At 54.2% G+C, this 56,948-nt stretch carries 56 protein-coding genes, 1 tRNA gene and 2 pseudogenes (1 of these 59 running past the window's edge); 32 read left to right on the top strand and 27 right to left on the bottom strand.

All coding sequences use genetic code 11. The annotated features are described in order from the left end of the window. From ACQKE4_RS03500 to urtE, 9 genes are all read left to right on the top strand, one after another. Positions 1-46, top strand: partial view of a response regulator gene (locus tag ACQKE4_RS03500; RefSeq protein ID WP_427386919.1) — the final stretch only. The gene continues 686 nt to the left of window position 1, outside the view; the window shows 46 of its 732 coding nt (coding positions 687-732); its start codon lies beyond the left edge, outside the window; it ends in the stop codon at positions 44-46. 189 nt (positions 47-235) lie between these two features. Next, complete coding sequence (locus ACQKE4_RS03495) at positions 236-1,231, top strand: Bug family tripartite tricarboxylate transporter substrate binding protein (RefSeq protein ID WP_427386918.1); 996 nt, start codon at positions 236-238, stop codon at positions 1,229-1,231. Positions 1,232-1,333: 102 nt separating this feature from the next. Beyond that, positions 1,334-1,816: a tripartite tricarboxylate transporter TctB family protein gene (locus ACQKE4_RS03490; protein WP_427386917.1), complete on the top strand. Its 483-nt coding sequence runs from the start codon at positions 1,334-1,336 to the stop codon at positions 1,814-1,816. A gap of 39 nt (positions 1,817-1,855) precedes the next feature. After that, entirely contained in the window at positions 1,856-3,358 is a 1,503-nt protein-coding gene (locus ACQKE4_RS03485; protein WP_427386916.1) for a tripartite tricarboxylate transporter permease, read from the top strand. Between the two features lie 391 nt (positions 3,359-3,749). Beyond that, complete coding sequence (urtA, locus tag ACQKE4_RS03480; protein WP_290838868.1) at positions 3,750-5,102, top strand: urea ABC transporter substrate-binding protein; 1,353 nt, start codon at positions 3,750-3,752, stop codon at positions 5,100-5,102. A 121-nt stretch (positions 5,103-5,223) separates the two neighbouring features. Further along, positions 5,224-6,840, top strand: a complete 1,617-nt coding sequence (gene urtB, locus ACQKE4_RS03475; RefSeq protein ID WP_427386915.1) for an urea ABC transporter permease subunit UrtB — start codon at positions 5,224-5,226, stop codon at positions 6,838-6,840. A gap of 3 nt (positions 6,841-6,843) precedes the next feature. Beyond that, positions 6,844-8,007: an urea ABC transporter permease subunit UrtC gene (gene urtC / locus ACQKE4_RS03470; protein ID WP_427386914.1), complete on the top strand. Its 1,164-nt coding sequence runs from the start codon at positions 6,844-6,846 to the stop codon at positions 8,005-8,007. Beyond that, complete coding sequence (urtD, locus tag ACQKE4_RS03465; RefSeq protein WP_427386913.1) at positions 8,004-8,840, top strand: urea ABC transporter ATP-binding protein UrtD; 837 nt, start codon at positions 8,004-8,006, stop codon at positions 8,838-8,840. Before urtC ends, urtD begins: the two co-directional genes overlap by 4 nt. Then, a complete protein-coding gene (urtE, locus tag ACQKE4_RS03460) occupies positions 8,840-9,550 on the top strand; it encodes an urea ABC transporter ATP-binding subunit UrtE (RefSeq protein WP_427386912.1) in 711 nt (236 codons plus the stop codon). Before urtD ends, urtE begins: the two co-directional genes overlap by 1 nt. Positions 9,551-9,566: 16 nt before the next feature. On the opposite strand, the gene ACQKE4_RS03455 is transcribed toward urtE, so the two are convergent. Continuing rightward, on the bottom strand, positions 9,567-10,031 hold the full coding sequence (locus tag ACQKE4_RS03455; protein WP_427386911.1) for an RES family NAD+ phosphorylase: 465 nt from the start codon (positions 10,029-10,031) through the stop codon (positions 9,567-9,569). Continuing rightward, positions 10,028-10,477: a type II RES/Xre toxin-antitoxin system antitoxin gene (gene parS / locus ACQKE4_RS03450; protein WP_427386910.1), complete on the bottom strand. Its 450-nt coding sequence runs from the start codon at positions 10,475-10,477 to the stop codon at positions 10,028-10,030. Before parS ends, ACQKE4_RS03455 begins: the two co-directional genes overlap by 4 nt. 202 nt (positions 10,478-10,679) lie before the next feature. On the opposite strand from parS, the gene ACQKE4_RS03445 reads away from it, so the two are divergent. From ACQKE4_RS03445 to ACQKE4_RS03435, 3 genes are all read left to right on the top strand, one after another. Then, entirely contained in the window at positions 10,680-11,069 is a 390-nt protein-coding gene (locus ACQKE4_RS03445) for a hypothetical protein (protein WP_427386909.1), read from the top strand. 119 nt (positions 11,070-11,188) lie between these two features. After that, positions 11,189-11,749, top strand: a complete 561-nt coding sequence (locus tag ACQKE4_RS03440) for a copper chaperone PCu(A)C (RefSeq protein ID WP_427386908.1) — start codon at positions 11,189-11,191, stop codon at positions 11,747-11,749. 18 nt (positions 11,750-11,767) lie between these two features. Next, positions 11,768-12,376 (top strand): SCO family protein, encoded by a 609-nt coding sequence (locus ACQKE4_RS03435; protein WP_427386907.1) that lies wholly within the window; start codon positions 11,768-11,770, stop codon positions 12,374-12,376. 45 nt (positions 12,377-12,421) lie between these two features. On the opposite strand, the gene ACQKE4_RS03430 is transcribed toward ACQKE4_RS03435, so the two are convergent. The 3 genes from ACQKE4_RS03430 to ACQKE4_RS03420 form a co-directional block, all read right to left on the bottom strand. After that, the gene (locus ACQKE4_RS03430) at positions 12,422-13,246 is read right to left on the bottom strand and encodes a PepSY-associated TM helix domain-containing protein (protein WP_427386906.1); all 825 of its coding nucleotides are present in this window, start codon (positions 13,244-13,246) and stop codon (positions 12,422-12,424) included. Beyond that, positions 13,243-13,791, bottom strand: coding sequence for a PepSY-associated TM helix domain-containing protein (locus ACQKE4_RS03425; RefSeq protein WP_427386905.1), 549 nt, complete (start codon positions 13,789-13,791; stop codon positions 13,243-13,245). The genes ACQKE4_RS03430 and ACQKE4_RS03425 overlap by 4 nt, the downstream gene beginning before the upstream one ends. Before the next feature lie 109 nt (positions 13,792-13,900). After that, positions 13,901-14,143, bottom strand: coding sequence for a DUF1272 domain-containing protein (locus ACQKE4_RS03420; protein WP_427386904.1), 243 nt, complete (start codon positions 14,141-14,143; stop codon positions 13,901-13,903). 309 nt (positions 14,144-14,452) lie between these two features. On the opposite strand from ACQKE4_RS03420, the gene ACQKE4_RS03415 reads away from it, so the two are divergent. The 7 genes from ACQKE4_RS03415 (at position 14,453) to ureG (ending at position 20,119) form a co-directional block, all read left to right on the top strand. Beyond that, positions 14,453-15,349, top strand: coding sequence for an urease accessory protein UreD (locus tag ACQKE4_RS03415; protein ID WP_427386903.1), 897 nt, complete (start codon positions 14,453-14,455; stop codon positions 15,347-15,349). A 37-nt stretch (positions 15,350-15,386) separates the two neighbouring features. After that, positions 15,387-15,689 (top strand): urease subunit gamma, encoded by a 303-nt coding sequence (gene ureA / locus ACQKE4_RS03410; RefSeq protein ID WP_211595616.1) that lies wholly within the window; start codon positions 15,387-15,389, stop codon positions 15,687-15,689. A gap of 27 nt (positions 15,690-15,716) precedes the next feature. Continuing rightward, complete coding sequence (locus ACQKE4_RS03405; protein WP_290838799.1) at positions 15,717-16,040, top strand: urease subunit beta; 324 nt, start codon at positions 15,717-15,719, stop codon at positions 16,038-16,040. Positions 16,041-16,192: 152 nt separating this feature from the next. After that, complete coding sequence (gene ureC, locus ACQKE4_RS03400) at positions 16,193-17,908, top strand: urease subunit alpha (RefSeq protein WP_427386902.1); 1,716 nt, start codon at positions 16,193-16,195, stop codon at positions 17,906-17,908. 225 nt (positions 17,909-18,133) lie between these two features. Then, complete coding sequence (ureE, locus tag ACQKE4_RS03395) at positions 18,134-18,664, top strand: urease accessory protein UreE (RefSeq protein WP_427386901.1); 531 nt, start codon at positions 18,134-18,136, stop codon at positions 18,662-18,664. Further along, complete coding sequence (locus ACQKE4_RS03390; RefSeq protein ID WP_427387014.1) at positions 18,654-19,391, top strand: urease accessory protein UreF; 738 nt, start codon at positions 18,654-18,656, stop codon at positions 19,389-19,391. Before ureE ends, ACQKE4_RS03390 begins: the two co-directional genes overlap by 11 nt. 71 nt (positions 19,392-19,462) lie before the next feature. Then, positions 19,463-20,119, top strand: a complete 657-nt coding sequence (ureG, locus tag ACQKE4_RS03385; RefSeq protein ID WP_427386900.1) for an urease accessory protein UreG — start codon at positions 19,463-19,465, stop codon at positions 20,117-20,119. Between the two features lie 83 nt (positions 20,120-20,202). Here ureG and ACQKE4_RS03380 read toward each other — a convergent pair whose 3' ends face one another. From ACQKE4_RS03380 to ACQKE4_RS03360, 5 genes are all read right to left on the bottom strand, one after another. Continuing rightward, positions 20,203-20,967 (bottom strand): SDR family oxidoreductase, encoded by a 765-nt coding sequence (locus ACQKE4_RS03380; protein WP_427386899.1) that lies wholly within the window; start codon positions 20,965-20,967, stop codon positions 20,203-20,205. Positions 20,968-21,052: 85 nt separating this feature from the next. Further along, positions 21,053-21,979, bottom strand: a complete 927-nt coding sequence (locus tag ACQKE4_RS03375) for a YihY/virulence factor BrkB family protein (RefSeq protein WP_427386898.1) — start codon at positions 21,977-21,979, stop codon at positions 21,053-21,055. Between the two features lie 442 nt (positions 21,980-22,421). After that, a complete protein-coding gene (locus tag ACQKE4_RS03370; RefSeq protein ID WP_427386897.1) occupies positions 22,422-23,684 on the bottom strand; it encodes a TRAP transporter large permease in 1,263 nt (420 codons plus the stop codon). Beyond that, positions 23,681-24,205, bottom strand: a complete 525-nt coding sequence (locus tag ACQKE4_RS03365) for a TRAP transporter small permease (RefSeq protein WP_427386896.1) — start codon at positions 24,203-24,205, stop codon at positions 23,681-23,683. Before ACQKE4_RS03365 ends, ACQKE4_RS03370 begins: the two co-directional genes overlap by 4 nt. Next, on the bottom strand, positions 24,206-25,243 hold the full coding sequence (locus ACQKE4_RS03360) for a TRAP transporter substrate-binding protein (RefSeq protein WP_427386895.1): 1,038 nt from the start codon (positions 25,241-25,243) through the stop codon (positions 24,206-24,208). It lies immediately after the preceding gene. Between the two features lie 268 nt (positions 25,244-25,511). On the opposite strand from ACQKE4_RS03360, the gene ACQKE4_RS03355 reads away from it, so the two are divergent. Beyond that, positions 25,512-26,903 carry an FAD-binding oxidoreductase gene (locus tag ACQKE4_RS03355; protein WP_427386894.1) on the top strand — a complete coding sequence of 464 codons (1,392 nt, stop codon included), beginning with the start codon at positions 25,512-25,514 and terminating at the stop codon, positions 26,901-26,903. A 14-nt stretch (positions 26,904-26,917) separates the two neighbouring features. On the opposite strand, the gene ACQKE4_RS03350 is transcribed toward ACQKE4_RS03355, so the two are convergent. Continuing rightward, the gene (locus ACQKE4_RS03350; RefSeq protein ID WP_427386893.1) at positions 26,918-27,883 is read right to left on the bottom strand and encodes a LysR family transcriptional regulator; all 966 of its coding nucleotides are present in this window, start codon (positions 27,881-27,883) and stop codon (positions 26,918-26,920) included. A 26-nt stretch (positions 27,884-27,909) separates the two neighbouring features. Further along, positions 27,910-28,905: a TRAP transporter substrate-binding protein gene (locus ACQKE4_RS03345; protein WP_427386892.1), complete on the bottom strand. Its 996-nt coding sequence runs from the start codon at positions 28,903-28,905 to the stop codon at positions 27,910-27,912. Positions 28,906-29,049: 144 nt separating this feature from the next. Here ACQKE4_RS03345 and ACQKE4_RS03340 point away from each other — a divergent pair. Next, positions 29,050-29,126: transfer RNA gene (locus ACQKE4_RS03340), tRNA-Arg, on the top strand. A gap of 57 nt (positions 29,127-29,183) precedes the next feature. Here ACQKE4_RS03340 and ACQKE4_RS03335 read toward each other — a convergent pair. From ACQKE4_RS03335 to ACQKE4_RS03300, 8 genes and pseudogenes are all read right to left on the bottom strand, one after another. After that, positions 29,184-30,540 (bottom strand): annotated as a pseudogene (locus ACQKE4_RS03335) (IS3 family transposase). A gap of 462 nt (positions 30,541-31,002) precedes the next feature. Then, positions 31,003-31,254, bottom strand: coding sequence for a BCCT family transporter (locus tag ACQKE4_RS03330; RefSeq protein ID WP_427386891.1), 252 nt, complete (start codon positions 31,252-31,254; stop codon positions 31,003-31,005). A 421-nt stretch (positions 31,255-31,675) separates the two neighbouring features. Continuing rightward, positions 31,676-32,464 (bottom strand): SDR family oxidoreductase, encoded by a 789-nt coding sequence (locus tag ACQKE4_RS03325; protein ID WP_427386890.1) that lies wholly within the window; start codon positions 32,462-32,464, stop codon positions 31,676-31,678. 32 nt (positions 32,465-32,496) lie between these two features. After that, positions 32,497-33,195: an SDR family NAD(P)-dependent oxidoreductase gene (locus ACQKE4_RS03320; RefSeq protein ID WP_286902410.1), complete on the bottom strand. Its 699-nt coding sequence runs from the start codon at positions 33,193-33,195 to the stop codon at positions 32,497-32,499. 52 nt (positions 33,196-33,247) lie between these two features. Continuing rightward, entirely contained in the window at positions 33,248-34,753 is a 1,506-nt protein-coding gene (locus ACQKE4_RS03315; RefSeq protein ID WP_427386889.1) for a tripartite tricarboxylate transporter permease, read from the bottom strand. Beyond that, positions 34,753-35,223 (bottom strand): tripartite tricarboxylate transporter TctB family protein, encoded by a 471-nt coding sequence (locus ACQKE4_RS03310; RefSeq protein WP_427386888.1) that lies wholly within the window; start codon positions 35,221-35,223, stop codon positions 34,753-34,755. Before ACQKE4_RS03310 ends, ACQKE4_RS03315 begins: the two co-directional genes overlap by 1 nt. A gap of 4 nt (positions 35,224-35,227) precedes the next feature. Then, positions 35,228-36,202, bottom strand: coding sequence for a Bug family tripartite tricarboxylate transporter substrate binding protein (locus tag ACQKE4_RS03305; protein ID WP_427386887.1), 975 nt, complete (start codon positions 36,200-36,202; stop codon positions 35,228-35,230). An 84-nt stretch (positions 36,203-36,286) separates the two neighbouring features. Further along, positions 36,287-36,811: a 2,4'-dihydroxyacetophenone dioxygenase family protein gene (locus ACQKE4_RS03300; RefSeq protein WP_176304258.1), complete on the bottom strand. Its 525-nt coding sequence runs from the start codon at positions 36,809-36,811 to the stop codon at positions 36,287-36,289. Positions 36,812-36,947: 136 nt separating this feature from the next. Between ACQKE4_RS03300 and ACQKE4_RS03295 the strand changes: the two genes are divergently transcribed. Beyond that, the gene (locus tag ACQKE4_RS03295) at positions 36,948-37,730 is read left to right on the top strand and encodes an IclR family transcriptional regulator (RefSeq protein WP_427386886.1); all 783 of its coding nucleotides are present in this window, start codon (positions 36,948-36,950) and stop codon (positions 37,728-37,730) included. A 43-nt stretch (positions 37,731-37,773) separates the two neighbouring features. Here the strand turns inward: ACQKE4_RS03295 and ACQKE4_RS03290 are convergent, their stop codons facing one another. Further along, a complete protein-coding gene (locus tag ACQKE4_RS03290; protein WP_427386885.1) occupies positions 37,774-39,189 on the bottom strand; it encodes an amidase in 1,416 nt (471 codons plus the stop codon). 190 nt (positions 39,190-39,379) lie between these two features. Between ACQKE4_RS03290 and ACQKE4_RS03285 the strand changes: the two genes are divergently transcribed. From ACQKE4_RS03285 to ACQKE4_RS03260, 6 genes are all read left to right on the top strand, one after another. Next, the gene (locus ACQKE4_RS03285) at positions 39,380-40,564 is read left to right on the top strand and encodes an ABC transporter substrate-binding protein (RefSeq protein ID WP_427386884.1); all 1,185 of its coding nucleotides are present in this window, start codon (positions 39,380-39,382) and stop codon (positions 40,562-40,564) included. Between the two features lie 33 nt (positions 40,565-40,597). Continuing rightward, entirely contained in the window at positions 40,598-41,485 is an 888-nt protein-coding gene (locus tag ACQKE4_RS03280) for a branched-chain amino acid ABC transporter permease (protein ID WP_427386883.1), read from the top strand. Continuing rightward, positions 41,482-42,435: a branched-chain amino acid ABC transporter permease gene (locus ACQKE4_RS03275; protein ID WP_427386882.1), complete on the top strand. Its 954-nt coding sequence runs from the start codon at positions 41,482-41,484 to the stop codon at positions 42,433-42,435. Before ACQKE4_RS03280 ends, ACQKE4_RS03275 begins: the two co-directional genes overlap by 4 nt. After that, positions 42,413-43,129 (top strand): ABC transporter ATP-binding protein, encoded by a 717-nt coding sequence (locus ACQKE4_RS03270; protein ID WP_427386881.1) that lies wholly within the window; start codon positions 42,413-42,415, stop codon positions 43,127-43,129. Before ACQKE4_RS03275 ends, ACQKE4_RS03270 begins: the two co-directional genes overlap by 23 nt. After that, the gene (locus tag ACQKE4_RS03265) at positions 43,129-43,854 is read left to right on the top strand and encodes an ABC transporter ATP-binding protein (RefSeq protein WP_427386880.1); all 726 of its coding nucleotides are present in this window, start codon (positions 43,129-43,131) and stop codon (positions 43,852-43,854) included. Before ACQKE4_RS03270 ends, ACQKE4_RS03265 begins: the two co-directional genes overlap by 1 nt. A gap of 218 nt (positions 43,855-44,072) precedes the next feature. Then, a complete protein-coding gene (locus tag ACQKE4_RS03260) occupies positions 44,073-45,506 on the top strand; it encodes an NAD-dependent succinate-semialdehyde dehydrogenase (RefSeq protein WP_427386879.1) in 1,434 nt (477 codons plus the stop codon). 121 nt (positions 45,507-45,627) lie between these two features. Here the strand turns inward: ACQKE4_RS03260 and ACQKE4_RS03255 are convergent, their stop codons facing one another. The 6 genes from ACQKE4_RS03255 to ACQKE4_RS03230 all read right to left on the bottom strand — a co-directional run bounded on the left by ACQKE4_RS03255 (position 45,628) and on the right by ACQKE4_RS03230 (position 53,496). Then, positions 45,628-47,055 carry an FAD-binding oxidoreductase gene (locus ACQKE4_RS03255; RefSeq protein WP_427386878.1) on the bottom strand — a complete coding sequence of 476 codons (1,428 nt, stop codon included), beginning with the start codon at positions 47,053-47,055 and terminating at the stop codon, positions 45,628-45,630. A gap of 207 nt (positions 47,056-47,262) precedes the next feature. Then, positions 47,263-48,192, bottom strand: coding sequence for a 2-hydroxyacid dehydrogenase (locus ACQKE4_RS03250; protein WP_427386877.1), 930 nt, complete (start codon positions 48,190-48,192; stop codon positions 47,263-47,265). Between the two features lie 27 nt (positions 48,193-48,219). Then, complete coding sequence (locus tag ACQKE4_RS03245) at positions 48,220-49,098, bottom strand: ABC transporter permease (protein WP_427386876.1); 879 nt, start codon at positions 49,096-49,098, stop codon at positions 48,220-48,222. Between the two features lie 28 nt (positions 49,099-49,126). Then, complete coding sequence (locus tag ACQKE4_RS03240) at positions 49,127-50,077, bottom strand: ABC transporter permease (RefSeq protein WP_427386875.1); 951 nt, start codon at positions 50,075-50,077, stop codon at positions 49,127-49,129. A 75-nt stretch (positions 50,078-50,152) separates the two neighbouring features. After that, positions 50,153-51,805, bottom strand: coding sequence for a peptide ABC transporter substrate-binding protein (locus ACQKE4_RS03235; protein ID WP_427386874.1), 1,653 nt, complete (start codon positions 51,803-51,805; stop codon positions 50,153-50,155). 32 nt (positions 51,806-51,837) lie between these two features. Continuing rightward, entirely contained in the window at positions 51,838-53,496 is a 1,659-nt protein-coding gene (locus ACQKE4_RS03230; protein WP_427386873.1) for an ABC transporter ATP-binding protein, read from the bottom strand. 224 nt (positions 53,497-53,720) lie between these two features. Between ACQKE4_RS03230 and ACQKE4_RS03225 the strand changes: the two genes are divergently transcribed. From ACQKE4_RS03225 to ACQKE4_RS03210, 4 genes and pseudogenes are all read left to right on the top strand, one after another. Further along, positions 53,721-54,338 carry a cupin domain-containing protein gene (locus ACQKE4_RS03225; RefSeq protein ID WP_427386872.1) on the top strand — a complete coding sequence of 206 codons (618 nt, stop codon included), beginning with the start codon at positions 53,721-53,723 and terminating at the stop codon, positions 54,336-54,338. A 48-nt stretch (positions 54,339-54,386) separates the two neighbouring features. After that, complete coding sequence (locus ACQKE4_RS03220; protein ID WP_427386871.1) at positions 54,387-55,697, top strand: NAD(P)/FAD-dependent oxidoreductase; 1,311 nt, start codon at positions 54,387-54,389, stop codon at positions 55,695-55,697. 88 nt (positions 55,698-55,785) lie between these two features. Beyond that, positions 55,786-56,199 (top strand): annotated as a pseudogene (locus ACQKE4_RS03215) (IS30 family transposase); the annotation flags it as partial. A gap of 521 nt (positions 56,200-56,720) precedes the next feature. Further along, positions 56,721-56,948 (top strand): helix-turn-helix domain-containing protein (locus tag ACQKE4_RS03210; protein ID WP_427386870.1); only part of this gene is annotated, 228 nt, incomplete at its 3' end.

Raw genomic sequence — 56,948 nt, 5'->3', positions numbered from 1 at the left:
CTACCGGCTGTTGGGTGGGGCGCATGCATGGCTTGAAACCTTATAAGTAGCTAGGTATACCCACCAGTGTGAACAAAATGAACAAAATGCTCATAAAGAACTTTTTGTCTTTTATGCTCAGAAACTTGTCTGTTAGGGGGGCGTTCTTCTAACGTTCGCGGCGTAGAGGCACACAATATAGTCACAAAATAAGACAACACCCACACAACAACATTGATAAGTGGAGAACGCCATCATGACGTCGCTTACCCTCAAGCGTTTATCTGTATTTGCTTTACCCCTAGCCACCTTTGCTGCTCTCTCGACCGCTGCGCAGGCGCAAGAGTGGACCCCAACGCGCTCTATCGAATTCGTTGCCCCGGCTAATCCGGGCGGTGGTTGGGATACGCTGGTACGTACGGTGTCTCGTGTGATTCAGCAGGAAGGTCTGGCCGACGAAAACTTCGCCGCAATTAACGTACCAGGCGGCGGCGGTGCGGTTGCATGGGCTCAAATTGCCCGCGATAGCGGCAACCCGCATAAACTGTTTGCGACAAGCCCGCCGCTTATTCTGGTGCCACTAGCAGGTGCTTCGCGTTACGACCATACCGACTTTACACCGGTTGCACGCTTGATCACCGACTACTCGATTATTCTGGTGCCAGCAGATTCCGAGTACGAGACCATCAATGACCTGATGGCGGCGCTGGAAGCAAACCCTAACTTGAGCGTTGGTGGCGGTAGTGCGCCTGGCTCTATGGATCACATCTCGGTTGCGGGCCTAGCCTCAGCGGCTGGTTTAGACGCGTCTAGCGTTAACTACATTCCTTTCTCTGGTGGCGGCGACGCGATGACCAACCTGATGGGTGGCCATATTGAAGCGGTGGTCACTGGCGCAGGTGAAGCGGTTGGTCAACTAGGTGAAGGCAGCCAGATTCGTGCGCTTGGCGTATCAGCACCGGAACGTATTGGTGGTGGCTTATCCGATGTGCCGACTTACCAAGAGCAAGATATCGATTACACCTTTGATATCTGGCGTGGTGTTATGGGCACTCCTGATATGCCCGCAGAGGCGGTGGCCTACTACGAAGATCTGTTCGCTGAAATGCTCGAAACCGACGCATGGCGTGATGCGAGTGAGCAGCTAGGTTGGATCAATGCTTACCAGAACAGCGAAGAGTTCGGTGCGTTTCTGGATGGACAGCAAGAGCAGTTCAGCGATGTGCTGAGCGAGCTTGGCCTGCTTCGCTAATAACCTCCCTTGTGTTCTCGTGCTACCCCGGCTGCATAACGCAGCTGGGGGCCTCTTGTCTGTCAATGCTGGAGGCGAGTTTGCTCCTCCGGAGAGATTCCTATGACTCGATTAAATACCAATCAGTGGTTGGCGCTGATATTGGGGCTATTAGCTGCCGCGTACCTCGCGATGGCATGGCAAATTCCTACCTTCCCGTTGCCACGGCCGGTCGACTCTGACCTGTTTCCGAAGGTATTGGGCTTTTCATTACTGATACTTGCCGTGTTTCTGTTTTTTGAAAAGCCCACGCCGATTGCCGGTGCGGATGAGATTGATCATGAGGCGACCCAAGGCCCGCTGCTATTCACGCCCTGGGCACGTGTGATCGTGACCTCCATCTCGATTGCCGCTTATGCGCTGCTATTGGTGCCACTCGGTTTTGTGCTTGCGTCTACGCTGCTCTGCGTTGGTTTGACGGCCTATTACGGCTATCGCCGCCACCCGGTCAACCTCGCCACCTCCTTGGGTGTCGTGCTGGCGCTTTACCTCACCATGACCCGCGTGATGGATGTCTACTTGCCTTCGGGCGTGTTGCCTTTCTAACCAAGCCGTTTAAGCAGGCCATTTGAAAGAGTAAATCCCATGGATGCCTTGAATAATTTAATGTACGGCTTTGGCATCGCGCTTGAGCCAATCAACATCGCCTACGTCTTTGCTGGTGTTTTCGCTGGCACCATTATCGGCATGTTGCCGGGTCTAGGCCCGATCAGTGCCCTTGCCCTGATGATTCCTATCACCTTTGCCATGGAGCCCTCTTCGGGCTTGATTTTGATGGCAGGGGTTTACTATGGCGCCATTTTTGGTGGTTCCACCTCCTCTATTCTGCTTAACGCCCCTGGCGTGGCGGGTACCGTAGCCACCTCCTTTGACGGCTACCCGATGGCCAAGCAGGGGCTAGCGGGTAAAGCGCTGGCGATTGCCGCGTACTCCTCGTTTATTGGCGGCACGGTTTCTATTGTGTTCTTAATGCTGGTGGCGCCGCTGCTCTCTAAAGTAGCCGTCAGCTTTGGCCCCGCAGAATATTTTGCGCTGATGGTCTTGGGTCTAACAGCAGTGGTATCACTATCCGATAAATCCTTGGTGAAAGGACTGATTGCTGCCGTTGTCGGGGTGATTATTTCTATCGTGGGGATCGATATGCAGACCGGTACCGAGCGCTTCACCTTTGGCTCTGCCCATCTGCTCGATGGGATCGACTTCCTGGTCGTCGCCTTGGGTATCTTCGCGTTAGCGGAAGTGTTTTACATGTTGCTACGTGGTGGTGGCGGTAAAGAAGTGCCGCGTAACGTGATCGGCTCGCTCAAACTGTCGCGTAGTGAAGTTAAACAGATAGCGGGCCCTATCAGCCGCAGCTCTGTGCTTGGCTTCTTTACTGGCGTACTGCCTGGCGCAGGCGCAACCATCGGTTCGTTTCTGGGCTACAGCATGGAGAAACGGATTGCCAAAGATGGCGATACCTTCGGTAAAGGCAACATTAAAGGTGTTGCCGCACCAGAAGCAGCTAATAACGCCGCCTGTACTGGCTCTTTCGTACCCTTATTAACGCTGGGTGTGCCGGGGTCGGGTACCACTGCCGTTCTGCTGGGCGCACTATTGGTGATGGGTGTGACGCCAGGGCCCATGATGTTAGAGCAGCGTCCAGACGTGTTCTGGGGCGTTATTGCCAGTATGTATATCGGTAATATTTTCCTGCTGGTACTTAACCTGCCGCTAATTCCGCTGATTGCGAAGATTCTTGATCTTCCCCGGCCGCTGCTGCTGTCGTTGATTTTGATCTTCTGCATGATCGGTGTTTACGGCATGAGCTTTAGTGTGTTTGACCTGCTGTTGCTGCTCGGTTTTGGTTTGATTGGCCTGGGTATGCGTCTGTTTGGTTTCCCGGCAGCACCGCTGATCCTGGCCTTGATCCTGGGTAATATCATGGAAGAGTCCATGCGCCGTGCGCTGCAAATCTCTGGTGGAGACTGGTCTATCTTTATCGATAAGCCCATCTCATTAGCCTTGTTATTGGTTGCGCTCCTCTCGCTGACGCTACCGCTGTTTAAAAAGCGCCGTAAGAAGGCTGACGCGACCACTGCTAAATAAAGCGACGTTTCGCGCCACGTTGCATCTCTGACTGAACGCCTTGGGGGTCTTTCCTCAGGGCGTTTTTGTATGTTCTGTGTAGCGGGTTGGTAATCCTTGTGTATCTATAACCCTCAGACACCTAATTGGTGCAATGTATTTTATTGGTGCATTGACAGGGTGCGTCTGATAGATGGTAGTGCGCTATTTTGGTGCGTTTGATAATAATTGATTCTTTACTGAAGTTTTTAACATGCTGTTTGTACTTGTATAAATTGGCTTTGTGTCAGTTTGGCGCGCCCCTTGCAATTACTAAGGGCTAGTGCACGTATTAAAGGGTGTAACAACACAACATCCCGTTATGCGAAGCCCATCAACAAGCCCCAACGATAAGGGGTGCAAGGAGGTTCAAGTGACCACATTGCAACGCAAGACACACTCTCGTTTAAGCAGCCGTTTTGCTACCGCTTTAATTGCCGCCGCTGTCATGGGAGCCAGCGCTCAGGCGATCGCCCAAGACGATGACCCGATTAAAGTCGGTATCCTGCATTCGCTTTCAGGCACCATGGCAATTAGTGAGACGGTGCTAAAAGACACCGTCGAGATGTTGATTGAGCAGCAGAATGAAGCGGGCGGCTTGCTGGGTCGCCAGCTTGAAGCTGTTGTTGTTGACCCCGCGTCTAACTGGCCGCTATTTGCAGAGCGCGCTCGTGAGCTGCTAGCTCAGCACGAAGTTGATGTTGTGTTTGGTAACTGGACATCCGTTTCCCGTAAGGCGGTACTTCCGGTCTTTGAAGAGCTTAACGGCTTACTGTTCTACCCAGTTCAGTACGAAGGCGAAGAGTCATCTGAAAACGTTTTCTATACCGGTGCGGCGCCCAACCAGCAGGCGATTCCTGCGGTTGAGTATTTGATCAATGAAGTGGGTATCGAACGCTTCGCCTTAGTGGGTACCGACTACGTCTATCCGCGCACGACCAATCGTATCCTAGAAGCCTTCCTCAAAGATGAGCACGGCATCGCGGAAGAAGACATCATGGTCAACTACACGCCGTTCGGTCACTCGGATTGGCAGAACATTGTGTCTGAAATCCGTCGCTTTGGTGAGGAAGGTAAACCGACCGCCGTGATTTCAACGGTTAATGGCGACGCCAACGTGCCGTTCTACACCGAGCTTTCTAACCAAGGTGTCGATGCTGCGGATATCCCGGTTATTGCTTTCTCCGTAGGCGAGCAGGAACTGACCGGTATTGATACCGGCCCGCTGGTCGGCCACTTGGCCGCCTGGAACTACTTTATGAGCGTCGACACAGACGAAAACTACGACTTCATCGACGCCTGGATCGACTACACCGGCGACGAAGATGCCGTGACCAATGACCCAATGGAAGCGCACTACATTGGTTTCAATATGTGGGCGGAAGCGGTTCGCAAAGCGGGTACCACGGATGTAGACGCGGTGAAAGACGCCATTATTGGTGTCACCGTGCCTAACCTAACCGGCGGCTACGCGGCGATGATGCCGAACCACCACATCACCAAGCCGGTGCTAATTGGTGAAGTGCAAGATAATGGTCAGTTCGATATCGTCTGGCAGACGCCTTCTACCGTGGCGGGCGATGCATGGTCTGACTACCTGCCGGGTTCACGTGACCTGATTGCCGATTGGCGCAAGCCGATGGAGTGCGGCAACTTTAACGTCGTTAACGGCTCGTGTGGTGGCAGCACCGCAGCAGAAGAAGCCGAAGCGGCACTGGCTGAGTAATTACGTCTATTAGGTAACTACTTGCGCTAAGTCCATGCTTTAACCCTCGCCATCGGGCATGACGCTCGGTGGCGAGGGAGCACGCTACCTCCCCCATTTAGATAACTAAAGGAACAACCCCATGAGGCGTTTCCTTTCCTTGGGGCTGCTGTGTCTCCTGTTGTTGAGTACTACGCTAACAGCCCAGGCACAAACGAGCTCCGCTACTGAACCTACCGATGACGCCGCTGCGCTTGAGCTGTTAGAAGCGCTGGACGTTGACTCTTACCCCGCCAAGGGCGAGGCCATTATCGCTATTTTGCAAAGCGACGATGAGCGCGCCCGCGAATGGTTGCAGGAGTTGTTAGATGGCCGCTTACAGCGCGCTGACGATGGCCGCTTCGTGGTGGTGCTCGATAACAGCGGTCGCGACTGGCCGGTCGCCGATGCCTTAACCGGCGAACCGCTGGGTGAGATGTCGCGCCGTGATTTAGATCGTATCGGTATCAATAACGCGCTGCGCAATCAGCTGCGTAGCGCGATTGCCGTGGTGGATCTGTACTCGCCAGACGTTGAGCGTCGCCGTACCTCGGCGACTCGGCTATTAGGTGAAGTGGACGAAGAGCTGGCCGAGCCGCTTAGTGAGCTTATTGCGGAGGAAGAGGATGCTCAGGTCCAGCGTCGGCTTGCCCAGGCGCTAGCCATTTATCAAGTCGAAAACGGCGAACTTGAAGGCGTTGAGGCGCTGCAGGGTAGCCTGCACCCTCGTGCACGAGTGGCGCTTAGCCGGGCAGCCAACGGCGATGACCCGATTATTGCTGATGCCGCCACCGCCGCGCTGATTAGCGTTGAGCAGAACCTAAAAATAAACCGCGGCTTGGAAACCCTCTATTTCGGCTTGAGCCTAGGGTCGGTATTGGTACTCGCGGCGATTGGCTTGGCGATCACGTTTGGGGTAATGGGTGTTATCAATATGGCCCACGGCGAATTGATCATGCTAGGGGCTTACACCACCTGGGCGATGCAACAACTGCTGCCGGGACAGCCCGGTTTGGCATTGATTCTCTCGATACCTGCAGGCTTTATGGTGGCCGCGCTGGCGGGCATTGCCATTGAGCGCAGCGTGATTCAGTTTCTGAAAGGCCGCCCGCTGGAAACCCTGCTGGCCACCTTTGGTATCAGCCTGATTCTGCAGCAACTGGTGCGCACCGGCATTTCGCCGCTTAACCGCACCGTTATTACCCCTGAGTGGATGAGCGGCTCGCTAGTGATTAACGACGCACTGTCGCTAACCCTTAACCGTATGTATGTGCTTGGCTTCGCGCTGGTGGTGTTTGCCAGTCTGATGCTGATTATGCGCCGCACCCGGCTAGGGCTTGAGGTGCGTGCCGTAACCCAGAACCGCGCCATGGCGCGCTCCATGGGCATTCGTGCCACTCGCGTCGATATCATGACCTTTGCGCTGGGTTCTGGTGTGGCAGGACTTGCCGGTGTCGCGCTTTCTCAGCTCACCAACGTCGGCCCCAACCTGGGCCAGAACTACATCATCGACTCTTTCATGGTGGTGGTGTTCGGCGGCGTAGGCAACCTGTGGGGTACGTTGGTCGCTGGTCTGTCATTAGGTGTAATCAACCAAGTGCTGGAACCTTGGGCGGGTGCAGTACTGGCCAAGATTATCGTGCTGGTATTTATCATCCTATTCATTCAAAAACGCCCGCGTGGACTCTTCCCGCAGAAGGGCCGGGCTGCGGAGGGCTAAGCGATGTCATTAACGACCGAATCATCGACCAATTTTTGGCTAACACGCCCATTCAGCGAACGCTCTACGCAAATATTTCTTGGCGTACTGCTGGCTGCGCTGGCGCTAGTCACGATCCTGCACGTAGCAGTACCGCCGGACAATCCACTGCACGTGGGTGCCTACACCGTTAACCTGTTCGGTAAGTACCTAAGCTACGCGCTGCTAGCCGTGGCGGTGGACTTAGTCTGGGGCTATCTGGGTATTTTGAGTTTGGGGCACGGGGCTTTTTTCGCCATTGGTGGTTACGCCATGGGCATGTACTTAATGCGCCAAATTGGTGAGCGCGGTACCTACGGCCACCCCGTACTGCCGGACTTTATGGTGTTTTTAAACTGGGACAGCCTGCCCTGGTACTGGCTCGGCTTTGATATGGCCTGGTTCGCCTTCGCCATGGTGCTGATCGCACCGGGGCTGCTGGCGCTGATCTTTGGTTTTCTCGCCTTTCGTTCGCGGGTAACCGGGGTCTATCTCTCGATTATTACCCAGGCGCTGACGTTTGCATTGATGCTGGCGTTTTTCCGTAACGAGATGGGCTTTGGTGGTAATAACGGCTTAACCGACTTCCGCGAGCTGCTTGGCTACAATCTGCGCAGCAACGACACCCGGCTAGGACTGTTCCTCGCGACAGGGGTAGCACTGGGGCTGGGCTACATTCTTTGCCGTGCGATTGTCACCAGCAAGCTGGGCCGGGTCAGCATTGCCACCCGTGACGCCGAAGCGCGCACACGCTTTCTTGGCTATCGCGTCGAACGCTTTCAGCTGTTTGTATTTGTAGTGTCGGCCATGCTGGCGGGCCTGGCGGGGGCGCTCTATGTTCCCCAGGTAGGCATTATTAACCCCAGCGAATTCTCGCCGATTTTCTCTATCGAGATTGTGCTTTGGGTAGCCCTGGGAGGCCGCGCTACGCTATACGGCGCGGTGATTGGGGCGATTTTGGTTAACTACGCCAAAACGGTATTTACCGGCGTAATGCCGGACGCTTGGCTATTTGCTCTGGGCGCGATGTTTGTACTGGTGACGGTATTTCTACCCAAAGGAGTGGCGGGGCTGTTTCTGCATATCAAGCGGCGTAAGCGCGAAGAACATACAGCCAAACCCACCACGCCCAAGGAGGCCTCAGCATGAGCTTGCTGCAATCGCTGACCCAGCGTGACCGGGTGTTTGACTTTATGGTGCCGCAGGATTCGCCGGTCGATGTTCGCCATGGCCCCATTCTGTACCTTGAGGATGTCACCGTAAGTTTTGATGGCTTTAAGGCCATTAACAACCTTAACTTGACCATCGACGACGGTGAACTGCGCTGCATTATCGGCCCTAACGGGGCCGGTAAAACCACCATGATGGATATCATCACCGGTAAAACCCGCCCCAACAGCGGCAGCGTCTGGTTTGGTAGCCGCCATAACCTGCTCAATATGAATGAGCCGGAAATCGCCAGCCTGGGGATTGGCCGTAAGTTTCAAAAGCCCACGGTGTTTGAAGCGCTGACGGTATTTGAAAACCTGGAGCTGGCCATGGCGGCGGACAAGCGGATTTTCCCCACGCTCACCGCCCGTATGACCGGTGAAATCAAAGACCGTATTGATGAAGTACTGGAAACCACCGGCTTAGTGGCACTGCGCCACCAGCCAGCAGGGATACTTTCCCACGGCCAAAAGCAGTGGTTAGAGATCGGCATGCTGTTAATGCAGCGCCCACGCTTGCTGCTGGTAGATGAGCCGGTAGCGGGCATGACCGAGCAGGAGATGGAGCGCACCGCCGAGCTGCTGACAGGGCTTGCCGGTAAGCAGTCCGTGGTGGTGGTAGAGCACGATATGGGCTTCGTACGCTCGATCGCTCGTCAAGTGACTGTGCTACACCAGGGCAGCGTATTGGCAGAGGGCACCATGGATCAGGTCTCCAGCGACCCGAAAGTGGTCGAGGTCTACCTTGGTGCGGATGACGAGGAGGCTGCCTAATGCTAGCCATTGAAAAACTTAACCAGTTTTATGGCGAAAGCCACACCTTGTGGGATCTCGATCTTGACGTGCCCGCAGGCCAGTGTACCTGTGTAATGGGCCGTAATGGCGTAGGTAAAACCACGCTATTAAAAGCCGTAATGGGCGAAGTTAACGTCGCCAGCGGGCAACTGCGCTATACCGGTGGCGACCAAAGCGCGGTAGAGCTGACTAAAAAATCCGTCGAGGCACGCTCGCGGTTGGGTATTGGCTATGTGCCCCAAGGGCGGCAGATATTTCCACTGCTGACGGTAGAAGAGAACCTACGCACCGGCCTAGCTGCGCGTAGCGACGGGCTGAAAAAAATCCCCAAGCGGGTCTATGAGCTGTTCCCGGTACTTAAAGAGATGAAGCACCGCCGCGGCGGCGACCTCTCCGGCGGGCAACAGCAGCAGCTGGCGATTGGTCGTGCGCTAGTGATCGAGCCGAAGCTACTGATTCTCGACGAGCCGGGGGAGGGCATTCAGCCCAATATCGTGGCGCAAATTGGCCAGGTGATTCGCCAACTGATCAAAGAGGATGGCCTCACGGTGCTACTGGTAGAGCAAAAACTGCCCTTCGCCCGTAAATACGCCGACCGCTTTGTGATTATGGATCGTGGCCGCCCGGTGGCCAAAGGCGAGATCAGCGAGCTCTCCAATGAGCTGATCAAGCAGCATCTGACGGTTTGAGTTATCCACACCTGGTTTACAGCCGTGGATCGGGTTGGAACGGCAGTTCCTCAGCGTTGGCAATCGCTTGCTCGAATAAGGGGTGGGCCGGGTTGAGCATGTAATTAAGCTCTCTCGGCACCACCACGCTGGGCAGGGCCAGCGCCAAGCTCTGACCGGAGGCTAGCCAGCCATCGCCCAGGTCGGCGGTTTCCGCAGGTGCTGGCGCTTCCTGCCAATTGTTTGGTAAGTCTTCGGCACCCACACTCAAGATGCTCTGCGTGGGCAGCGTCAGGCGCAGCAGCGCATAGGCGTTGAGTAGCCGATAACTTTCCAGATGCACCATGATTTCCAGCAGCGCCAACGACTCTGAGCTTGCCACATACACACAGGCATTCCCGGGGCTATTCCAGCGACCGCCATAAAGCCGTGCTCCCTCGCCATCAAACGCCGTCTCCTGAAACTTGCGCTTAATCAGCCGAAAGGCAGTGATCTCGGTCATGCAGAGACTCCGTGCTCTAGCCGACCGATCAGATTCAACACCGTTTGATATTCCGCAGACGTAGCGCTCATCTCGACGGGCCTGCGCCCACCCAGCCCGATATTGGGTTTGAGCAGCCAGGCGCGGGCGCCCTCATAGTCACCCTCGAACAGATCCAGCGCCGCTTTAAAGAGCTCAGCAAAGCGATACAACCGGTCGCTCTCCGCCATCTTAAAGCGGCCCGATTTGGCGCGACGGCTCAGCGTGGCTGAGGGAATATCCACATAGCCCGCCAAGGCTTTCTGCTCGATACCTGACACTTTGGCAAGCTGGGGGTAGACACGATACTCCACGCCTTCATGCAATAATTCATGTAGCTTGCGGCCACGTGCAGGCAGGCCGATCTGTTGCCAGAATCCGGATGCCAGCGCTTTCGACGGCTGATATTGCGTGAAGTGAATATCCATGGTGGTTTCTCATTTGATATTTCATCAGTATATCAAATGGTATAGAGGGCGTTTGTAAAACCGTCAAGTGCGCGAAGGGTAGCGAGCTATCTGGCCAATGATCTACTGTGAGACTGCCTTTAGTATTTAAGTGATAGTTCAGTTATATTGTTATCCAGCCATCACATTAAGAATAAAACGAAGGCAAGGGTAGTTATTAAACATGACCAACATGCAGCGCTTTTTAAGTGACCGATACAAGGGTGGCATTGTGGCTATCCTTGTCTCGTATGTCCTTATGCTGCATGTCCTCCTTGGGTCTTACGCACAGGCGGCGGTACTTGGCGACGGTAGTACGTCACCGCTATTTGTACTGTGTGATCCGCATGGTGTTGTTGCCAACCAGCAGGGCGAATCAGACGCTAAGAGTTCCAGTGAACTCAGCAATCTGCTATGCAAATCTGCCTGTGCGCTTGGTACGGCACTTTCGAGTGCCCCTCTTGGGGTGATGGCCGCGGCAGGTGACCCCGTTCGACCGCGTTACGCCGAACCTTTACAACAAGCCACCGGCTTGTTTGTACTCTCTTATGCGCGTGCCCCTCCTCTCCTGTAAATACGTGATTAAAACGCTTTAACGATTTAATGATTTAGCCACGACGATTTAGCCATCATTCTACTCATTACGTTTAATGGGTTGAGCTAAGTGTCTACACGTTATTTATGGAGTTCCCTATGTTTATGATTCGCACTGTATTGTTATCCTCGCTGCTATTAGTCAGTACCTCTCTTTTTGCTCATCACGGCGGCTCCCACGATGAGCCGACTTCTGCAGAGAGTTCTCATCTTGATGTTACTCAACCCTGGGCGCGTGCAACACCGCCGGGCGCCGCTGCCGGGGGCGGTTTTTTAACTATTACCAACCACGGCTCTGTTGATGATCGTTTAGTGGGTGCCTCCGCAGCGATTACCGACCAGGTCGAGATCCACACCATGGAGATGGTTGGTGATGTAATGCGTATGCAGCATCTCCCCGGTGGGATTGAGATTCCCGCCGGTGAAACGGTCACTCTGGCTCCCGGTGGTCTGCACTTGATGTTTATGGCGCTACCCTCCCCGATTGAAGAGGACCAGCCGATTCCCTTAACGCTTGAGTTCCAACATGCGGAGAGTATTGAGACGGAACTCCAGGTGGTGCCGGTCGGTGCCTCGCCTGAAGGCCAAGACGCTCATGCCGATCATCACGCTGAGAACCACGGTGATCACCATGAAGAGCATGGGCAAATGGCGCACTAACAGCACTGTGTACTAGACATGCAGCGTCGCGATTTTGCCCTGCTTTCCATCGGTACGTTAGTGCTCGTACTTACGTTAGCGCTGTTCCTGGTCGTGTTTGGCAAACAAGCCACGAGCCCGGAAAGCGCTGGCCCAGGAAGTACCGACATAGGTGGCCAGTTTCAATTAGTTGACTCAGATGGTTCGCTGGTTAGCCAGGATGACTTTTTAGGCAAGCCCACCATCATGTTTTTTGGTTTCACGTATTGCCCGGATATCTGCCCTTCGACACTTTTCAATCTGTCGCGGCTGATTAAGCAACTGGGCAATCAGGCAGACCAGTTCAACTACCTCTTTGTTTCCCTGGATTGGCAGCGGGATGGCCCTGATCAGCTCTCTCGCTACCTATCTGTCTTCGATAGCCGCATTCACGGCTTATCAGGAAATGAAGCGCAAATTGATGCCATAGCCGAAACCTATCGCGTGCACTACGAGCGAGTAGAGACTGACAATGGTGACTACACCATCAGCCATACCGCTTCTACCTACCTATTGGATCCCGAGGGTAATGTCGTTGGCACCTTAGCCTACGACTTCGACCTGGATGAGGCTCAGGCATCACTGGAGCAGCTACTGGCTTCCTCATAAGTGCTATATCAACGCTCTGGCCCTAGGCCAGCGTGATGGCTTTAGCTACGCTGTTTGCCTAGCTAATCGCTTTTCCTGAAGGCGTTGCACGATCAGCCAATCAATCAGCAGCATGACAATCAACGAAGCGCCGACCAGCGGGAAAATCACCCCACCGATCACCAGAATGGCGATTAAACCGCGGAAAACATGCTTATCCGCCGGTAGTGGCGGTACGCCCATCGCGCCTTTAGGGCGTCGTTTCCACCACATCACCGCAGCCGACACGGCCAGTAAGATAATGGCAAAGCAGACTGCCAGCAGGAGCAGCTGATTGAGCAGGCCAAACTCTTGGCCCATATGAACATTGATACCAAATTCTAGCCATCTGCCGAACGTGCCATAGTCGGCGTAGCTCATGTCGATCAATGGTTCGCCGCTATATTGATCAAGGTGAACCACACGCTGCTGGCTCAAGTTGTCAGGATAGATGGAGCCGGTATATACCCCGGCGGCAGAACTGGGCAGGTTAACCGTGAAGCCCTGCTGTAATCCTAGCTGTTCAAATGCCGCCACTGCATTGTTAAGGCCTATGCGGGGCATTGGGCTGGCGGGAGGCGTGGATTCCGGTATGCGAGCCTGCTCCAACGACCAACTGGTTAAGCCCTGGTCGCTTAAATACGCATTGGAAACCGGCACCTCAACGCGAACGCCCGATGGGTAGCCGAAGTTATTGCCATTGGCCCACTGGTTAACCTGGCCGCCCCACACGCCAGACCACGGCATGCCGGTAATCGCCAGGAAGACAAGAAAGCCGCCCACAAAAATGCCCAATACCGCATGCAAGTCGCGCCAAAACACCCGGCTTTTGGGTTTGCCGCGCACACTCACCACGCCGCCTGACCCTTTACCCCGGGCCACCATAAGTAAATGCCGGTGCCTACCAGCAGGATCGACCAGCCCCCGGCAATCTCAATCACTTTTCGCGCGGTAGGCCCAAAGTATTTAAAGCTGTGTAGATAGCGCACCGTCCACATGATGGTGCCACGGTCATCCAGCGCCCCCAGTACGTTGGATGTGTAAGGGTCTACATACACCGCAAGACGCTCACCTGCCAGGGTGTTAACGGTGATTTCGGCAGAGCTTTCAGGTGTTACTGGGTCGGTGTACTTAACGGCGGTGCCGGGGTGGGCCTCAAGTGCAGCGCTGACCAGCGTCGAAGGCGGTTGCACGGCTTCCTGAACCGCGACGCGTTTCAAATCCGCATGGATGATGGCGTCCAATTCATCTTTGAAAAGGTAAAGCCCACCAGTCATCGCCAGGGTAATCATAAAAGGCAGTACCAGCAGGCCAGCATAGAAATGCCAGCGCCACACGGCACGGTATATATCGAAGGACTTTTTACGTCCCTCTTCCGGGTAAGCAGCAGTAGACATAGGGTGGAGCTCCAGGCCGCAAACCGGCCATGGCCGAAGACGTTAGCGGTCACCTTGGTTTAGGGCGCTTTTCATTCGTCGTGCTCTTTTAGGGTTAATAACGCCTGAATTAAACCGCTGTACAGCCACCGGCCTTTAAGATGCTCTCTTTTGAAGCGGGGTACTTTTCCAGCATGTTGTTAGGCCGAACGGGGCGCGGTGAAAAATTACCACCACAGTTAGGGCATGTATCCCCTAAAACTCCACTGGCACACTCGCGACAAAACGTACACTCAAAGGTACAAATGACAGCCGCCGCCTCAGGGGGCAAATCCTTATCGCAACACTCACAGTTCGGGCGAAGTTGAAGCATGATTAGGCTCCCGCGTGAACGCTTATATAAGCGCTATAGGAGGCGGTTGTCTAGCCACAGTAATTGAATTAATGGCATTAATAACGTTAACGAAGCGATGTATAGCGGCGGGGAGGGAAGATTTATCTTGGTGCATCGCGCTATTAGATTGATCCTTTTTGGTGCAATTGGCGGTTGTTGGCCAATCTCAGGCACTTTAAGTCTTTATTGTGGTGACAAGAGAGTCAGCATCTAATAGCTTTTCACCATTTTGGCGCATTAATTGCATTTGTTAATCAAACGCTTATTAAAAGGCAGCGGCAGTTCTTTATGTTCCTAGGCGATCTCGCAATACCGTCCATTAGCTCTGGCCACCGTTTCGATGCAGACCGCCACTGGGCGGCCTCATTGGCACTGACGTTTGCCCAACGCGATGGTGCCACACGCATGGTGCAGGCGCGCCATCATGGGCCGCTGCGAGTGCAGCGCCCTTTTTATCCAGAAGGCAGGCGCGGCCCCTATGACAGCCCTTGCCATGTTTACGTACTACACCCGCCAGGGGGACTGGTGAGTGGCGATGCACTCACGATTAGCGCCCATGTGGAGAACGGGGCTCATGCACTGTTGACCACGCCTGCCGCTAATAAGCTCTATAAGGCCGACAGCCAAGGTGTTGCCTGGTCCCAGCATACGCGACTATCGGTAGAGAATGATGCAACCCTGGAGTGGCTACCCCAGGAAACCATCGCCTTTGATGGCTCGAAGGGTGAGCAGCGCACCCATATTGAGCTGCATGGTTCCGCCCGCTGTTTAGGCTGGGAGGTGATGGCACTAGGCCGCCCAGCTAGCGAATTACCCTATGTCTCGGGCCGGATTGAGCAGCACTTTCGTATGACGTTAGACGGAAAGCCGCTATGGCTTGAGCGCCAACCGCTCGACCCTTTGCATGCGCGCTTTAAGGGGCGCTGGGGGCAGGGCGGTGCCACGGTGCAAGCCACATTATGGGCGGTGGGTATTAGCGATGCACCGGCTGCTATTGAGGCCCTGCGTGAGGTGTTGCCGGATAATCCACGCTGGGCGGTTACCATGCGCCAAGGTGTGCTGCTGCTGCGCTACCTAGGCAACTCGCGCAACGAAGCCTGGGCGCTTTGTGAACACGCGTGGCGAGTCCTGCGCCCCCGTTGGATTGAGCGTGAAGCGCATACACCGCGAATTTGGCTAACCTAATCAGTATCACTGCAATGTACTGCTGGAGACACATGTCATGGAATTAACCCCGAGAGACAAAGACAAGCTGCTGCTGTTCTCTGCCGCCCAACTGGCCGAGCGTCGCAAAGCACGTGGTTTAAAGCTCAACTACCCCGAAGCGGTAGCCCTGATCAGCTTCGAGATCATGGAAGGCGCCCGGGATGGCCGCAGCGTGGCTGATTTAATGAGCTATGGCCGCGAAATCCTTAGCCGTGATGATGTGATGGAAGGTGTGGCTGAAATGGTCGACGAAGTACAGGTCGAAGCCACTTTCCCCGACGGCACCAAACTGGTCACTGTCCATACGCCTATTGTGTGAGGGGCGATTGAACAACGGAGCAAGCAGATGATTCCTGGTGAATATCAGTTAAAAGACGGCGATATCGAACTGTGTGTGGGCCGCGAGCGAATTACGGTGGAAGTGGCTAATACCGGCGACCGCCCTATCCAGTTGGGCTCCCACTACCACTTTGCCGAAGCCAACCCCGCGCTGGTGTTTGATCGCACCAAAACCCGAGGTTACCGCTTGGATGTGGCCGCAGGCACGGCGATTCGCTTTGAGCCCGGCCAAACCCGCGAAGTTACGCTGATTCCCTTTGTGGGCAAGCGGGAAATCTATGGCTTTCGTGGTGATGTCATGGGGCCGCTGGATCGCCCTCTAAATAGCTAATGGCGTAAGGCGATTAGGCTAGGGAGGCCATTGCTCATGGGACTGTCTGCGGCATGGATGCCGCAGTCAAGCGTACAGGGACGTATTCACAGCGTGTCCCATGAGTGATGACCTCCCCACTGCCAAGCTTCATCTTTTAGGAGAGGCAACACATGAAACCGGTAAACAAGATCAGTCGGCAAGCCTACGCCGATATGTATGGGCCCACGGTAGGCGACCGCGTGCGCCTGGGCGATACTGAGCTGTGGATTGAAGTTGAAAAAGACGCCACTCATTACGGCGATGAAGTGAAATTTGGCGGCGGCAAAGTGATCCGTGACGGCATGGGCCAAAGCCAGCGCAATGATGACACCGTGATGGATACCGTCATCACCAACGCGCTGATTTTAGACTGGTGGGGCATCGTCAAAGCTGATGTGGGTATTCAAAACGGCCGCATCGCCGCGATTGGTAAAGCGGGCAACCCGGATGTACAGCCCGATGTTGAGATCGTGATTGGGCCCGGCACCGAAATTATCTCCGGTGAAGGCAAAATCCTCACCGCTGGCGGCATCGACGCCCATATCCACTTTATTTGCCCTCAGCAGGTGGAAGAGGCGCTAATGAGTGGCGTGACCACCATGCTGGGTGGTGGCACTGGCCCGGCTACCGGCTCTAACGCCACCACCTGTACGCCGGGTGCATGGCATATCGGCAAAATGCTTCAGGCGGTGGACGACCTGCCGATGAACATTGGCCTGCTGGGCAAAGGCAACGCTAGCCTGCCGGAAGGGTTAGAGGCGCAGTTGGAAGCGGGTGCCATGGGCCTTAAGCTTCACGAAGACTGGGGCACCACCCCCGCATCGATTGATAACTGCCTAAGCGTGGCGGAAAAGTACGATGTGCAGATCGCGATCCACACCGACACCCTAAACGAATCGGGCTTTGTCGAAGACACCCTGGCCGCGTTTAAAGAGCGCGGTATTCACACCTACCACACGGAAGGTGCAGGCGGTGGCCACGCCCCGGATATCCTCACCGCCTGCTCGAAAGAGTACGTGTTGCCGTCATCGACCAATCCAACGCGGCCCTACACTATCAACACCATCGACGAACACCTCGATATGCTGATGGTGTGCCACCACCTCGATCCCAATATTCCCGAAGACGTGGCCTTCGCCGACTCGCGCATTCGCCGCGAAACCATTGCGGCTGAAGATATCCTCCACGATCTTGGTGTGATCTCGATGATCGCATCTGACTCTCAAGCCATGGGGCGAGTAGGTGAAGTGGTCTGCCGTACCTGGCAAACCGCGCACAAAATGAAAGTGCAGCGCGGCCTGTTGTCGGAAGACGAAACGCTGGGCGCGGATAACTTTCGTGCCAAGCGCTATATCGCCAAGTACACCATTAACCCGGCGATTACTCACGGCATCAGCCACGAAGTAGGCTCTATCGAGGTGGGTAAGCTGGCCGATTTGGTGCTGTGGAAACCTGCCTTCTTCGGCGTGAAACCAGCGATGATTATTAAGGGCGGCATGATTGCGGCGGCTCCCATGGGTGATCCTAACGCATCGATTCCCACGCCCCAGCCGGTTCACTACCGCCACATGTTTGGTGCTTTTGGCCGCGCCGCCAGCCAGACTCGGCTGAATTTTGTCAGCCAAGCTGCGTTGGATGCTGGTATTAAAGAGCGTTTAGGCCTGCAGAGTACGCTGGCGGCGTGTAAAAACGTGCGCGGCGTGCGCAAGAAAGATATGAAGCTCAACGACGCTTGCCCGGAGCTGACCGTAGACCCACAAACCTACGAAGTGCGTTGCGATGGTGAAATTTTAACCTGCGAACCCGCAACCGAGCTGCCGCTGGCCCAGCGTTATCATTTATTTTGAATAGCGCACTGTGACCGCCAGTAAGTGCAGTGCCGGGGGTAGATCTACGTGAGGGCGCTGTAAATACATCCCTGTACGCTACTTTTGCCATCTGCCCTCCAGGGATGGAGGAAATGCCGGAAATGTATGGAACATTTTCCGGCCATGGCAAAAGACCCTCACTACGACCTACCCCGGCTCGGCTGCTGGGTGCTTAACTTGCAGGTTTTTAATAGGACGATATCAATGCTTAAACTCATAGAACGATTAGGGCCTATAGAGGAAAGCGCCGCCAGCGATACGCTGACGCTGCCCTTTGAGCTACGTATTCGTGGGCGCTTAAAAGCTCAAAGCGATAGTGGTCGCGAGCTGGGCCTATTTCTGGATCGCGGCCCGGTACTGCGCAGCGGCGAAGGCCTAAAAGCCGAAAGCGGTGAAGTTGTGCGCGTATGCGCCGCAGTAGAACCGGTGGTTACCGCGCGAGTGAGTGCTGGCTTACCGCTGGCGCGGCTGGCCTATCACCTGGGCAATCGCCACGTTCAGCTGGCGCTGGGCGAAGATGAGAAGGGCGCTTGGGTACGCTTCCCGCCGGATCATGTGCTGGAAGAACTGGCTGTGCTACTGGGCGCCGAGTTGGAGCACCACGACGACACCTTCGACCCGGAGCCGGGCGCCTATAACCAAGTAGGCGGTGGTGGGCACTCCCATGACCATTCCCACGGGCACGGCCATTCTCACGACCACGACCATTCGCATGAGCACCACCATGCCCACTGAACCTGCCGCGCCAGAAAGCCAACGCGATGATTTAGCGCTGCTAGGGCTCATGCAACTGGTAAGCCCCGCGCTACCTATCGGTGCTTTTGCCTTCTCACAAGGGTTGGAGAGTGCCTTTGAACTTGATTGGGTGCGGGATGAAGCCAGCCTTATTGAGTGGCTGAATGGCGTATTGGAAGATGGCCTAACCCGCTGCGAGCTGCCGGTGCTGGCGCGATTACATCAAGCGTTTAGCCAAGCCGGTGGTTCAGCCGATAGTGACGCCGCTAGTGCAAAGATAGCTGAGTGGGACGAGTGGCTGGCTGCCACCCGTGAAACCGCTGAATTAGCCGCTGAAGATAGCCGCCTGGGCGCCTCGCTTAAGCGCTTGTTAACCAGCCTGGACTTGATGTCAAGTGAGTACTTACTACCCGCCTTATTGCCAGATCATGCGGGCTATGTGACGCTATTTGCATTCACGGCTCACTCACGTGGCGTATCCGTTCGCCAAACGCTGCTGGGCTTTGCTTGGGCGTGGTTGGAAAACCAACTGGCGGTGGCCTGCAAAGCCTTACCGCTGGGCCACACCTCTGCTCAGCGCGTCATAGAGCAAATGCGTCCTGCATTAGTGTCCGCTGTTGATCAAGCGCTGACGCTGGAAGATGAAGAGCTAGGCCCCGTGCTGCCCGGTTTAGCCCTGGCCAGTGCGTTGCACGAAACCCAATATTCGCGCCTGTTCAGAAGTTAATGGCTTAGAAATTAATGATTTAGAAGTTAATCGCTTAGACGTTAATCAGTTTATTTATTGAGGAGAGAACGATGACGCACTGTTTACGCATTGGCGTGGGCGGCCCGGTGGGTTCCGGTAAAACCGCACTGCTCAAGCAGCTCTGTTTAGCGCTGCGGGACTACTACGATATCGCCGTGGTCACGAATGATATCTACACCCGCGAAGACGCCGACTTTCTGCTCAAACACGATGCACTGCCCGCAGACCGTATTCTCGGCGTAGAGACCGGCGGCTGCCCGCATACCGCCATTCGTGAAGATGCCTCCATGAACCTGGCGGCCATCGATGAGCTGCAAGCACGGCATCCTAAGCTTGAGCTGGTGATGGTGGAGTCGGGTGGCGATAACCTCTCAGCCACCTTTAGCCCCGAGCTTTCCGACCTGACGCTCTACGTCATCGATGTTTCCGCAGGCGATAAAATTCCCCGCAAAGGCGGGCCTGGCATCACTAAATCCGACCTGCTGATTATCAATAAGATGGATATCGCCGAGCAGGTGCATGCATCGCTCGACATCATGGCGCGGGACTCAAAGAAAATGCGCGGTGAGCGCCCCTTTGTCTTTACCAATCTTTATGACGGTGTAGGGCTTGAAGAGATCATCCGCTTTATTCTCGACAAAGGGATGCTGGACGAGCGACGCCCGCAGGCTGATACAGCGGCTTCCGCGAGTACAGGGGCAATTTAGTAAGCTTTCGATGCACAAAGGCCGCCAAATGTTTGGCGGCCTTTGATAGCTGCAGCTGACTGACGAACCTTAGCTCAGCGGCTTTAAATAACGGCCAGCATGCCGCCGTCGACGTAAATGATCTGGCCATTGACATAGTTCGACGCCGGGGATGCAAGATAGACCACGGTGCCAACAAGATCTTCAGGCACCCCCCAGCGTTTGGAAGGCGTGCGGTTAATTAGCCAGTCATTAAATTTCGGATCGTCGACCAACGGCTGAGTCATTTCCGTGATCATGTAGCCAGGGCCAATAGCGTTGGTCTGAATATCATGCTCAGCCCACTCCGCTGCCATGGATTGCGTCAATAAACGCACGCCGCCTTTGGACGCCGTATAAGCACCCACCGTCGGTCGGGCTACGGAGCTCATCAGCGAACCGATATTAATAATTTTGCCGCCTTTACCGCGCGCAATCATTTGCCTGGCAACGTTGCGTCCCAGCAGAAAAGTACTGGTCAGGTTCGTGCTAATAACCTTATCCCACTGATCGAGTTCGACCTCAATTAACGGACGACGAAGTTGCACGCCTGCATTATTGACCAGGATATCGATATTGATTCCATCGGCATTCAACGCTTCAAGTGCCTGCTCAATGGCGGTCTCGTCGCTAACATCAAACGACGTTGTGAGCACACTATAGCCTTCCTCGCAGAGCGCGTTCCGCGCGGCTTCAAGCTTGTCATGATTACGCCCATGAATAATGATTTGGGCGCCTGACTGAGCCAGCCCGCGCGCCATCGCGAGCCCAAGCCCGCCGGATGAGCCGGTAATTAGCGCCGTGCGGCCGGTTAGATCGAATAACGTCATCGTTCTCACCTCTTATAGCTTTGTTTTTTCTAACGTGATTTTGCGATTAGTGATTGAAAGACTAGCTCAGCCCCGCCCTGATTACTCACTTTACCCGTGTAATTGGCTGACGGCTTGGGTCGGCATACCATGGTAGGTCAAGGCGCGAATTTCGCTCTAGTTCGGCAATCACCTGGGCGCCCAGTAGTAAAATGATGGCGCCTACTTCCAGGGTAATCAGCAAGATTACCAGCGCCGCCAGAGAACCGTAGACCGCGTTGACGAACGAGAGATTGGCGAAATAATAAACCAGCAACAGCCGCACGCCCTCCCACAACAGCGCTGCCACGAAGCCTCCTACCACCGCCCTACGAATGGCGATACGCACCACCGGAAGCACTTTATAGATAGCGCTAAACAGCAGGAAAACCCCGATAAAACTAGCCAGGTTAAGCACGGGTCCTGAGAAACCCGCCAGCGGCAGTTCCCGCGCGAAAATGGCGATAACGAGCGTATTAAGCGAACTGGCTAGGGTGACGACCAGCGTGAGTACCATCAGCCCTGCCCCCAGCACCACCATAAAGGCGTAAGGCAACATGACGGAAACCCAGGCGCTGCGCTTGATATAAGGGTGCTCCGGCGCATGAAAAATGATCGCCAGAGCGTCTTCCAGCATACGAAAAGCAAACGAGCTGAAGAGTAATAGAATAGGAAAACTCAAAATGCCGATGACGTCCCGGGAACTCAGCAAGCCGCGCACGGCTTCCAGCAAAACTTCGGCATGGGCGGGCGCCAGATGGCGTGCCTGTACGGTCAGCACATTGAGAAGATGCTGTTCATCCACCACTTGGGTTAATAGCACAACGAGCAGGGCAAAAAGCGGCACGATGGAAAGCAGAATATTATAGCCCACCCCACCGGCAATCAGGATGCCGCGATTTTTCAGAAAGTGGTGTAATACGCGCCAGGCAAAGTGAGCCAGCCGCGGAAGCAGGAGCAAGACAGCGCTAAAAAATGAGTGGTTTCGAACCATGGCTTGCCATTCTCCTTGAACACTAGGGCCATGATACGCTGATGGCACTAACAAATAACAAGGAGCTCGGTAATTGCTTAATTAGGATTTAGGTGAGATCAGTACGTAGAGATGGGCTGCAAGATGACCCTAAAATAAAAAGGTCGCCCTGACCAGGCGGTAAAATGGGTCAGGGCAACCAAAGATAGGTGGCTAAGCGGCTTGCTTAAAACGGGCCATCCCTGGCCACCACTCCACTACCATGAACGCATTCGCCTGCACTCACCTTAACCTAGGTTATGGAGTAGTGCTTTTTAGCTAAATAGTTGCATATAAAGCAAAAAAATCATCAATAGTGGCTAAAACGACACCGCATAAGTTATTTTTTAGACGATGCGATGATAGTGCTGTTGCAACAAGCCACCGCTAAGCCATCACCTAATACTGCATGTCATGGCGAAAGTTAATGCCCAGACCAGCCCAATAAAATCGGCACATAGACCACCAGTAACAATACGCCAATTAAACCCAGCATATACGGCACAATCGCTCGGGTAATGCGCTCAAGTGGTAGCTGGGTGATGGATGACGCTACGTAAAGGTTAATCGCCACCGGCGGCGTTATCATGCCAATCGAAAGCCCCACCACAATAATCAAACCAAAGTGAATTGGGTCAATCCCCAATTGCAATACCAGCGGCAGCAGCACGGGCGTGAGAATAATCAGCGCACTTGCGGTTTCTATAAACACCCCAGTGAGCAGAATAATCCCCACGATCAGCAGCATAATCACATAAGGGTTAGTGGAGAGTGACAGCACCGCCTGGGCAATCGCTCCCGGCACCTGCCAGCTAGACAGCGTCCAACTCAGCACCGCCGACATCGCAATCACCAGCATAATCACCGCGGTAGTCATCGCCGAACGGATCAGCAGCTTGTAAATCTGCGGCAGGTTCAGGTCACGATAGACAAACAGCGACACCAGCATGGCGTAATTCACTGCCACGACTGCCGCTTCCGAAGGCGTAAAAATTCCTGAGAAGATACCGCCAAGGATAATCACCGGTGTCATTAACCCCCAGCTGGCATCTTTAAAGGTGTTCCAGATGGTGGTTAGCGAGAGTGGTGTGCCTTTAGGGTACTGGCGCTTATAGGCCTGCACAATCGCGATGGCCATTAACCCCAATCCCATTGCTAGCCCCGGCAAAAAGCCGTTTAAAAACAGCTTAGAGACCGATTGCTGGGCAATCACCGCATAGATAATCATCGGCACCGAGGGCGGGATCACCACCCCGATGGTACCGCTGGCGGCGATTAAGCTAGCCGCCGAGGCCGGGTCATAGCCTTTGCGTTTAAGCTCTGGCACCAGGCTTGAGCCTACCGCCGCCGTGGTGGCTGCACCAGAACCAGAAATGGCCGCAAAGAACATACCCGCCATCACCGAGACCACCGAAAGCCCGCCGCGCATAAAGCCAACCAGCGAATCGGCAAAGCTGACCAGCTTTTCGCTCACCTTGCCCTGGGCCATTAAATCCCCAGCGAGGATAAACATCGGGATAGCAACCAGGGCAAAGGAGTTAATCCCCTGGAACATCTGCTGGGTGACCACCATCAGCGGCACGCCGGACTGATGCAAGGCATAGAGCGTACTGGCACCAATCGCAAAAGCAATCGGCACGCCGAGCAGCATAAACAGGAAGAACAGCCCAAACAGCAGCAGCGTCATAGCGGCTCCTCCTGAGCGTGGGTCGTCTCGTCGCCCAGCAGTAGCTCAATGATATCGACCAGCGCGTACCACGCCATGATCGCCGCACAGATGGGCATCACCGCGTAAACATAGGTCATCGAAAGCCGCAGCGAAGCGGATTTCTGAAAACTCTGCACCTGCATATAGCGGTAGCCAATCACAATCAGCGTGATCAAAAACGCCAGCATAATACCCAATGCTAATAGGCGTGCAAAATGGCGCAGGCGGCCGGGCAGGGCATCCACGGCAAAGGTCACGGCAATGTGTCGGCCGCGCTGAAAGGCGAGAGTGCCTGCCAAAAAGGTGATCCACACCAGCAGAAAGCGAGCGACCTCTTCGGTCCAGCCCACTGCGCTGAACAGCACCCGGGAGACAATCTGCAGGGTAATCACCCCAATCAGCGCCGCCATGCCCGCAAAGACCACGGGCTGGATGATCGCATCCAGCCCGCGCTCAATTCGCCGCAGTAGCGTTAACAGCGGTTGAGTCGATGTGGTCACTTACTGAAGCGCCTCCTGAATGCGCGGCAGGTAATCACCGAACTGCTCGCCGTATTTCTCATACACCGGTGCCACGGCCGCCTGGAAGGCTTCCATATCCGGGGTTTCGTTAATTTCCATGCCTGCCTCGCTCAGTTCAGCTAGTTGCTCAGCTTCCATAATAGCATTCTGCTCCCTGGCGTGGGCGGAGGCTTCCTTCGCCGCGTCAAGAACGATACTTTGGAGTTCCTCCTGAAGACCGTTCCAGGCAGGTAGGCTCATGATGAAAATCGCCGGCGCATAAATATGCCGAGTCATGGTGAGGTAATCCTGGGTTTCCGCCAGATTAAAGGCATGGATGGCATTAACCGGATTTTCTTGACCATCAATCGTGCCTTGCTGCAGTGCGGTTAACGCTTCTGTCCAAGCCATGGGAACAGCATTGGCGCCTAGCTCGCGGAAGGTATCAACGTAGACCTCATTCTCGATAACGCGAAGTCTCAAACCATCGAGATCCTCGGGTGCATTAATCGCATTTCGGCTATTGGTGATATTACGAAATCCGCGTTCCGCGTATGCCAGCCCTTTAAGGTTCACATCTTCCAACTTAGCCAGGATTTCTTGGCCGATCTCGCCATCCAGTACCGAGTAAGCAGCTTCGGAGGTGGGAAACAGAAAAGGTAGTTCAAAGACGGAGAACTCATCGACGAAATTGGCAACAGGGCCGTTAGTGATGACGCCCATATCCACGGTGCCGATCTGCATACCTTCTAGCAAAGTACGCTCATCACCGAGAGAGGCGTTGGGATAGATCTCAATGGTAACCGCGCCATCAGTTTGTTCGCTGACGAGCTGCTGAAAGCGCTCGGCGGCGATATGGTAAGTGTCTTGGGTATTCACGACAGTCGCTAAGCGCAGGTTGGTAGGGGTTATTTCCTCAGCCTGGGCCATTAACGGTAAACCCAGCAGGCCAGCGCATAGCAAGGTTAGGTTTAACTGTTTGAATTTATTTGTATAACAGGATGCAGAGTGAGCGGTAAAACGGGCGCGATTATTCACATTATCTCCTAGTGATGGCTGTTCTTATTATCTTGGTGGGCTTCATCTATACCACATCGAACTTATAGGGCAAATTACTTATTTTTATTCCACTATTCGCGATAATAATCCAAAAAATCTTTATAGATCTTGGGCTTGAGTGATTTAAAGGTTAGCGATAGCCTGCAAGCATTGACGATTGATTAACTGCCTTGGAAAGTGATTGTGAGGCTTAGCCGATGGCGAGTCTTACTAACCATGGCAACGCCAGCTAAAACAGGAATAACCAATGGATAAGTTGCTTAACGACCTAGTGGCGGTAGTCGGCCCAGAAAACGTGTTGCGCGGTGACGATGTCTCCCAGCGTAGCGTCGACTGGTTTACCGGAGCGCCTTGTCGTGCCAAGGCCATTGTCAGGCCCCGCAACACTGAACAGCTCAGCAAAGTGATGGCCCTGTGCTACCAGACCGACCAGTTGGTAGTGACCCATGGCGGCATGACCGGCATTGTGCACGGTGGTGAAGCCAGCCCTGAGGAACTGGTCGTGTCTCTGGAGCTGATGAACCAGATCGAAGAGGTAGACCTGGTTGGCTCTACCATTCAGGTTCAGGCCGGGGTAACGCTCCAGCGGGTGCAGGAAGCCGCAGCGGAGATCGATATGCAGTTTCCCCTCGACCTTGGCGCCCGGGGCTCGTGCACTATTGGCGGCAATATCGCCACCAACGCGGGCGGAATACGGGTCATCCGCTACGGCATGATGCGACAGCAAGTGCTGGGGCTGGAAGCCGTACTCAGCGACGGCACCGTGGTCAGCTCGCTGAACAAAATGCTCAAGAACAACGCAGGCTACGACCTCAAACAGCTATTTATCGGTAGCGAAGGTACCCTGGGTATCGTCACCCGCGCCGTGCTCCGGCTGCAGCCGCATATGCCCAGCGAGCAAACCGCGCTGGTGGCGGTGCCATCCTTCGATGCCCTGACCCAGCTGTTGCGCAAGGTCTCCCAACAGCTCGCCAATAGCCTGAGCGCCTTCGAGGCGTTGTGGAATAGCCACTACAAGCTGGTGACGACCGAGAGCGGCAAGCACTCGCCCCCATTGGCCGATGACTCGCCTTTTTACGCGATTATCGAAACCCTGGGCCTGGATGACAGCCAGGATGCGGAGCACTTCGCCGAGATGCTTGAAAATGCCATGGAGGACGGCTTGATCACCGATGCCGTGCTAGCCAGCTCCGGCGCCCAGCGCCAGGGCATCTGGGCGATCCGTGAAGATATTGAAGTGCTGGTGAAAGAACTGAAGCCGATGTTCTCCTATGACGTCAGTCTGCCGATCCCGCAAATGGACGCCTACGTTGCTACCCTGGAGCAGAACCTCAAGGCGCAGTTCCCCGAAACAGGTAAAATGATCGTGTTCGGCCATCTGGGCGATGGCAACCTGCACATTATGATCACGGTGCGCGACGACAGCCCGCAAAGCCGCCGCCAAGTCGAGCAACTGGTTTACTCTCCGCTACAAGAGTACGCCGGCTCGATCTCTGCCGAGCACGGCATCGGGCTCGAAAAGTGCGACTATCTCAGCATTTCCCGCTCCAGCGAAGAGATCGCTTTAATGAAGCGTATGAAGGTCGCTCTGGATCCCAAGCTGCTGTTAAACCGCGGCAAAGTCGTGACGGTGGAGTGAGTTTGGCGGTTTGGCTATAGACCGCCCAGGGCGGAGGGGGCTGGTGTTATCAGTGCCCTGATGAGTTGCCGCAACCAGTGGATGCCCGCATCGTGATCCTTCCTTTCATCCCAGCACAGGCAGACTTTGAACGCTGGGACGTCCAGGGGCAGGGCGTAGAACTTCAGGCTATTGTTGCGGCAAATAACCCTGGCTGCGCTCTCTGTCACCACGCAGAGCAGCGTTGTGGATGCCAATATTTCCTGCAATGGGTTGATGTAGGGCGTCTTGGCGACGATTTTACGCTCCAACCCCAGCTCCCGCAGCTTTTCATTGATGAGCAGCGGGCTGTCCTCGCGATGGGATAGAGCGACCTGCGGGGAGTTTAAAAACGCCTCAAGGGTGATGGCGCTACCCTCACCATGAAAGCTGGCATCGCCCACACAGCCAATCACATCGTCAAACAGGTACTCATGGTGAGCGGTGAGCGGCAGGGTTTCGAGCTGCACTACCGCCAAGTCGATATCGTGCTCTTGCAGAACCTGCTGGGCGCCTTCTGCGCTTGCGATGCGCGTGGAGAGCATGTTGAAACACACCTCGGGGGCGTGTTCCAAGCAGTGCTGGATAAGCTTGGGTTGCAGCTGTTGGCTGACATAGTCCACTAGGCTGACACGAAACTCCCGCTTCGATGTGGCGGGAGAAAACTCGCTGTTGCTGTGAACCGCCTGATCAAGATAGAACAGCCCTTTGGCCACAGCGGCATCCATCTGCCGGGCAAGCGGGGTGGGCTGCATGCCGTCCAGCGTCTTGATGAACAGAGGGTCATCCATTAACAGGCGCAGCTTTTTCAGCGAATGGCTGACCGCCGGTTGCGTCAGGCAGAGCGCCTCTGCGGTCAGCGTCAAACTCCTTTTCCAATAAAGCGTGTGAAAGACCAATAGTAAATTGAGATTTATCTTATTGAGTCTATTCGCCAGCTTCGTATGGGGGGTGTCAGCCATCAGGCGATTCTCTTGTTGCGGGTGAGTTACTGAAGCGCCTCCTGAATGCGCGGCAGGTAATCACCGAACTGCTCGCCGTATTTCTCATAAACTGGTGCCACGGCCGCCTGGAAGGCTTCCATATCCGGGGTTTCGTTAATTTCCATGCCTGCATCGCGTAGGGCTTGTAACTGCTCAGCTTCCATCTCCGCATTCACTTGGCGCTCATGCTCGGCGGCTTCCTGGGCTGCCGCTAGCAGTACTTCCTGGGCGTTTTCAGGCAGTTGGTTCCAGGCGGGCATACCCATGACAAAAATTGCCGGGGCATAAGTGTGGCGCGAAAGAGTCATGTAGCTTTGGGTTTCATCCAGGTTGAACGAGTGAATCACGTTTACTGGATTTTCCTGGCCGTCGATGGTGCCCTGTTGCATGGCGGTGAGCGCTTCTGTCCACGCCATGGGAATGGCGTTGGCGCCCAACTCGCGGAAGGTATCGGTGTAAACCGGATTTTCCATGACGCGAATGCGCAGGCCGTCCAGATCTTCCGGCGAGTTTACAGCGCGCTCGCTGTTGGTCAGGTTACGGAAACCGCGTTCGGCGTAGGCCATACCTTTCAGGTTTACCTCAGAAAGCTTGTCGAGCAGTTCCTGGCCGATCTCGCCATCAAGAACTTGGTAAGCGGCTTCCGGGGAGGGGAACAGGAATGGCAGTTCAAATACCGCCATCTCTTCCACAAAGTTGGCTACCGGCCCGTTGGTGATTACGCCCATATCCACCGTGCCGATCTGCATGCCTTCCAGCAGCGTGCGCTCGTCACCCAGTGAGGCGTTGGGGTAGATCTCGATATCCACCTTGCCGTCGGTGCGCTCTTCCACCAGTTCTTCAAACTTGGTGGCGGCAATGTGGAAGCCATCCTGCTCATTGACCACGTGGGCCAGGCGCAGGGTAACGGGATCCATATCAGCAAAATCAGCGGCGTTCGCGGCGCTAACCAGCGCCAGTGAGATGCCCAGTGCCAGCGTGCTACGTGCAAATGTTTTCATATTATTGTGTTCCCAATGGACTAAGGTGCAGAAGTGCTCCCAAAGCATGCACTACAGCAGGGAAAACGGTCAATCGAACAAGCCCGCAAAACCGCTTCCCGGCTGGACACAGCCGCTCCGCACAGTTACGATACGCACCCACAAGCGCCCGTAGCTCAGTTGGATAGAGTATCGGCCTCCGAAGCCGAGGGTCGCAGGTTCAAATCCTGCCGGGCGCGCCAAATTGTAAAAAAAGCCCACGACTTTGAACTGACCCCATAAACTTGGACAGTGAACAACTAAGCGGCCAAGGCCTGATTCCGGTACTGCACCGGACTCAGGCCTTTTAGTTTGGTCTTAATACGCTCGTGGTTATAGTAATGGATATAGTGTCGGATGCCCGCCTGTAACTGCTCAATAGTGGCGAACCGATTCAGGTAGAAATATTCAGACTTCAGCGTTCCAAAGAAGCTCTCCATCGCGGCATTATCCAGGCAATTTCCCTTGCGTGACATGCTCTGGATCACACCATGCTCGGCGAGCTTGCGCCGGTAGGCAGGCATCTGATATTGCCAACCTTGTCGGAATGCAGCAACGGAGCGTCTTGGTCGGTCAGCTTGGCTAAGGCTTTGTTCAGCATCTCCCCTACCAGCGAGAACTGTGGTCGTTTCTGCATTGTGTAAGACACAATTTCCCCGTTATAGAGGTCCATCACGGGCGACAGGTACAGCTTCTCGCCTCGGACATTGAACTCCGTGACGTCGGTGACCCACCGTTGGTTGGGGCGTTCAGCCTGAAACTGACGGGCAAGAAGGTTGGGAACACTGGCCTGCTGGCCACGATAGGAGCGGTATTTCTTCGGACGTACCAACGACTTCAGCCCAAGGTGCTTCATGAGGCGTTGGACTGTCTTGTGGTTGACCTGCTCTCCCGCCTGGCGCAACGCTGCTGTGATGCGGCGATAGCCGTAGCGCCCTTTGTGACGCTCGTAGAGGGTGTGAATTCGACGCTTCAGACCCGCATGCCGATCATCCAACTGCTGAACCCTTGCCTGATAATAGAAGGTGCTACGCGACAGTTCGGCGACTTTTAGCAGCACCGGCAAAGGGTGGCCTTGCTTCAGTTCAAGGACTACCCGCGCTTTTTCTGCGCGGCCTGCTCTTTGGCCTGACGCAAGGCCCTCAATTTTTTTAGGTAGGCCACCTCAGCACGCAAGTATTCGTTCTCTTGGAGCAGCTGCTCCAGCGAGCTCTTTTCAGTCACTGGAAGTGGGGGCTTGGGGGGCTCTGCTGTGGGCATCTTCGTCGGGCGACCTCGGGCTTTAGGCTCCAACGCCTGGAAGCCTCCTTCATGATACTGGCTTTGCCAACCCCGTACGACCCCCACTCCACCTCGGATATCGAACAGGGCAATCGCTTGTCGGGCTGAGAGATCCTCTTGTCTCATCCGTTGCAACACCAATAATTTGAACTCGGCGCTGTAGCGGCTGGACTTCTTCTGCAGGCCGCTCAGGCCATGCTGTTCATAGCTTTTCACCCAACGCCTGACGGTGGCATGGTCAAGACCATACTGCTTGGCCAGCCATCTATAACCCTCTTGTCCTTCTTTGTAGCGCTGTACGACTAATAGCTTGAACGCTTCCTTATACTTCGCCATGAAAAACACCCCAATCGCTGGATGAGTGTCCAACTTTTGGGGTGCAGTTCAACTTAGTCGCGGGCTTTTTTTATTGGCTTGAGATATTAGTTCTTACACCCATTTTTGGCGCAGGTAATTCGTTCAGAGGTGGATACCCAGTGGGAAGAGTGTTCACGGGTATCAAACCCGCATCCAGTTTTGCCACCTTTTGATCCTTTATGCACTTCATTTGTTGGAGTATGTTTGACCGCCATTTTGCCTCCTTCACTTCATAGTTAATTATTATGCTCTTTATTTAGAAGCTACTGTTATCTCATTAGCCCCTATACAAAGCTTAGCTTGAATTAAGTTTAGTACCGAAGATTTCTTTGCTAGGTGTCCTGTTAAGAGAACGATGTCGTAAGCTTGAGTTTTTAACGCCCACCCCGCAAGAAGAGAAGCTGCTATGGATAAGGTTGTGCACTCCCCAATCTTCCGGCTTCAACTCTTTCTGCCTGGGTCTGCGCTAACGGTACACAGCATAACGACGACTAAGGAGGCGGAGTCTGACGAGGTGGCGAAGAAGATGGCGACGATCAACACCGCCAAGCCCTGAATCAAGGTTGCGGCGGGGCAGTTATCGAAGAACGCAAACATGGCGAGCGGGATACTTTCCGCGACCGCGGCAGACAATACACCTGCCTGATCCCCCATGGCTTCCCGTGCGGCGGGCCCTATGCCATCAATCTCCATCGCCGACCAGCCGAAGATCGCAAATCAGATTAGCGTAAGAATAGAAGGGGCGAACATCACGCCGAGTTTCACTAGCGCAGGTTCTTACTGATCAAGTGTCGTCAGAAATGCAGCTGTACATATGCGATCCTGCCGCCTTAATAGAGTGCTGAGGGCCCAGGCCCAGGCAGATATACACAGAAGTGCCCGGCCCTTCGGTGCTTGCTGATACAAACATACCCAGTGTCTAATGTAGAACAAACGGTAGAAATTAACTTTGCCAGTTCAAACGTGGGCAGCCACTGGCAGCCGAGCGAAGGCTTGCTGGAAGCCACCGCTAAAGCCTTATTATGGAAGCCGCAGCGGTAGCTATGGACTGTGGAGAGTGCGTCTATAAGGCGCAGAGGGAGCGATGTCTAACGATTAATGGCGTCTCACACAGTTAGAACGTTCCTGTATAGGCACCTCCGTCGAGCAGAATGTTCTGACCGGTCAAGTAACCCGCATGTTCGCTGCACATAAAGGCACAGAAGGCACCAAACTCTCCGGCGGTGCCAAATCGCCGGGCTGGTACGCCCTGGGCTCGCTGCTCGCGTACCTGTTCGATAGTTTGCTGAGTCTTCTCCGCAACATTTTCGAAGTTGCCACGCAGGCGGTCGGTATCAAATGAGCCGGGTAATAGGTTATTAATAGTGACGTTGTGCGAGGCGAGTTGCGGCTGGCGAGCGAGCCCTGCGACGAAGCCGGTTAGCCCGCTGCGCGCACCGTTGGAGAGCCCGAGAATGTCTATGGGGGCTTTGACCGCGCCCGAGGTGATATTGACCACGCGACCAAAGCCGTTGGCGGCCATACGGTCGACCGTGGCCTTGATCAGCTCTATAGGCGTGATCATGTTGGCATCCACGGCCTGTATCCACGCTTCCCGATCCCAGTCGCGAAAATCACCTGGTGGCGGCCCGCCGTTATTGTTGATAAGGATATCGACATGGGGGCAGGCGGCCAGCAACGCCTCCCGTACTTCCTCGCGTCCGATATCGCCGGCCACCGGCTGCACCTGAATAGCCGGGTTCAGTGCTCTCAACGCGTCGGCTGTCTTTTCGAGCACCTCGGTATTGCGTGAGTTGATGGCCAGGTTGACACCCTCTTTGGCCAGCGCTTCGGCGCAGCCTCGCCCCAAACCTTTGCTCGCCGCGCATACCACGGCCCAGCGTCCCGCGATTCCCAGATCCATACCATGTCCTCCTATTTCTTCGATATTCGGGCTCACCGTGACGAATAGCCACCGTCTACCGGTAAAAGTATGCCCGTTATAAAGTTAGCGCCCGGAGAGGCCAAGAATAGCGCGGGCCCGGCGAGGTCGTCGGGTTTTCCCCAGCGGCCCATGGGCGTGCGGCCGACGAGTTCCGCCGAGCGTTCGCTATTCTGGGTGAGCGCTGCCGTCAGGTCGGTGGCAATCCAGCCAGGCGCAAGGGCATTGACGCGAATACCATCGCTGGCCCAGGCGATCGCCAACGACCGTGTGAGTTGGGCCACGCCGCCCTTAGAGGCAGAGTAGGCTGGGGCATGCCCGCTGCCAAAAAACGACAGCATTGAAGCGGTATTGATAATGCAGCCACCCGTTGCCTTGAGGGCCGCATGTGCGGCATGGCAGCAGCGCTGGGTGCCGTTGAGATTGATGTCGATAACCTCAGCAAAGCCTTTGGGCGTGAACTCCTTGCCGTCACGCTGGATAACGCCAGCGCAGTTTACCAACACATCCAACTGCGGGAATGCCGCGAAGAAGCGCTCAACCTGGGCTGGGTCACGCACGTCGAGTTGGTGTTGGTCGGACACTCCTTCAGCCTGCTGTTCGCTGTCAGGCTCGATGCCGGTGACGTGAACCTCGTCGCCCTGGGCGGCAAACGCTTGCGCAATCGCCCGCCCGATGCCGGTAGTACCACCAATAACGATAACAGTCTTCATATCGCTCCTCTTTAGAACGTGAAAAGGGGTTTAGGTTACGAAAATGAGTTGCTTAGGATGGGGTCGCCGCCGCACGTGTCTGCCAGGCCGAGCGCACGCTGGAGACGATAATGGCCAGCCATACCAGTAATGCGAGTCCGCCCAGCATGGCAGCGATAGGGCGTTCGAAGAGCACCAGGAGCTCGCCGTTGGCTTTAATCATTGAGCGCATAAAGTTGCTCTCCACCACTGGGCCGAGAATTACCGCCAGAATCATGGGCCCGATGGGGAAGTCGTTCTCCACCAGAAAGTAGGCCAGCAGGCCCAGCCCAAGCATCAGCCAGACATCCAGCAGACTGTTGTTGGCGGCGAAGGCACCGACGATGCAAAACAGCAAAATGAGCGGGTACAGCACGCTGAAAGGAACTGCGAGGATATGTCGTGCGCCGCGAATGGCGAACATACCAAGAGGTAATAGCAGCAGGTTGGCCAGTATGAACACGATGAATATGGCGTTGACCAAGGTGGCGCTGGAGGTGAAAACATCTGGCCCTGGTGTAATGCCTTTCATCATCAGTACGCCGATAATAATGGCGGTGATAGTGTCACCAGGAATGCCGAACACCAGGGCAGGGATGTAGGCACCCGAGAGCGCGGCATTATTTGCCGAGCTAGCCGCGACCAACCCTTCGGGATGCCCGGTGCCATACTTTTCGGGCGTGCGCGAGAGTTTGCGTGACAAGGCGTAGCTGATCCATGAAGCGATATCGGCCCCCGCCCCGGGCAGGGCGCCGATCAGCGTGCCGAGCACGCCACTACGCGCGATCCCTCCTTTGTATTGCCACATTAGTCTGCCCACGCCGCTAAATGGCTTTTCCACCGGCGGAGGCGGAGGAAAATGGGTGTGGCCGATTTCTGGCATGCGTCGCAGCAGCTCCGCGATGGCGAACAGGCCAATCAGTACCGGCAGAATTGAGATGCCGCCGAGCAGATCAGAGATGCCGAAGGTAAAACGGATCTGGCCAGAGACCGAATCCATGCCCACCATCGAGATCAGTAGGCCGATCAGCATTGAGATCGCGCCCTTGAGGGGATCTGCACCAGATACCAGCACGGCGCAGGAAAGCCCGAGCAGGGCCAACCAGAAGTATTCGTCGCTGGTGAAGCGAAGAGCGAAATCAGCCACCAGTGGGGCGAAAAATACGAGAAATGCAACGCCGATGAGCCCGCCGACGACCGAGCACGCCAAGTTTACTCCGAGGGCTTGGCCGATCTTTCCCTGACGGCCCATCAGGTAGGCTTCTTCAGTGTAAGCCGCTGAGGCGGGGGTGCCAGGTATACGGAGCAGGGCACCGGGTATGTCGCCAGCCACGATAGCCATAGCCGTGGCGGCTACGATAGCGCTGATCGCTGGAAGCGGTTCCATGAAAAAGGTGACCGGTACGAGCAAGGCGGTCGCCATCGTTGCGGTCAAGCCTGGAATGGCGCCGATCAGCAGGCCAAATAGCGAAGCGCCGAGGATCACCGCGAGGACATCCCAGGCAAACACCATGCCTAATGCTGCGTGTAGTTCCGCCATTAGTAGATCACCTCTTCGAGAATGCCCAGATCAAGTGGCACATGCAGCAATAATGCGAAAACACTCCATACCACCGCACTTGCCACAATGGCGACGATAATGGCCAATCCCCAGCGGCCGCCTGACAGCCAGCCAATCAACAAGGTGAGCATTATGGGCGCGACCAGTGGGAAGCCGAGCAGCGGCGTTAGCAAAACGTAACCAGCGACGGCGGTGATAACAGCGAGCAGGCATATTAAAGTACGCGACAGCGTCACCTGCCCCTGCCAAATGAACAGGGCGCCACGCTGCTGCCAGCCGCGAAGTGACAGTAGCAGGCCAAGCCCAACTAGAAAGGCGCCGATGATGGTGGGAAAAGTGCCAGCCCCGTAGGGCTGGCGCGCTATCGGCGGGAAATCCTTGGAGGCCCAAATAGTAATGGCGCCAAGCAGCGCCATTACCAGCCCCATCAAGAGGTCGTTGATGCGCATGGTGTTACTCTGCTAGGCCCAACTTGTCGATTATTTCACCGTTATTTTCGTCAGCTTCAGCCATAAAGTCGCGAAAGCCTTCCGGACCTTCCCACTGCATGCCGAAGCCCTGATTGGTCATGAACTCCTGGAATTGGTCAGATTCGTAGACGGCTTCTGCGGCCTTCGCCAGGGTATCGACGACATCATCGGGTAATCCTTCAGGGCCGATCAGACCACGCCACGTACCCGCCGCCCATTCGTCGCCGGTGACTTCTTCGGCAGTGGGAATGTCAGGGAAGGCGTCAAGGCGCTCGTCGGCGAACACGGCGAGCGTTCTTACGCGCTCGGCACTTCGCATGGATTCAGCTTCGGGCAGTGAGGAGAACACAAAATCCACACCACCGGCAGCGAGCTCCTGAAGGCCGGGGGCAGCACCTTCGCTGGGGACGAGTGAAACAGTGTTGGGATCAATGCCCTGCTGGTTAAGGAAACCAGTGAATGCCAGATGATAGGCAGCGCCTGGTGCAGAGCCCGAGACAGTGTATTCGTTGGGGTTGGCTTCAATGTCTTGCAGGGCGCTATCGAGGTCTTCCCACTCTGATTCGGCGCTGACGTTAAACGCCGCGGCGTCGAGATTGATCAACGCAATCGGCGACAGATCTTCATACGAGACTTGAGAGCTGCCAATGTGTCGATAGGTAGTGATCTCGGCGGTCACCAAGCCAAGGGTATAGCCATCCGGCTCGGCATTGGCCATGACTGTATGACCCACCACGCCAGCGCCGCCGGTGCGGTTGACCACATTTACCGTTTGCCCAAGCTGTTCTTGCAGCCCATTGGCCAACTGGCGGGCTACTGCATCGGTGCCGCCACCCGCTGACCAGGGGACTATCAGTTCAATCGGTTTTTCGGGGTAGTCAGCTTGAGCACTGCCGGTTGACAAGGCGAAAGCGAGTAAGCTAACGGATATGGCTAGCGGGGTTTTGTTAAACATCATGAGAGTGCTCCGTGTCATTTTGTAGTTTTGTTTTTGGCGTTAGAACCTTAAATCATGCATTTTGTGTTGGGTGAATGTTTCGCTTCAGCGAATGAACCGGTCGACATAGTCACGGCCGAGCCCACAGGCTTCATAATGCTTACGACACATGTCTATCTTGGTAAAAACATCTTCGTAACCTAAGTGCTTGCCCCATGGGTCGACGTAATACATTACGCCGTTGACCTGGAAGAGAGTGATCATTTCCTCGACATCCTCGTCGACAACCAGTGTGTGAGTCTCGCCTGGAGGTTCGTAGACGTAGCTGCCCTCCGTAGCCTCCCAGTCGTGCTCTAAATAGCGCCATTTGCCCTTGAGTACCATGCCATGCACCGGGTTAGGATGACGGTGGCGGCTAAGTACGCCGGACTTGCGAACGCGCAGCAGGTTGACCCAGTAGCCTTGTGACACGTTCAGGCACAACGGTCGGAAATCAACGTTTTCCGCTTGCGGCACCCAGATTCGTTCATCCTGGGGGAGGGCATGCGGCTCGACAATTTCAAGTGCGGCCTCGGCAGGTTGCGGATATTGGTAAGGCATTCGTTGATGATCATCAGCTTGAACCGGCATATTTCCTCCGTCCACTATGTGGACATATTGATCATAATATGGACAATATGTTTTAAGGTAAGAGTCCAGTCGCGATGCGTCAATGGGCCGTGACAGATTGCTGATTAGACATTCGTATTATTTGAAGAGGTGAGCAATGATGGTTGACGGCGAAGAAGGAGTGTCCCGCCCCGGCGTACAGGGGGCCGCCGCGGTGACAAAGGGCCTACGCCTGTTGCAAGTGATAGCTGAACTTGGCAGCGAAGCGACCATCCGTAATATCCAGGCCCATCTAGAGATGCCACGGCCTACGGTCTATCGTTTGCTAAATACACTTGAACAGGAGCGCTTTGTTGAACGTAGTCCAGTGGGTGGAGAGTACGTGCTGGGTCGCTCGCTGCTTCGTCTCACCCAGCAATCGCTGGCACGCAGTAGCTTGCAGGAGCGCGCTCGGGCTACCTTGCGCGCCATCGGTAAGCAAACTGGAGAAACGGTGCACTTGGGCGTGCCGTTTGGCTGCCATATGACCTTTGTGGATAAGGTTGAATCGCCTGAAGCAGTTCGCATGGCCTCTTACATCGGTATGCCAGTACCGATGCATTCCACCTCGGTAGGTAAGGCGTATCTCGCCACCCTCGACGAAGCCACCCGTGAGCAGTACCTAGCTCAATTGACGCTAGAGCCCGTCACATATCGCACCTGTACGACGCTTGAGGCGTTGCGCAATGAGCTCACGGTGACGCGAGAACGTGGTTACGCAATCGATGACGAGGAAAATGAACTAGGCATTATCTGTTTCGGTCAGGCAGTTCGCGGCGGCGATGGTCGAGTGGAAGGGGCTATCAGCGTCAGCGTGCCACGCTATCGACTGCCTGATGATGGGCAGCAGCGTATCTTAGAGTGTATCCGTTCGCTATGTCGTGATGCTGGTTTGGTGTGACCCCGACATTAACACCAGCAAAGAGCTGGCAATACCAACTTACTCAACGCAGCGCATGCCCACGAAATGGTTTAGGTTGTGGTGCCGGATCAAGAAGAGCTTCTAAAGCAACGGCAATAGCTAATAGCCTCGAATCGTTATTGCCAGGCCCATTTAATTGTAAGCCAAGTGGCATGCCTGCCGAATCAGACCCCATTGATAGAGTGACAGCGCACCAATCAAAATAATTGGCGGGCTGTGTATTGCGCGTCATACCCATCGCAGCCTGCATCGCCATGTCAGGATTCTCTAGTTCACTCAGCTTCTGCGGCGGCGCCTGGGTGGTAGGGCTAACAATCACATCGACTTGATCAAACAAAGGTTGGGCTGTCTCAATGTGACACTGTCGCTCTTGAGCCAGCGTTAGGTAATGATGGGCCTTGATGCCAATACCTCTATCAATGCGTGCACGAATAATAGGATCTATGAGCTCCTTATGTTTCAGAAAGAACTCCTCGCCCAGCCACGCCAGTAAGTGAGCGGGCATGGCGACGGGGAAGTAACGTTCACGACCATCTACGTCCGGCACGTGAACGGAAGTCTGCTGAGCGCCATTCGCTTCGAACACGGAAAGGGCGTGCTCAAACGCGAGCTTCATTTCCGAATCGACACCCTCAAGGAAGTAGTTATCTGGTACGCCCAAGGTTAGCTGACTAGGTTGCATCGGAGTTTGATGCGTTTGAGATAACGGATTAATGCGTGAGTTTAGCGCCTCAAAGGCAATAGCGGCGTCCTGAGCGGTCCGTGTTAGCAGGCCGATGGAGTCGGTATTAGGTTCAAGAGGAAATGCACCGTCAGCAGGCCATAGACCCACAGTGGTCTTTAAGCCAAACAAGCCGCACATCGCTGCCGGCACTCTTACGGATCCTCCCGTATCGCTACCAATAGACAAGCCGCACAGGCCAGAGGCGAGTGCGACCCCTGCGCCTGAGCTTGACCCCCCAGGGAGGCGATGATGCTGATCATCCCATGGGTTCCAAGGCGTGCCACGAGATACGGAGTGTCCCGTGATCCCGAGCGCAAATTCTACCATTCGCGTGGTACCTAAAATCACACAGCCCGATGACTTCAGCGCACGAATAAATGTCCCTTCTTTGGCGCCTAGCTTCTCCTGAAGAGGAAGATTGGAGCCAGCATGTGGTGTTATTCCGTCGACAACAAAAAGATCCTTAACCGATACCGGCAATCCCATCAGCGGCCCTAGATCGACCCCGTTGGCCAGCAGGATATCCATGGCACGTGCTGTGGCTAGAGCACGGTCTGCATCTACTGTTTCATAGGCGCAGAGCAATGGGTCTAATACCTCAATGCGTGCTAAGTAAGCACTCACTGCTTGCTCCGAAGTGATCTCACCTTGGCGCAGTGCATCTGCGAATCCAGCGATTCCCAGTGATGCGACCGGATCCGTAGGAATAGTCATGGATGCTCCTTATTCAATGAGTTAAGGGGTGATAGTGGTAAATGGTTTAAGTGATAGGGCTTACCGTTTAATGAAGTTGCCTTGCTAACGTTTGCAAGCATGGTCTATACATAATTAGTCGTGAATAATCGAAAAGATACTAAAAAATCGACTAAACGTCTTTTTGTAGATCTTATCAAGGGGCAAAGTAATGAAAAAACTAATCGCTGTCGCTTCAATGTCTCCCTGGCTCCTTGCGGCGCCTGCCGTTATGGCGGATATCGAAGTCGGTGTTATCAACAGCCTATCTGGACCCTTCGCAGCCTTTGGTGAACGCTATCAGGCTGGAATGGAAGTGGCGTTGGAGGAAATCAATGAAGGTGGTGGGGTAAGGGGTGAACCCCTGGCCCTGTCGATTCAGGATGACCGTTCAGAAGCCACCAGTGCCCTGGCAGCGATTGAGTCACTCAACCGCCAGAATGTTCCTTTGATCATGGGCTCCTATGCATCGAGTATCACTGGCCCGATGGCACAATTGATGACCCGACAGGAGATACCTCTCATTGTCCTGGGTAGTGCAGACAATAGCATTACTAAACCTGGCTCGCCCTGGGTATTCCGTGCTAAGCACAACTCTTCGATTGTTGCCGAGAGCTATTTTGACTATTTCGACTTCCTCCGCGAAAGCGACGATAGCCTGAATACCGTCGCCATGTTGTATGGCAATGGTGCTTGGCCTGCATCGCTGGCCGAGGAGGGTGAACGTTTAGCGGAAGAGCGGGGCTATGAAGTCGTGGGCAATCAATCCTACGATCAAGGTACATCCGATTTTCGGCCCATTCTGAACCGCTTCCGTTCTGAAGAACCTGACCTGCTTTATATAGTTGCTTACGCGGAAGATGGTGTGGCTATTGCGCGTCAGATGCGTGAAGTGAATTTAAATGCTAAGGCCGTGGCTATCGACACTGGTGCCGCCTTGCCTAGTTTCGTCGATCAGGTAGGTGATCTTGCCGAATATGTGGCCACTGTAGTGAGCTGGAGCAAGGACGTTCAGTACGATGGTGTGGAAGATCTCTACGAGCGGCTAAAAGCCAAAACGGGTGAGGAACCCACTTTCTACGAAGCCGAGGGTTATCTGGCACTTCGAGTAGCTGCTGATGCGCTTGAACGCGCCGAGTCTCTTGAACGCAGTGATGTGAGGGATGCTCTAGCCGAGACCGATTTGGATACGCCGGTCACTCATGTTGTGTTTGAAAGCTTCGATGGCTTTCAGGGACAGAACCCGATTCGCAGCCTTGTATTGCAGATACAGGACGGTGAGCACGTCACCGTGTTCCCCGCCGACTTGGCTGCTGAAGAAGTTCGTTATCCAACACCGGTGTGGGACGAGCGCTAATCGGGACGCCTGCATGGCACAACTAGAGAGATCATGATGTTTGACTATGTATCCTTTTTGCAGAACTTGTCTAATGGGGTATTGATCGGTGGGGTCTATGCGCTGATTGGGGTAGGGCTAACGTTGGTGTTCGGGGTAATGAAGATAATCAACTTTGCCCACGGGGACTTCGTTATTCTGGGCATGTACTGTGCCGTGTTGCTCAACTCCCTACTTGGTTGGGATCCATACCTGTCTCTGCTTGTTGCCATGCCGCTTGGGTTTATGGCGGGGGCATTACTCCAGCGATTGGTACTCTCTCGGCTGATGGAAGCACCACCTGAAAGTTCGCTACTGGTCACTCTTGGGCTAGCCTTGGTCATTGGCAATATACTGTTGCTGACCTTTGGGGCCGAGCCCAAGTCCGTCAACGTGGCGTATGCTTCCAGCACGGTAGCATTAGGAGAGGTCAGCTTCTCAATGATCCTACTCCTGGCCGGTCTAGCGACGATAGTAGTTATTGTTGGGCTATATACGGTACTCAACCATACGGAGCTGGGTCGAGCCATTCGTGCCACCGCTGACAATCGTTTGGGTGCCGAACTCGTCGGTATCAATACCCGCTGGATTGAATCAGTGGTCTTCGGTATTGGTATGGCCCTGGCCGTTACAGCAGGCGTTGTGCTAATTCCGCTGTTGTTTGCCACGCCGACCTTTTCGGGCGCCATCTTCACGCTCAAGGCCTTTGTAGTCACCGTGTTAGGAGGACTGGGCAATATTGGGGCTGCGATCGCCGGTGGGTTATTACTGGGAGTGGTAGAAGTGATGGGCGCTTCATACCTCACATCGGACTACCGAGACGCCTACGGCCTACTGGTGTTTCTGTTGATACTACTGCTACGGCCTGAGGGCCTATTCGGTAAAACGGTGAAGCGCGTATGAAAAAGCATTACATCATTTTTGCCGGATTGGTCCTGGTCGGTATTCTCTATCCACAGATGTTTCCCGGCTATCTATCGGTAGCCATTACCTTACTGTTATACGCTGGCTGGGCCACCGCCTGGGATATCCTGGGTGGGTGGGCCGGGCAGGTGAGCTTAGGGCATGCTAGCTTCGTAGGACTCGGCGCTTATTTCGTTGCTGTTGGGACTTCACACCATGAGATTGCTCCTTGGTGGACAATTCTGATGGCACTGGCCGCTGCTGCCGTGCTGGCATATCTATGGGGTCGCTTGACCTTCAAACTTAAGGGGCCCTATTTCACCCTATCCACCATTGCCATCGCTGAGATCTTTCGACTGATCGCTATTAATGAAGGCTGGTTGACTGGAGGCGCGACCGGGGTCTTTATCATGACGTTGCCAGAGCCCTTCGGTCTGGATCTGTTCTCCCGCCAGGTCAACTACTATCTAGCGTTGGCATTTGCGGCGATAACGGTGTTAGTGGTGATGCTTATATCCCGCAGCAAGTTCGGCTACCAGCTTCGCGCTGTACGGGAAGATGAAGATTCCGCCATGGCATCAGGAATCAACCCCACCACCGTGAAACTGAAAGCGTTCATGCTTTCCGGTGCATTGACGGCGCTTGGAGGTGGTATCTATGCGATCTTTCTCTCCTTCATCGAACCACACATTATCTTTTACCTATTGTTGTCGGTACAAATAGCCTTAACAGCCATCATCGGTGGGCGAGGAACCATCTGGGGGCCTTGCGTGGGGGCGCTGTTGATCGTGGGCTCGGGTGAGATATTCCGAACTACGTTTGCAGAGGCGAACATGCTGATTTACGGCTTGTTGATAATGGTCGTAGTTATTTTCATGCCTCGTGGAATCGTTGGCGAGCCAGCGCGTTATTTGATCAGGAGGGTTTATGCCAAGCGCGCTCAAGGCTGATGGCATCACCGTAGCGTTCGGGGGTGTAGTAGCAGTGAACGATGTTTCTCTAGATGTCGAGCAGGGTAAGATTCTGGGGTTGATCGGACCTAATGGGGCAGGCAAAACCACGTTATTCAATGCCCTGACAGGCTTTGTTACCCCCCAGGCAGGTCGCATTTACTTGCATGGCAATGAGATCACCAGCCTTCCGCCTTATATGCGTACGCGTGTTGGTATAGGACGTACGTTTCAGACGGAAAGACCCTTCGAAGAACTGACATTGCTTGAGAACGTCCTGGTGGCAGCCTTCCTCAAAGAGCCCAAACGCAAGAAAGCCGAACAATTGGCCATGGACGTTCTGGAAAAGGTGGGCCTTGCGGATCGCTATGATCAACCAGCACTGGATCTGAACTTGGCCAGACGCCGGCGTTTAGAGCTGGCTAAAGCATTAGCTGTCCAGCCTAGCGTCCTGTTTCTTGATGAGATGATGGCCGGTTTAAACCCGCCAGCTCTCAAAGAAATGATCGAATTTGTGCGGCGATTGACTGACCAAAACCTGACCATCGTGATGGTGGAGCACATTATGGAAGCCATCATTGAGCTATCGGATCATGTGATCGTCATGGCGAACGGCAGTGTGATTACCGAGGGTTTACCACGCGATGTGATCGAAGATCCACGCGTCATTACCGCCTATCTGGGAGAGGACTGATGTCAGATCAAGCGGATAATGTACTGAGTGTCCAGAATGTGGATCTCGGTTATGGTTCATTAAAGGTGGTCTTCGACGCCTCGCTGACGGTCAAAAGTGGTGAACTGGTGGGATTGATTGGCGGCAATGGCAGTGGCAAGTCGACCATCCTGCGAGCAGTGTCAGGGATGATTAAACCCTGGAAAGGAACCATTCACTTTGATGGACAAGAAGTTTCTGGGCGTAAACCGCATGAGATGGCGCGCTTGGGGCTCGCTCATGTACCGATGGGGCGTCAACTGTTCGGCAATATGACAGTACACGATAACCTGTTGTTGGGGGCCTCACTGCCCTCAGCACGTGAGCGTCGTGACGAAAATCTGGAGAAAGTTCTAACGCTCTTTCCTGATCTTAAAAAGTACGCCCGTGAAAAAGCAGTGCAACTTTCGGGGGGGCAACAGCAGATGGTGGCGATTGCTCGGGGGTTGATGCTTGGTCCTAAGATGCTCCTGCTGGATGAACCTAGCCTGGGATTGTCGCCACTATTGGTCAAGGATGTGATGGCGGCGATACGCCGGGTAGCCGATACCGGCATGCCTATTTTGTTGGTCGAACAGAACGTTAAACAGGTACTACAGGTCAGTGATCGGGCTTACGTACTGGAAAATGGCTATCAAGTTCTGGATGGACCGTCTAGCGAACTGCAAAACAATGAAAAGATTAAGAAGGCCTACCTAGGGCTATGATCAGCACGTTGGGGTGACTCCCGAGCACATATACAAGCTGTTGAATCTAGTGTCGGAGAGCATTTTCATCGATTCCCAAAGAGGTGCAGGCCTGAGGGTAGCTATATTGGGCCACTACACTTTCTATCTCTGAAATTTCTTGATATAGGTAAGATGCCTTTCAGGTATGTTTACTTGTAACATTACCGGCACTAACTACGATCACATTAGAGGTAATCATGTACTCAGATGTACAACTTTTTATCAATGGCGAGTGGTGTAGTGCGTTAGCCGGCAAGACGATTCCAGTGATTAACCCGGCGACAGAAGAGATCATTGGTCATATCGCTCACGCCGAGAAGGTTGACCTCGATTTGGCTATCGACGCAGCAGAGCATGGCTTTAATGCCTGGAAGGCAACTCCTCCATTTGAACGTAGCAAAGTGATGCGCCGAGCCGCGGAACTCTTACGCGAGCGTGTTGACAAGATTGCTATGATCATGACAACCGAGCAGGGCAAGCCGCTGGCACAGGCGCGTATGGAGACGCTGGGTGCCGCCGACACCATCGACTGGTTCGCTGAAGAAGCGCGACGTACCTATGGGCAAGTCATTCCTTCGCGGCAGGCTAATGTTCAGCAGTTGGCAGTAAAAATACCAGTTGGCCCGGTGGCTGCTTTTACACCTTGGAATTTCCCGATCAACCAAGTCGTTCGTAAGTTATCTGCAGCGCTGGCGGCGGGCTGCTCTATTATCGTCAAGGCGCCGGAAGATACTCCCGCGGCCCCCGCCGAGCTGATCCGTGCCTATGCTGATGCTGGTGTGCCGGCAGGTGTCGTCAACCTTGTCTTCGGCATACCTTCTGAGATTTCTGAGTATCTAATTTCACATCCCTCCATTCGTAAAATCTCTTTCACTGGCTCAACCGCAGTTGGCAAGCATCTTGCGGCGTTAGCAGGCCAGCATATGAAAAAGGCAACAATGGAGCTTGGCGGTCACGCACCGGTAATCGTCTTTGAAGATGCCGATCTTGATGCTGCCGCTAAGCAGCTTGCTGGCGCCAAGTTCCGCAATGCTGGCCAGGTATGCATCGCGCCGACACGCTTTCTCATCCAAGAAAGCATCTACGAGAGATTTATTGATAAGTTCGTTGCCGCTGCTAGCGAAATCAAAGTTGGCAATGGCCTCAATGAAAATACGACTATGGGGCCGATGGCCCATCAACGAGGACTTGAGTCGCTCGAACGTTTCGTTAACGACGCGATAGAGAAAGGCGCAAAGGTCCGTCTCGGCGGCAAGCGTCTTGCCCAAAAAGGCTTTTTCTTTGAGCCCACTGTCCTTTCCGAGGTTCCAATGGATGCCAATGCAATGAGCGAAGAGCCCTTTGGTCCACTGGCATTGATGGTACCTTTCTCGACGTATGAACAGGCAGTTATAGAAGCTAACAGATTGCCCTACGGGCTTGCCGCTTACGCCTATACGCGCTCCAACGCAACCGCGATGGCACTGGGGCGTGATATCGAAAGCGGTATGTTGACTATCAACCACATAGGCTTTGGCCTGCCTGAAACTCCATTTGGTGGCGTAAAAGACTCGGGTTATGGTACTGAAGGCGGTAGCGAGGCGATCGACGCGTATCTTGATACGCGATTCATCTCACAAGCAGGGGTGTGAACAACTTGACCGTGCATTCTCAAAAGGGGGTCGAGCGGGTATTTTATTTACTGCTTGCAGGATAGCTTTGGCGCTTGGTGGCCGACCACTGCTGAAAGAGGCTTGGTTCTTCTTTTTTCGCTCACAGCAGCTTGCCGGGATTGAATAGCCCCTGTGGATCCAGTGTCGCCTTGATGCGTTCCATCATGGCCAGGGTGACGGGGTCCTTGTAGCGGCGCAACTCGGTCCGCTTGGCGAGTCCGATACCATGTTCTGCTGAAATAGAGCCGTTCATGTCAGCGACCAGGTCGTGAACGGCACGATTAAACCGGGGCGTCAGGTCCATGAATGTAGCAGCGTTCATGTCTACAGGTTGGCTGATGTTGAAGTGGAGATTGCCGTCACCGACATGGCCGAAGGCGCAAATGCGGGACGCAGGAAGGATCGTTAGACAGGCAGCACTCGCGGCCTCGATGAAATCCGCGATGCTCGACACCGGAACGGAGATGTCGTGCTTGATCGATGCACCTTCAGCTGTTTGTGCTTCCGCGACACCTTCACGCAGCCGCCATAACGCTTTGGATTGCGTGCTGCTAGTCGCGATAACGGCATCGCGGACTACGTCATTCTCGAAGGCGTCTGCCAAGGCTACTTCCAGTCGTGCATTTAGATCAAGGTCGGCATCCGGTGTCGTCAGTTCGATCAGCGCGTATGACGCGTAGCTCAGGTTGAAAGGGTCACGTGCACCATGAATATGAGAAAGCACGACGTCTATTGCAAAGCGTGGCAGGAATTCGAAAGCTGTCAGGGCATCGCTGAGCCGGTCCCGCAAATGTCCGTACAGTGCCAGCACCTGGTGCGGAGAATCACAGCCGACCAGGGTGGTGGCTTTACCCCGGGGCAGGGGGAAAAGCTTGAGAACGGCAGCCGTGATGATGCCCAACGTGCCCTCAGAGCCGATGAAGAGATGCTTAAGGTCGTATCCGGTGTTGTCCTTGCGTAACGCCGTCAAACTGTTCATGACACTACCGTCGGCTAATACCACCTCCAGACCGAGCACCAGATCACGAGCGTTCCCATATCGCAGTACATTGATACCGCCGGCATTCGTGGCCAGATTGCCCCCAATCTGACATGATCCCTGTGCGGCAAGCGACAAGGGAAATAGGCGTCCGGCGTCCTGTGCGGCGTCTTGTACTACCTGCAGGATGCAGCCCGCCTCCACGGTGATGGTGGCATTAGTAGGATCGATATCACGAATGCGATTCATGCGCCCCAAGGCAACGACGATACTCTGCTGCGGTACGCCGCCGCCGACTAGTCCTGTATTCCCGCCTTGTGGTACCAGCGGAACGTTATGCTCGCGGCACTGCTCGACAATGAATGCAACCTCGGCGGTACAGGCCGGCATCACCACAGCTAATGCATACCCCGGATACAGTCTGCGCTGTTCTTGGACGTAAGGAAGCATGTCGGATTCCTCGGTCAGTACGTAGTCTGCCCCGAGTTGACCAACCAGCGTGCTGAGTAACTCCTCAGTGATTGTTTGTCGGTTCAAAGCGTCAGACATGTATGCTCCAGTGGGGGAGAGTATCAAAGACATGAATGTCAGTCGCGCTTAGCGCGACGCTACTGTGCGATGGTGCTTCGCGTCAAAATGCATTCGGGATCGGTAGATATTTCGCAGCTTTAAAATCGACAGTCATGGCTTATAGGGTATGGCCGTCCAGTAGTGGGAAACCGCCACTAAAATCTTCGATTTAGTGGACAGAGGATATCAATATCCAAGAGCTGGATTGACCACATAGTCCAATGTTTCGCCGCGACGGTGCCGCTGGATATTTTCACACACGACAGGGATACATGCTTCTATCCGCGTAATGCATGCAATGTGCGGCGTCAGAATAATGCGCGGATCGTTCCAGAAGGGATGTTCCTTAGGTAACGGTTCTGGATTGGTTACGTCGATTACAGCGCTGCGCAACTTGCCGGAATTAAGTGCCGTAATCAACGCTTCGTGATCCAGCTGCTGGCCACGGCCGGCATGAACAAGTGCAGCGGAAGGCGGCAACTGGTCAAACAAGCCTGCATTCAGGATATCTTTGGTCGAATCGGTCAAGGGCAATAGGCAAATCAAAATGTCCGCTTGCGCCAGAAAAGGGCCAAGGCCGTTTTCTCCATGGAAAGTAGTTACGCTGGCAATATCATGTGGGCTACGTGCCCACCCTGACAGCGTAAAGCCGAAAGGCGCTAGCGCGTCAAGGGCACTGCGACCAAGATGCCCTAATCCCATGACCCCAACGCGCCTGTCCGCTGCAGGCGGTGGCACCGACACTTGTTGCCAGACTTGATGTTTTTGTTGGTCGATATAGCCGGGCAGGTCACGGTGTAGCGCTAGCACTGCCATGGTAATGTATTCCCGCATCATGGCAGCGTGATCATCAGCGACTAGACGAACCACCGGCACACTGTCAGGAAGCTCCGCCATATTAAACTGATCCGCACCCGCACCCAGCGAGAAGATCACTTCGAGAGCTGGCCAGCCAATCTTGATATCTTCGGGAACACTCCAAGTTAGCATATAGCGTACGGCGGCCTGATCGAAGTCTTCGCCAGCAAGAACCACTTCAAGATCGGGAATCAGGTCCGCGAAAAGACCTCGCAGAATTTCTCCACGCCTGCGATCCATGTTGGCCAGAAATGTCATACGAACTCCCTCAAAAATAATCGTATCTCAGGCGGGATCAGTGCGCGCGTCCAACGCGTCACGCAAACCGTCACCAATGAAATTGAAGCTGGTCACTGCCATGGTGATGGCAATGCCAGGGATAATTGCTAGCCAAGGGGCCGTGGCTAGATATTGCTGCGCGCCGTTCAGCATATTTCCCCAGCTGGGCAGCGGGGGCTGGATTCCGTAGCCAAGAAAACTGATATAAGCTTCCAGCAGGATAGCCCGTGCGACGGTCAGGGTTGCGGCGACAATGATCGGGCCGACCAGATTAGGCAACAATTCACGAAACATGATATGCATGTTGCTCAGACCCAGCATTCTCCCCGCTAGGACAAAATCACGTTCACGGAGGGATTTCACCTCGGCTTCGACGATGCGGGCTATTTCCATCCAGCTTGTGACGGCGATAATGACGGTGATCATTACGGGGCTAGGATTGATGAAAGCTGCTAGCGCCAGCAAGAGAAAGATCGAAGGAAAGGCCAAAAAAGCATCTACAAAACGCATGAGAACCGAATTGACCGTGCCACCATAGTAACCTGCAACGACACCGATCACAGTCCCGATCAATGTCGATAACACCATCGCAAAGAATCCAACCAGCAACGAAATCCGCCCCGCCATTAGCAACCGGGCTGCAATATCTCGCCCAAGCGGGTCGGTGCCAAGGTAGTGATCGCCTGTAAGCGGCGCGGCAAAGCGGGCAGGCAGGTCGATGAACAAATTGTCATAAGGCAACAGATATGGACCAAAGATGCAGGCCACGGTCAGTATCAGCAGCATCAAAACGCCGATCATTGCCAATCGGTGGCGGGCAAACCGTTTCATGCCACGGCTGTTCCACCAATGGTGGGAATTCTGTGAAATCGAGACGGCTGTCATATCGTCGTTTCCTTCAGCGTATCGCTCGTCATGCCAAGCGGATGCGGGGATCGATGGCGGCGGCAACAAGATCGGCGATCAAATTTCCCAATAGCACAATGATTGCCGAGAACATCAACAATCCCATCACAACGGGGTAGTCGTTGTAACTGAGGCTATCGAGAAACAGACGCCCCATGCCCGGCCAGGTGAAAACTGTTTCGGTGATCAGCGCCCCGCTCAGCAGATTAGGTAGTTGCATCCCCGCGAGTGTGACCATCGGTAACAGCGCGTTGCCCACCACATGCTTCATCAATATGCGCCGCTCACTTACACCCTTGGCGCGTGCAGTCTTGACGAAATCCTGATTGATCACGTCCAGCGTCGCGGTACGCATATAGCGGCTCCAAATTGCAATGTTGACCAGGGCGAGGACGATGCTGGGAAGAATGAGGTGATGCAGGTAGTCCAAAACAGATTCGTTGCCAATCGTGTACATATTGCCAGCGGGCAACCATCCAAGCTCCAGTGAAAAGATATAGATGCCGACGAGGCCAAACCAGAAAGTGGGTATCGAAAGAGCAATCATCGCACCGACAGTGGCGGTATAATCGAAGGCTGAATACCGATGCGTAGCACCCCTAATCCCGATCCAAGTGCCCAGTGCGATTGCGATCACCGTAGAGCTGATCATAAGCAGGAAAGTCGCAAACATGTGTCTGCTGATCACCTTGAGAACTGGTTCCTGATCACGATAGGAGATGCCCCAATCACCTTGAAGCATCCGCCAGGCCCAGTCGAGATACTGAATCGGCAAGGGCCGATTCAGTCCCATCTGCTCCGCTATTCTGTTCATGGTTTCTTGCGTCATACCAGGCGTCAGCGCGAATTGCGATAACGGCCCGCCGGGTGTGAGGTGTAATACGCCAAAGCCAATCATCGATACGATAATCAGCAACACGATGCTTTGTCCGAGGCGTCTTAGTAGGTATCCGGCCATCTTTCTTCCTATCCATCGCGCCCGCAGTCTGTGCGAGGTCAGGCCGGGAGCTATGCTACGCCCCCGGCAGGTTTCTTATTTGTTCCAGTAGTATTGGGCAACATTCCAAGTATCAATACGGGTGTTGATATTGGGTTCAATACCTTCGATACCTTCCTTGTGACCACGGACAGTCGCGTATTGGAACATGGGCAGCAGTGGCAGATCTTCGCGGATCACTTGCTGGACCTCGCGGTAAATCTCTTTGCGCCGTTCCTGATCAAATATTTCCCCAGCCTCTTTCAAAAGTTCATCGACCTCAGGGTTTGTATACTGAGCCGTGTTCGCCCCGCGCCCACCTTGAGCTGGAATGGCGTCAGAGGAGAAACGCACCGTCACATCAGCATCAGCGCCAGTCGTAAAAACGACGCCGACGATGACTGAATCGAATTCCGACATTGTCCAATATTCACCCCACATGACTGCGGGCGGCAGGTTTTCGATTGACATTTCTATGCCAATCTGGCCGAGCGACTGCTGTATAAACTGCTGTGTCTGTTCGCGAAGATGGTTTCCCGAAGTGGTCGAATTGCTGAACGATAGTCTCACGCCATCTTTTTCGCGTATGCCATCTTCACCGGGCATCCAGCCAGCATCGTCAAGAAGCGTGTTTGCCCGTTCAGTGTTGTACTCGTGTTTTGGAAGGTCGGGGGTATAGTAGTAGGACTGTTGGGGAAGATAGCTTTCCGTCGGTGTCGCCAGTCCGTAATAAAGCGCTTCAATGATCGTCTGCTTATCAATCGCGGCATAGATTGCCTCGCGCACGGCCGGATCTCGGAATTGCGGCTTTTCCATATTTAAAAACATCGATTCCACGGTTGATGTAGGCACAACCTCAACCACCCGACCTGCCAATGACTTTGCCTCAGCGTAGTTGTCAGGAGAAATGTACTGATTGCTGATGATGTCGATGTCACCGCTTTTGAATTGAGTGTAGAGAACGGTCAGATCCGGGATGTATTTGAAAATCAGCCGTTCAACATAAGGACCGTCAGCAAAGTAATCCTCGTTCGCCACCAATTCGAGATGGTCGCCCGCCCTACGACTACCCCACTTGAAGGCACCGGTACCTACTGGAGCTTGATTGAAAGGCGCATTGTTGCGGTCTTCCAGCGGCTCGAGAATATGCTTAGGAACCATCATCGTCTCGACAAGGATGGACATGTAAGGAGCAAAAGGCTCTTCCATCCGCCACTTGATCTCGGTAGGGGAGATCACTTCAATGTCGCGGATAAGATCATGGCCCGTGGTGCGCCAGCTGCGGAAGTTCGGGTCAAGGATCAGCTCTAGCGTAAATTTGACATCCTCAGCAGTGAACGGCTCTCCATCATGCCATTTAACGTCGTCTCTCAGCTTGAAGCGCCAATTCAGGCCGTCCTCGGACAGTCCGCCATTCTCGATAGTCGGCACTTCGGTCGCCAGCGCAGGAATGAATTCACCATCGGGGGTGATGCGGACAAGCGCATCGAACAAAGATAGCTGAACGCCGTCATCCACTTCGATGCGGGGCATCAGAGGGTTGAAAACAGTAGGCTCTTGGCTAACACCCACCACGATCTGGCCGGTTGGCGCACTGGGTGGGCTGGCAAACGCAGGGCTGACCAGTAGATTGGGCATAAAGACACCAGCGGTGCCCACCAAGCCCATCATCTTGAGTGCATCGCGTCGGCTGGGATTCGTGAAATTCATGTTGATTTTCTCCAGATCGATTTCATTTAGTATTATTGTGAGCTGCGTTCTGCACCGGGTATGGCGGCCACGAGTTCGCGGGTGTAGGCGTTTTGAGGGGCGTGAAAAATCTGTGACGGCGGGCCAGCTTCCACTATCCTACCCTTATGCATCACTAGAATTTCATCACAAATCTGGCTGGCGACGCGCAGATCATGGGTGATGAAGAACATCGCCACCTGGGTCTTTTGTTGTATTTGATCGAGCAAATCAAGAATCTGAGCCTGGATTGATACATCAAGCGCCGATACCGCCTCGTCTGCGACCAGCAGGTCAGGGTCAAACATCAGGGCGCGGGCGATCCCGATACGCTGTCGCTGCCCGCCGGAAAATTCGTGCGGATAGCGCCCATACGCCCCCGCATCAAGCTCGACTTGTTCAAGAATGCGAAGCGCTTTATTGCGTGCTTCAGTGCGGTTCATTCCTTGTGCAATAGGACCAACTGTCAGGATGTGACCAATGGTCGAACGTGGATTGAGTGAGGCAAACGGATCCTGGAATATCATCTGGATCTTGGGGCGCAGCGTCCGGAATTCGCTTTCCTTCATAGGGGCGATGTCGGCACCGTTATACATCATCCTGCCATTGTCGCTTGCCATTAATTTGATCAAAAGGCGGCCAAGGGATGTCTTGCCCGATCCGCTTTCACCAACCACACCTAAGGTTTGTCCTCGACGCAGCACGAAGCTTGCATTTTGCACTGCAGCAACGGTGCGCTCCTTGCTGAACCAGCCGCCACCACTCCGGTAAGTCTTGCTCAAATCCTCGACCGTCAACACGATATTATCCTGGTCGGTCTCAGGAAGTTTCTGTACGACATCACTGCCTTTTTTCTTCAGGCCGGGGACGGCTGCGATCAGGCGTTTCGTGTAGGGATGTTTCGGGGCACTGAATATCTCTTCGGCACTAGCATGTTCGACGATCAATCCTTTTTCCATCACGATCACTTCGTCAGCAATCTCGGCAACTACCCCAAAATCATGGGTAATGAACATCACACTCATGCCCTTGCGGGTCTGGATATCGCGAATCAGGTTCAGAATCTGTGCCTGCGTTGTCACATCAAGCGCGGTGGTAGGTTCGTCTGCGATCAAGATCGCAGGCTCCAGGGCCAAAGCCATGGCGATCATTACACGTTGGCGCTGGCCGCCCGAAAGCCGGAAGGGGTACTGATGTAGCATCTCTTGCGGCTTTGGTAGGCCAACTTCTTCTATAAGCTCAAGCGCACGGGCAACGCGTGATTTAGGCGTACCTTCCCCATGTGACGCCAACACTTCAACCACTTGATCGCCGATGGTCATCAGCGGGTTCAGCGCCGAAAGAGGATCTTGGAAGATCATTGACACCATCCGCCCTCTCAACTTACGCAGATCTTTCTGGCTGGCCTTCAGAAGATCCTCGCCCTGGAAAGTGATTTGGCCCGAAGACACACGAATTGCCGGTGGTAACAGCCCCATGAGTGTGTTGGCAGTAACAGATTTTCCGGATCCCGATTCACCGATAACGCATAGGATTTTTCCGCGCGGCAAATCGAACGAGACATCTTTGACTGCGTATTTACGCTCCATACCATACGGCAGATCAACGGTCAGGTTCCGAACTGACAGTATTACTTCCTCGGCTGGAATTTCGCTTTCAGAGCGTGGAGTCACCTGTACGTTACCTCCATAGGCACGAGTTCAGCATGTAAACTTAAGCTAGCAGCATTAAATTCAAAAATGAACACTTTTAAATAATATACTGAAAAACACCTTTCAATATGGCAAGATTTTTCAACACTATGAGTATATGCTTAAAATAATCAGAATTATCTTTCATTATTAAACTGAACAGTAGGCTACTTTTTTTGCCTGCTAAGACATCGCATAAGGCGCTTATGTCAGATCAAGAAACACATGCTCCAGACGACGCGCCCGGCTCGATTGGAGAAACGTTCAGGCAATTGCGTCATGAACAAGGCATCTCACTAAGGGAGCTGTCGGAAAAATCGGGCGTATCGGTCGGAACGATCAGCCAGATTGAACGCGACATCGCTAACCCTTCAATGAGAGTTCTGACAGCAATCCGGCGTGCACTGAACATTCCGATGCAAGTGATGTTCGGGGACGATTCAGGGGATGCCGCTGAAGAAGGTGGAGGCGAGGATGCCCCCCCTTTCCTGCGTCGTGCAGCAAAGCGGCCGCGTATCGACATTGGATCGTTACAAAAAGAATTGTTGACGTCAGGGGGTAACCACAACCTGCAAATCATGATTCTGACGATAGAGCCTGGCGGATCGTCAGGCAACACTGCGCTCAGTTATCCTGCCGAGAAAGGGGGCCTTGTCCTCGAAGGGGAATTGATGCTGACTGTTGATAATCGCGAGGCGCGCCTTGAAGAGGGTGATAGCTTCGTATTCAACAGCGCACAGCCGCACGGTTTCCGAAATGATAGCAACCGGACTGCGCGGATCCTTTGGGTCATCGGCGCCGTGCAGTTTGACCGACACCTCTGACGCAGCAAATACCGCTAAGTATCCTGTACCATTACAAAGGTGTTCTCAATGTCTTCTGATCACGTCCCACTCAAGACGACTCCCTATTGGTGGGAAGCCGCCCCAGTCCAATCCCTACCAGAGAAACCTTTGGAAAAGGCGGTCGACGTGGCCATTATTGGCGCAGGCTATGCGGGGCTTAGTGCAGGTATGACACTGGCCCGTGCGGGCCGGACTGTAGCAATATTCGACCGCCAGCATCCTGGCGAAGGAGCGTCATCGCGCAATGGCGGCATTACCAGCGGCAACATTCGGCTCGACCATGCAACGCTAGTGCGAAAATTTGGCGTTGAACGCGCTACCGCGATTGAAGCAGAAGGCAAACAGGCTCGTGAGCACCTTTACAGCATGATTGCCGAGGAAGGCATTGATTGTGATTTTAAGCCTGTCGGACGGTTCAGCGGTTCGATGGGCGCAAAGGATTACGAAAACGCTGCTCGGGGCGCGGAAAAGCTGCACCGCACGCTGGGTATCGAAGCCTACGCTGTTCCCTATGGGGAGCAGCGGGACTACATCGGCACTGATTTTTTCCGGGGTGGAACGGTCCGAATGGACATCGGCGGGCTGCACCCTGCGAAATTCATTGCTGAAATGTTGCGCGTGGCGCAGACGGCAGGGGTAACTATTCACTCCGACACGGCCGTGGAACATATTACACCTGATAATGACAAGTTCATTATCAAAACGGCGCGAGGACAAGTCACTGCACGACAAGTGATGATCTGTACCAACGGCTATACCGATAAGGTAGATCCATGGCTGCGCAGGCGTATCGTGCCCGTACGTAGCCGCATCATCGCTACCGAGGAGCTGCCAGCCGATCTGATGGCAAAGCTCATGCCACGACAGATGATGATGAGTGACACGCGCACCCTTGGCTTTTACTTCCGCCCCTCGCCAGATGGAAAGCGGATCCTATTCGGCGGGCGAGATGGCACCACTTTGGATGAACCCACAAAACCTGTCGCGCATCTGAGGTACAACCTAGTATCGATATTCCCCGAACTGAATGAGAGCGCAGTTACACACACTTGGTTCGGCAACGTTGGCATGCATCGAGATATGATTCCACGGATCTTTGAGCGCGATGGCATAGTTTATGCCACAGGCTTCTGCGGATCGGGCGTTGTCTGGGCTCCATGGATCGGCCGTAAGGCAGCGCAGAAACTGCTAGGTAACACAAACGAGGCACCATCGGCATTCGATTTTCGCGCACCAACAGCGGTGCCGTTTTACCATGGGAAGCCTTGGTTCATGCCGTTGTTCATGGCCATGTACAAGATGCAGGACCGCTTAAAGCTGCTCCGCGAAGGACGGTAATGAGAAGAGTTATGCTGGTCGCTGCTCACGGCAACGATAAATTGTAAAAAATGGTGTGTTATTCACCTGAGCCGTTAGTAAACCCGTTAACATTCGCTCTGCCGTCAGTACATTGGTGGGGAGCACTACGCGTTTAGTGATCTTGGCAACAGTAGATGGCACCACTGCCTAGCGGCGACCGTTGGCTTCAGCGACAAGTTTAATGAGGTGCCACATTCACTGCGCCTGTCCATGACTAATGACCTGAGCAAATAAATAGTGAAGCATGCCGAGATCACTCATAAGACAGGTACGACGATTCACTTGGCCCTGGGCAGCGGGGTACTAATGAGAACACCAAAGGGCTTTTGAGGCAGTACCTGCCGAAGGGTACGGATCTTTCAGTCTATGAGCAGGAAGAACTCGGCGGGATAGCCACTCACTGAATATACGACTACGAATGCCAATGGACGTCTACGCCGAGATGCTCAGTAAATCCGTTGCCGATCCGAAAACTCTTTAATGGCGTTACACTTGGAACTTAAGGCCACCTAGATAAAGGAGCTGGTTAATGGTTTGCATAATCAACACCAGCATAGTGCCCGCAAAGCCTACTAAAGGGATGTCGATCACTTTTATCTAGGCCAGCGCATGTAGGAACTCCATCGCCCCGCTTGAAATCAAACATGGCATATTATGGCGAAGTAACCAAACACCACTCAGATCCCAATACTGAGGATGGGCATACAGAAATTGATCGCCTGAGTTTTATTTACTGAGAGATTTAACAACAAGTCCCAAAATACCGCCACGTATATGCTCGCCCTCTTGGGTTTTATAGGCGATAGCTGGAATGTTAAACCCAGGCTCCTAACAACAGAGCAATTTCTTCATTACTCAGAAACGGAGAATTAAAGATTTAGCGCATTAGAACTTGGCCGAAATCTGTGAGACGAAAACACTTGTCAGTCCGATACAGACCATTAAGTGAATCCGCATAAGTTATGGTGTATAAAGCGAGGCTTATAACAAGGGAGATGCACCATGTCTCGTCGCTTGCGCTTCATTTCTTTGACGCCCGACCAGCAACCTATCGTTAATGACGCCTACCAGCATGGTGAAAAGAGAGCACTACGCCGCAGAGCCCACGCCATCTTGCTCAGCCACAAAGGCCATACGATTAACCAGATTCGCGACATCCTCGGGGTTAAACGCGATACGGTGTCTACTTGGTTATCCCAATGGGAAAAAGACGGTATTGAAGGCCTTCAA

Origin of the sequence: Halomonas sp. NPDC076908 (assembly GCF_050269715.1) — a bacterium.
GTDB lineage: Bacteria > Pseudomonadota > Gammaproteobacteria > Pseudomonadales > Halomonadaceae > Vreelandella.
This window is presented reverse-complemented; position numbering and strand designations above follow the sequence as displayed.

Coding starts and splice junctions, on each gene's coding strand:
- ACQKE4_RS03350 (WP_427386893.1), bottom strand. CDS start 27,883: ATGGCTGACACCCCCCATACGAAGCTGGCGAATAGACTCAATAAGATA.
- urtE (WP_427386912.1), top strand. CDS start 8,840: ATGCTAGCCATTGAAAAACTTAACCAGTTTTATGGCGAAAGCCACACC.
- ACQKE4_RS03265 (WP_427386880.1), top strand. CDS start 43,129: ATGTCAGATCAAGCGGATAATGTACTGAGTGTCCAGAATGTGGATCTC.
- ACQKE4_RS03315 (WP_427386889.1), bottom strand. CDS start 34,753: ATGGCGGAACTACACGCAGCATTAGGCATGGTGTTTGCCTGGGATGTC.
- ACQKE4_RS03255 (WP_427386878.1), bottom strand. CDS start 47,055: ATGTCTGACGCTTTGAACCGACAAACAATCACTGAGGAGTTACTCAGC.
- ACQKE4_RS03300 (WP_176304258.1), bottom strand. CDS start 36,811: ATGCCGGTTCAAGCTGATGATCATCAACGAATGCCTTACCAATATCCG.
- ACQKE4_RS03325 (WP_427386890.1), bottom strand. CDS start 32,464: ATGGATCTGGGAATCGCGGGACGCTGGGCCGTGGTATGCGCGGCGAGC.
- ACQKE4_RS03485 (WP_427386916.1), top strand. CDS start 1,856: ATGGATGCCTTGAATAATTTAATGTACGGCTTTGGCATCGCGCTTGAG.
- ACQKE4_RS03370 (WP_427386897.1), bottom strand. CDS start 23,684: ATGACGCTGCTGCTGTTTGGGCTGTTCTTCCTGTTTATGCTGCTCGGC.
- ACQKE4_RS03490 (WP_427386917.1), top strand. CDS start 1,334: ATGACTCGATTAAATACCAATCAGTGGTTGGCGCTGATATTGGGGCTA.
- urtB (WP_427386915.1), top strand. CDS start 5,224: ATGAGGCGTTTCCTTTCCTTGGGGCTGCTGTGTCTCCTGTTGTTGAGT.
- ACQKE4_RS03420 (WP_427386904.1), bottom strand. CDS start 14,143: ATGCTTCAACTTCGCCCGAACTGTGAGTGTTGCGATAAGGATTTGCCC.
- ACQKE4_RS03375 (WP_427386898.1), bottom strand. CDS start 21,979: ATGGTTCGAAACCACTCATTTTTTAGCGCTGTCTTGCTCCTGCTTCCG.
- parS (WP_427386910.1), bottom strand. CDS start 10,477: ATGGATATTCACTTCACGCAATATCAGCCGTCGAAAGCGCTGGCATCC.
- ureA (WP_211595616.1), top strand. CDS start 15,387: ATGGAATTAACCCCGAGAGACAAAGACAAGCTGCTGCTGTTCTCTGCC.
- ACQKE4_RS03320 (WP_286902410.1), bottom strand. CDS start 33,195: ATGAAGACTGTTATCGTTATTGGTGGTACTACCGGCATCGGGCGGGCG.
- ACQKE4_RS03455 (WP_427386911.1), bottom strand. CDS start 10,031: ATGACCGAGATCACTGCCTTTCGGCTGATTAAGCGCAAGTTTCAGGAG.
- ACQKE4_RS03435 (WP_427386907.1), top strand. CDS start 11,768: ATGCAGCGTCGCGATTTTGCCCTGCTTTCCATCGGTACGTTAGTGCTC.
- ACQKE4_RS03240 (WP_427386875.1), bottom strand. CDS start 50,077: ATGGCCGGATACCTACTAAGACGCCTCGGACAAAGCATCGTGTTGCTG.
- ACQKE4_RS03415 (WP_427386903.1), top strand. CDS start 14,453: ATGTTCCTAGGCGATCTCGCAATACCGTCCATTAGCTCTGGCCACCGT.
- ACQKE4_RS03250 (WP_427386877.1), bottom strand. CDS start 48,192: ATGACATTTCTGGCCAACATGGATCGCAGGCGTGGAGAAATTCTGCGA.
- ACQKE4_RS03225 (WP_427386872.1), top strand. CDS start 53,721: ATGTCAGATCAAGAAACACATGCTCCAGACGACGCGCCCGGCTCGATT.
- ACQKE4_RS03280 (WP_427386883.1), top strand. CDS start 40,598: ATGATGTTTGACTATGTATCCTTTTTGCAGAACTTGTCTAATGGGGTA.
- ACQKE4_RS03310 (WP_427386888.1), bottom strand. CDS start 35,223: ATGCGCATCAACGACCTCTTGATGGGGCTGGTAATGGCGCTGCTTGGC.
- ACQKE4_RS03245 (WP_427386876.1), bottom strand. CDS start 49,098: ATGACAGCCGTCTCGATTTCACAGAATTCCCACCATTGGTGGAACAGC.
- ACQKE4_RS03445 (WP_427386909.1), top strand. CDS start 10,680: ATGACCAACATGCAGCGCTTTTTAAGTGACCGATACAAGGGTGGCATT.
- ACQKE4_RS03220 (WP_427386871.1), top strand. CDS start 54,387: ATGTCTTCTGATCACGTCCCACTCAAGACGACTCCCTATTGGTGGGAA.
- ureC (WP_427386902.1), top strand. CDS start 16,193: ATGAAACCGGTAAACAAGATCAGTCGGCAAGCCTACGCCGATATGTAT.
- ACQKE4_RS03405 (WP_290838799.1), top strand. CDS start 15,717: ATGATTCCTGGTGAATATCAGTTAAAAGACGGCGATATCGAACTGTGT.
- ureG (WP_427386900.1), top strand. CDS start 19,463: ATGACGCACTGTTTACGCATTGGCGTGGGCGGCCCGGTGGGTTCCGGT.
- ACQKE4_RS03345 (WP_427386892.1), bottom strand. CDS start 28,905: ATGAAAACATTTGCACGTAGCACGCTGGCACTGGGCATCTCACTGGCG.
- ACQKE4_RS03285 (WP_427386884.1), top strand. CDS start 39,380: ATGAAAAAACTAATCGCTGTCGCTTCAATGTCTCCCTGGCTCCTTGCG.
- ACQKE4_RS03330 (WP_427386891.1), bottom strand. CDS start 31,254: ATGGAGATTGATGGCATAGGGCCCGCCGCACGGGAAGCCATGGGGGAT.
- ACQKE4_RS03390 (WP_427387014.1), top strand. CDS start 18,654: ATGCCCACTGAACCTGCCGCGCCAGAAAGCCAACGCGATGATTTAGCG.
- ACQKE4_RS03275 (WP_427386882.1), top strand. CDS start 41,482: ATGAAAAAGCATTACATCATTTTTGCCGGATTGGTCCTGGTCGGTATT.
- ACQKE4_RS03290 (WP_427386885.1), bottom strand. CDS start 39,189: ATGACTATTCCTACGGATCCGGTCGCATCACTGGGAATCGCTGGATTC.
- ACQKE4_RS03425 (WP_427386905.1), bottom strand. CDS start 13,791: ATGTCTACTGCTGCTTACCCGGAAGAGGGACGTAAAAAGTCCTTCGAT.
- ACQKE4_RS03440 (WP_427386908.1), top strand. CDS start 11,189: ATGTTTATGATTCGCACTGTATTGTTATCCTCGCTGCTATTAGTCAGT.
- ACQKE4_RS03295 (WP_427386886.1), top strand. CDS start 36,948: ATGATGGTTGACGGCGAAGAAGGAGTGTCCCGCCCCGGCGTACAGGGG.
- ACQKE4_RS03355 (WP_427386894.1), top strand. CDS start 25,512: ATGGATAAGTTGCTTAACGACCTAGTGGCGGTAGTCGGCCCAGAAAAC.
- urtC (WP_427386914.1), top strand. CDS start 6,844: ATGTCATTAACGACCGAATCATCGACCAATTTTTGGCTAACACGCCCA.
- ACQKE4_RS03380 (WP_427386899.1), bottom strand. CDS start 20,967: ATGACGTTATTCGATCTAACCGGCCGCACGGCGCTAATTACCGGCTCA.
- ACQKE4_RS03235 (WP_427386874.1), bottom strand. CDS start 51,805: ATGAATTTCACGAATCCCAGCCGACGCGATGCACTCAAGATGATGGGC.
- ACQKE4_RS03270 (WP_427386881.1), top strand. CDS start 42,413: ATGCCAAGCGCGCTCAAGGCTGATGGCATCACCGTAGCGTTCGGGGGT.
- ACQKE4_RS03305 (WP_427386887.1), bottom strand. CDS start 36,202: ATGATGTTTAACAAAACCCCGCTAGCCATATCCGTTAGCTTACTCGCT.
- urtD (WP_427386913.1), top strand. CDS start 8,004: ATGAGCTTGCTGCAATCGCTGACCCAGCGTGACCGGGTGTTTGACTTT.
- ureE (WP_427386901.1), top strand. CDS start 18,134: ATGCTTAAACTCATAGAACGATTAGGGCCTATAGAGGAAAGCGCCGCC.
- ACQKE4_RS03495 (WP_427386918.1), top strand. CDS start 236: ATGACGTCGCTTACCCTCAAGCGTTTATCTGTATTTGCTTTACCCCTA.
- ACQKE4_RS03260 (WP_427386879.1), top strand. CDS start 44,073: ATGTACTCAGATGTACAACTTTTTATCAATGGCGAGTGGTGTAGTGCG.